Raw genomic sequence first — 50,971 nt, forward strand, 5'->3', positions numbered from 1 at the left:
TTGGTGGAGCCTAGCGGGATCGAACCGCTGACCTCAACACTGCCAGTGTTGCGCTCTCCCAGCTGAGCTAAGGCCCCTCTCAAAGCGTGGGGCGCATATTACTTACGCCCCCCTAGGCCGTCAACACCTTTTTTAAAAAAAATTTCTAAAACAATAACTTAGGTGAAAAAACGGCCAACACAACGACTTATTCAGCAATTGCTTCTTCTATCGCCTTGTTTACATTGAAGTATTCTTTTTCAAGCTTCTTCAACTTCTTCTTGCCCAGGCCGCCCAGCAGGTCAATTGCCGCCCGAACCCGTGCACGAGACATATCCGGCCCCAGCATATCCATGGTGTCCAGAACCGAAATGGTGTTTGGCGTACCGGCGATGGCAATAAAGAACGGGAACAGGAAGTCTTTCGGCTTCAGCTCCAGAGAAGACGCCAGTGCGAACATGCGCTTTTGAATGGCATCACGATCCCAATGACGAATAGCTTCGAGCTGCCACAAGCCAAACTGAAGGGTTTGCATCAACTTGTCTTCGTCGTACGCATTGTGGGCGAAGTCTTCTGCTTTCAATGCCGGCATGCCGGACAAAAAGTGCCCTGCCAGCGGTGCCACATCAGAGAACACCTCTACGCGCGGCATAATATGAGGAATCAAAGGCATCACTCTCTCCTCTTTCAAACCCCAACCTGCGAAGCGTGTAGCAAAGTCTTGTGGCGACAAGTCACGCAGCCACACACTGTTCAACCAGCGCAGCTTCTCAACGTCGAATACCGGACCACCAAGGGAAACACGGGAAATATCGAAGTTGCCGAACATTTCATCACGAGTGAATTGCTCGCGCTCATCCGGCATTGACCAACCCATACGACCCAGGTAGTTCAGAACGGCCTCTGGCATAAAGCCCATGCGCTCATAAAACATGATGGAGGTCGGGTTTTTACGCTTACTCAGCTTGGTCTTGTCCGGGTTACGCAGCAAAGGCATATGACACAGCTGCGGCATATCCCAACCGAAGTATTGGTACAACAGCTTGTGCTTGGGCGCGGAGCTGATCCACTCTTCACCACGAATCACATGGGTAATGCCCATCAGGTGGTCATCCACCACGTTCGCCAGGTGGTAAGTTGGCATGCCATCAGATTTCAGCAGGATTTGGGCATCAACCTGAGCCCAGTCCAACTCAATATCACCACGCAGCATGTCATTTACGACGCAAACGCCCTCTTCTGGCACCCGCATACGGATTACAAAAGGCATGCCTTCCGCTTCACGACGAGCAACTTCCTCTGCCGGCAACTCAAGATCTGAAGCCTTGATTGCAGTACGAACCTCAGCGGACTCTTTCTGGGCACGCAGCGCATCCAGCTCTTCGGATGTACGGTAACACTTGAAGGCATAACCACCGTCGATCAGCTTTTGAACGTGATCCAGGTAGATGTCCTTGCGCTCACTCTGACGGTATGGACCATTCGGACCGCCTACATCCGGACCCTCGTCCCACTCAAGACCCAACCAACGCAGACTATCCAGAATCGCTTGCTCTGATTCCGGCGTGCTGCGCTGCTGGTCCGTGTCTTCAATACGAAGCAGGAACTGACCACCATGACTGCGAGCAAAGGCAAGGTTGAAAAGTGCAATATAAGCAGTACCGACGTGAGGATCGCCGGTTGGGGATGGAGCTACGCGAGTGCGAACAGTCATATGACAATAATTCCAGCTGTGTAAAAGCCGGAATTATAAAAAATCACACCGCCAATACCAATCAGGCAGAGGCGGCTTTTTTAAGATTAGCGGTAATTTCTGTCACCGGCGCCGGTGCCACCGTCGCCGTTGTTGTTGAACCCAGCATATTCACAATGCTGCGACACCCCACCTGAATACCCTCTTCCGAATAATAATCACCAGGAACAAGACACTGTTGCTTCACCCACTCAATGTAGTTGCGACGCAACGACGCAGGGGCAACAAAGCCACTATTCCAGAAGGTGTCAAAATCCGGCGAGCCATTGGCACACGTTGCCATGGCCGGATTGGCATACAAGGCCTTGCCGATCACCATCAATGGTGCGCCGTGGTAAATAGCTGACAGGCCTGAGGTACTGTTAATAGTGATCATGCCGGCACAGTGTCTAGCCAGGAGGCCCATTGACCCGATGTCGATCACGTCCACGCGATCCGCAACACCCAACTTCTCGGACAGCTCCATAATTTCCGGGATGTAATCACAGTGTCCACGTTCAAGCGGATGGATTTTGAAAACAAGCCGCGTACCCAGCGGAGCAGAACGCGCAAAAGACTGAATGGATTCAGTAATGACACGAACAGAGTTCCAACCCATGGCAGCACGCTGCAAATTAGCGTCTGCAGCTACCTGAAGTGGCACCAGATAAAAGCGCTTGTCGTAATGCTCAAGCAGCTTTTCAATCAAACGGTAGTTTCGAGCCTCACCGGTGTAACGACGATAAGCGTTTCGCAACCAGTAAAAGCATTCTTTACCCACCCTGAAGCGGCGATGAAACAGCTCTTTTGAACGACCAAACGTCGCCATTGTACGAGCCGAATAATAGGTAGCCGACAGCATTGAAGAGCGAGAGAAACTTTTGAAGTCGCGCCCTTCCACCATGTCAGCACTTTGCCAACCCTGGGGCTGAATCTGACCGGCAATCGGCGAGCTGGCGTTGTTGCCGCCGTATTCTGCCGTGATGAAGCCCGGACGAACATAGCCTTCTTCCAAGGATACAAGTGTAATGCCACGCTGATCAGCCAGGGAGCGTGCAACCTTGTGCGCAGGCCGCTCAGAACCGAACAGAACGATGCCATCAAAGTCGCACTGGTCCAGATAGGTCGAGAGCCACTCTTCCCAATCAGCGACACCACCACTGAAGCGAACGCTTTTAACACCACGAGAGTAAAGGGTATCGCCTGAGTTGAAATCAATTTTAGTGACGGCGGCACCCGCCTCTTCCAACATCAGCTGAAGGCATTTAAAGAAGGGGCCGACCGGCCCTTGAAGTAACAGAATGCGCTGACCCGCCAGCGCCTGCAGGTACTCCTGATCATTCGCCTGATTATTTATAAAACTCATCAGACGCTCTGCAGTATCTTCCAGCATGAAAGCTCCCTAACTTCCCTTCATATACGATCCGAGACGGCCTCTGTCGCAGCGGATAGCATAGCTTTCGATTGTCCAATTGCCAGACAAGAAGTGATTCTTTTAGTAACAGCAAGACAATATGTTGCGAAGAGGATAACAAAAAAACGGACTCACCCCACAAAGGTTGACACTTTTCTGTCGGATTTGTTGCTTTTTATGGAGAAGAATCAATAAGCCCCACTCATGACACCCGTCACAAAAAAGAACAATTCTCAGCAAAACCGCTCTTCACTTCGAACAACCGAAGCAGGAAACCGGAAACCCCTAAACCCAAAAGCCCTGTAAACGAAAAAGCCCAGTCATTTGACTGGGCTTTTAAATAAATGGCGGTGAGGGAGGGATTATTCCCCTTCGGGCCATCGTCGCAAGCTCCGATGTTTGTCGCTGCGCTCGGTGCGAACCCACGAGGCTTCTCACCCTCCCAATCTGACTAGGCCTCGTAAACGAAAAAGCCCAGTCACTTGACTGGGCTTTTAAATAAATGGCGGTGAGGGAGGGATTCGAACCCTCGATACCTTTCGGTATACACACTTTCCAGGCGTGCTCCTTCGACCACTCGGACACCTCACCTAATGCATGAATCCAGATTGGATTCTTTTAACAATAATCGCCTAAGCGTTTGTTGTTAAAGCCTGACAAAAAAGGCTTTTGAATTCGTGGCGGTGAGGGAGGGATTCGAACCCTCGATACCTTTCGGTATACACACTTTCCAGGCGTGCTCCTTCGACCACTCGGACACCTCACCGTTTGCTTAACCGGGGAATGTCCCCTGTCAGCGGTGGCGTACTTTACGGATCGACCATCACCCTGTCAACGAAAAATTCAATAAATTCAAAAATTTACTGACTGTTCAAATCTTGTCCCCAGCCACCGTACAGGCCAATCTTCCCGATGCATTCTTTACCTTGTGATTAATTAGGGGTATACCACTAGGCCTCGCAGTTCCCGAACAATTGAACACCGCAATGATTCAAACTGACGCTAACGCTTCTTCTTTAAACGACCAGCTTTTCAGCAAGCCGGACTACATTGCCCGCTGCCTTGCGTACGGCACCGGAGCGATCACCATCGCCACCGCGCTGTTCCTCGATCACTGGCCAGAAAGCTTTGTTATCGCCCTGGCTTTCTTCCTGGTGTTCCCTCATTTTATAGAAATCATCGATAAGCGCCTCAGCTGGACACGCAAGACGGCGATGGTCAGTCTCAGCCATATTGATGCACTTGTCGCAGGCGTGATGATAGGAATGGTTGGCGCTCCCATTGAGTTTGCCGCCCCCGTCTTCCTGATGCTGAACACCAGCCTGATACTGATTGGCAGTCGTGGCGGCTGGATTACCGCCAATTCCATCTTTTTATTATCCGTGGTTTTGGTGAAAATGCTGTCAGGCATTTCGGACGCCCCGGACACACCGATAGAAATTATCTTCTCGTGCGTTACCGGCACCGTGTTGTTCTTCTCTGCACTGGCATCGTATGCGTCTTACCAGTCCAGCCAAATCCAGAAAATGGAAGACAAGCTGCGCAATGAAGTCGACCGATATCAGGAACTGTCCGAGCAAGTGTCTCGTTATGTTTCGCCACAAATCCGCGACTCTATTCTGAGTGGTAAAAAAGAAGCCATCCTGCAAACACAGCGCAAGAAGCTGGTGGTGTTCTTTTCTGACATTGTTGGCTTCTCTTCACTGTCGGATCAAATGGACGCCGATCCACTGACCGACCTGCTGAACGGCTATCTGACAGAAATGACCGCGATTGCCATGAAATACGGTGGCACCATCGATAAATACATCGGCGATGGCATCATGATTTTCTACGGCGACCCAGTGTCCAAGGGTATCAAGCGCGACGCTCTTGCGGCGGTCGCCATGGCCATTGAGATGCGCCGTCACATGCTCAAGCTCAGAAGAAAATGGGCTGAGCTGGGGCTGAGCACTCCCCTGCAGATTCGCATGGGCATCAATACCGGCTACTGCACCGTGGGTAATTTCGGCACCGAGTCTCGCATGGACTACACCATTGTAGGGCGTGAAGTAAACCTGGCCAGCCGATTGGAAAGCAATGCCGATGCCGGTGAAATTCTTATTTCCAGAGAAACTTACGAGCTGATCAAGGACAAGATCATCTGCCGCGAGCGGGGAACCATCAATGCCAAAGGGTTCAGAGATCCAATCCCGGTCTTTCAGGTTAAAGATTACCGCCGCGATCTGGGCTCAAACCCGACCTTTATGAACCATGAAACCGAAGGCTTTTCGCTGTACATGGAATCGGACCGCATCAAGGAAACTGAGCGCATGAAGGTGGCAGAAGCTTTGGAAAAAGCAGCGGCCAAACTGAAGCGCCCCGCCCAGGCGGCCAAGCCGATGCCAAGGAAACCCGCCGCGCCCGCTATGAAAAAGCCGCAAACAAAAAGCCCGGTGTAAATACCGGGCTTTTTCGTCAACCAGACCATCAACCCCACTACTGGCGCGCCAGCCGGAAATTAGGAAACCCTTTGATCGGCTTGTTAGAGCGAACCGGGTTGATATCGAGCCCACCCCGGCGCACATAGCGAGCACAAACAATCAGTTCATCCAACGCGAACCGCTGCATCAGGTCTGAATAGATGCGCTCAACACATTGCTCATGGAACCCCTGGTGCTGTCGCATCGAAATCACATAAGCCAGCAAACTGCTCTGACACACCCGTTCGCCAGCAAACTTAATGTATAAACTGCCCCAGTCCGGCTGCCCCGTGACCGGGCAGTTGGATTTAAGCAGGTGAGAGCACAGCCAACCTTCAAAGCGATCATCGCTCTGATCTGCAATGAGCAAATCAGCATTCGGTGCGTAGTCTGCAACCTCAATATCCAACTCATCAATGCAGAAAGCGTCCGGTGCATAGTCAAACGTATGATCGACCGGATGCAAGACAACTCGTACAGCACCGCCGGCCGCTTTCGATAAGTCGAATTCCATCGCCTCCTGCACCTGCTCTTCAGTCAAAAATCGCGTTTGATTGAATGAATTCAGGTACAACTTAAAGGATTTGGATTCGATGATATTGGGTGATCCCGAGGGCAGTCGAAACTCACCAATCCGCACGACCGGCTTGCCTTTGCCGTTCAGCCAGGACACTTCGAAACCGTTCCAAATATCCTCACCGTAAACGGCATCGGCGTCATAAGCGATGTCCTTACGCCCTTCAGCGCGAGGAATCGGGAAGAGCAAGGACGCATCGTATTCATCCTTGTATTCAGACACTTTTCCCAACGGGTTAGCTACAGAATCAATCGTCGCCATCTTACTGCCTCATACCTGTGCCACGCTGCAACAGCAAAATACTGTATGCACCCAACACCAAAATAAACACACTCATCATCAAAAAGGACACCGCAACCCCGACATCCGAGACACCCAAAATCCCATAGCGGAACGTGTTCACCATGTACAAAATCGGGTTCAACTGCGACACCCACTGCCATTGCTCTGGCAGCAGTTCTATGGAGTAGAAAACACCACCAAGATATGTCAGCGGCGTAATGATGAACGTTGGAATAATGGAGATATCGTCAAACTTGCGAGCATGCACCGCATTGATAAAACCACCTAGCGAGAACAGCACCGCCGACATAATCACCACACCAATCACGATGCCCACATGGTGGATTTCCAGACTGGTAAAATACAACGACAGCAAGGTAACAATCAGACCGACGGCAACACCACGAGCAACACCACCGGCGACAAAGCCCGCCAAAATGGTTAACGGGTGCACCGGAGCAACCATCAGCTCTTCAACGCTTTTCTGAAACTTGTTACTGAAAAAAGATGACGCCACGTTGCCATAAGCATTGGTGATCACGCTCATCATAATCAGGCCAGGAACAATGAATGACATATAATCAACGCCGTGCATTTCACCGATTCGCGGGCCGATGAGGTTGCCGAAAATCACAAAATACAAGGTCATGGTGATTGCTGGCGGCACCAGTGTTTGCGCCCAGATACGCATAAACCGACGCACTTCTTTCACGACGATGGTTTGCAAGGCAACCCACTGAATCTGAGCATTGGTCATGACGCACCTCCATTCACCAGGTCAACAAACAACTCTTCGAGACGATTGGATTTGGGGCGCATACTGCGCACCTGACAATCAGCAGCCGTCAGGGCAGCAAACACATCGTTTACAGACTGGCCATCCTTGATCACAACCTCCAGGGAGTCCGGAGAAACCACACGGGATTCAAACCCCTCGAGAATAAAGTCAGAAGACACCTCAGCCTGAAGATCAAACACAAAGGTTTCAGAATTCATCTGAGCTAACAAACCACGCATGGTGGTAGAGCGTACAATCTCACCTTTATTGATGATGGCGATGTTGCGACACAGCTGTTCCGCTTCTTCCAGATAATGCGTAGTAAGAATAATCGTCGTACCAGCAGCATTCAGTTCCTTCATGAACTCCCACATAGACCGGCGCAGTTCAATATCAACACCCGCCGTCGGCTCATCCAGAATCAACACTTTTGGATTGTGGACCAGCGCCCGGGCAATCATAAGGCGGCGCTTCATACCACCAGACAGCATACGCGAGGCTTGGTCCCGCTTATCCCATAGATCAAGTGCCTTCAGAAGATATTCGGTACGAGCAACCGCATCCGCCTTGCTCATACCAAAATAGCCAGCCTGGGTTACCACGATGTCTTCAACCTTTTCGAACTGGTTGAAGTTAAATTCCTGCGGAACAACCCCAAGGCTTAGGCGAGCGCCGAAGGAATCCGAGTTAACATCACAACCCATCACTTCAGCGACACCATCCGACTTTTGCACCAAGCCGCACAAAATACCCAGCGTTGTCGACTTCCCTGCGCCATTCGGACCCAGCAACGCGAAAAAATCGCCCTGCTCTACTTCCAGATCGATGCCCTTCAAGGCTTCAAATCCGTTACCATATACTTTTCGCAAGCCCTGAACTTTCAGCGCCGGAACCATAGACCACCCGTTAGAGACTGTTATGAGTGAAACACCAAATCACATCGAACTTCTGGAAAAACTAAAAAGCCGCTTGAAAGCGGCCGAAGAAAGCGAAGTGATAAACGCCGACATGATACAACAACTGGAGACAGTTATTGACCAGCTGAAGGAACACAGAGAAACAGCCTGGGAAGACGCTCGAGTGTGGCTAGCCAACCTGATGATGTTCACACCACAGCTAGCCCCGGCTGTTGACAGGGAACTGCTGTGGTTGATGGGTGGAGAGTGTCTGCATTATTTGACGGATGAAGAGATCGCCAAGTTCGAGTAACTATTCCGCTGCTGAATGAATAATAACTTCGCCAGTAGGCTCGATAACGGCTGTATCAAACTTCTCTGGTTTGATATCGCCTGACTCGAGCTTGTCCTCCATCTGACTCAAAGCAACGTCGACATTGGTGAAATCAACGCCTTCAATTAGCTTCAAACCATATTGCCACCATTCAATTTTTTGGAGGCGCGCCACCTGGCTAGGGGAGAATCTATAGCGAATATGCTTAGCCGGAACGCCCCCAACAATTTCATATGGTTTCACATCCTTTACTACTACGCTCCTTGCTCCAACAACAGCTCCATCGCCAATTTTTACACCTCGACGGATAAAGACCCCTTCACCAATCCATACATCATTGCCAATCTCTATCTTTTGATTTTCATCACCATACTTTTTATCAAACAAAGCGCGAGATTTCTTCCATGCAGGCGTGTTGTCGTAGAAATCTTGTACGTGCTTTAAGCGTCCCCAAAACCCTTGAAATAAGTAATGAGAAGATATTTCGTTCGTTGGATGCTCAACCTGCCCAGCAATTATATTCGAGGCTATAGAGCAAAACCGTCCAACAGAAGATATATTCCGCATAATGGTATTACCCCCTCCCATATAGGAGTAAGCACCAATCTTGTCGATATCGTATCGCCCTGCTCGAAGCTCACTGTAGGACTCCAGGGAAAGCCTTCCCAATTTACCAACACCGAAGTGAACTTCGTCATTAGAAGCAGCCACACTGATAGATGCCTTCTCAAGTATTAGCCGTTGTTTCTGCAACATACATTCACTCCGATACAAACCTGGAAAGATAACGCGCCAAGGGTACTTTACTATCCCGAAGGAAAGACTTTGGATCGCGCTGAAGCTTAGCTTTCTTTCGATCATTTTTTACAAATCGGGAAGCCAGGCCGACCCATTTCGGCTGATGAAAATCTGGCTCGACATCCGGATGCACAACATTACAGCCATTATGCCAAAGACCACGCTCCCTGGAGCCAGCCGGTGGAATAATCCAACGAGTGGCACGACCGCTATACTTATTCTCAAATCCAACACCAACTAAAAGCGATGCATCAGAAGGCCACGGGTCACGCAAAAATGATAGATACGGTGAAACGGCCTCACTCGAATTATAAACCAGATCACATCCCATTGTATCAATTGTCGATTTAACATCTGCCGCAAAGCTTACAATTCCTGAGTGCACCTTCCCGATGAAATCCACACGAGCCTTTTCACCTTCAATATCGAGAAATTCAGGAACCCCCTGAGAGTCATATCGAATAAAAGAACCATCCTGATTCTGAAACATCAGCTCAAACATCAAAATAAATTTTACATAAGGATGATCAGACTCACCAAAAACAATACGATCAGCGTAATAAGAAACAGCTTTATGGCCATTATTAATGCGCTCATCAACATCAGAATTAGTAGAAAAATAGAAGCCCGTAGTATTTTTCAGTCCACATAACTTTATGATTGACTGCTGCAAACTTCCAGAGTGGCCGATATCTACGAAGGCATAATTGTCACCACCAGCAACCAGCCCGTGCTCTGCATATTTCTGCAAGAGAACATCACGTTCATCTTTAGCGTTTTCCAGTATACGTCCAGACATTTCCGGCGAACTAAAAAGCCCAATCAAACGTTCGCTATCTTTCTTCCAGTCGGCCAAACATCCACTACCTTCATACCCAAAACGCTCATAGACCCCTGTCGCAATGCTGTCGCCCTTTACACCAAATCGATGCAGTAGGATTTCATTGATCGGACAAGGCGTAAAATTAACCTGAAGCGCATTGCATATATCCTCAACAGAAGTCATGCAAGCTACATTTACAGCACGCCTTGAAGCATATAAGTATTCACTCTTTGGAGCACCTGGCAAACCACTGGCAAAGATGTCATAACAGCGCTTTACTATATCGCCGTCACGAGCGAGGAAGAATATTTTTTCAACCCCCGAAGAACTAGCGTGATCCAATATTTGACGAGCAAAGCCCACCATTGAGGCTCCCAGGTAAGCGTAACCCAGCACCTCAGGATTACCCGCACTGTAGCTCTTGGTACCAGCTGCCTGTTCTCGAGCAACCCGGAAGGCACCGAGGCTTGATACCACAGATGCTGAATACTTGTCTTCCCAGGAAGAAAAGCTGTTCAAGTAATCACTTACCGCAGCACAAAGCTTCCGGGAGGTCGGAACAAACTGTGCTTTCCATCCGGCTTCAGAAGCACGTGTTACATCAGACTTATAGTTATCGCCGAAGTGAACGATTTGGGCAGGTTTACATTTCAATTCGTTCGAAACGTGCTTGTATAACTTCCCGGTATGCTTTAACACACCGCAATCCAAAGATGAATAAATTTTATACCCCGAGCCCAACCCGCAAGCTTTTAAAATCTCCTTCACCTGATCCGCAGAATAGTAAATATCAGACACAAGAATTATCTTTTTATTCTTGGATTTCGCATAGTCTAGTATTTGCTTACCCTGATGCTTGATCTGACAAAGCTCTTTATCCAGTTCAAATTCACCAGCAACCAACATGTCAACGTGATCGGAACTGATGCCGAGCTCATCACATACAGCAATATATCGTTTCTGAAGTGATATTTCTTCACCGTCATTTAGTTTACGAGAGAGCGCCAAATTGCGGCTATTTTTTCGAGCCGCCAAGAAATCATCCCATGAAATACCAGATATACCTTCAACCATCCCTTTCATGCCCAAGAACATATCAGCAGGATCAGAGAAGGGGCGCTCAACCAAGGTGTCAAACACATCAAAAGACACTACCTTACAAGAATCAATTTCTTTCTTTATATTCTTTATTCGCGCCTCGTTCCAGATATTGTCGGAGTTTACTGGCAATATCGGGAGGGAAGAAACTTCACTTTTCGATGACTTCTCAGGCTTTAAAGGTTTTACGGACTTGGCTTTAGATCCTATCGATTTAGCAAGGTCTGATACTTTTCTCGCAACTTCATCTGTACGCTTACGAGAAAATTCAACTTTATCCAGGTCGGAGTAGGACCAGTAGAATCCCAGCATATCCCGTATTTTATCTTTCTCGTCGAAATAAGACAGTTTTACAGCATCAGGGTAGCCAAGGATTTCAGCCCAAAAATGTGGACTGACAAATTCCTGATAAACCGTGGAGTAAATATCTACACCCGTATTAGAGCCATACTCGAAAACAGGCTTATAAAAATACTCTACGTTTTTATCAAAATATTTACTCTCAGCCAAAACAGATGACGAAAGTCCCGCAACAGTCTTGAGCCTGTAACCAGAAAGGGCCCTGTAAACAGGAAAGTTAGCGATTTCAACATTTTTCTTGGATTGAAGGTACTTCAATATATCTTCATCGCCACTTTTCAAATAGGGATGCCGTGCATAATAGACCTTCGAGTGATTTTCGCAGAGCAAGTCGAAACGCTCTTTATAGTCCAGAACAGACAACATTTTCCCGTCATCACAGACCGACTTATCATTCAACATCTGACCAACAAAAAGAGCAGAGTTCGCTGACAACTGAGGCTCTACCCTTCTCCAGCCTTTATACGTTTGGATCTTTGCCCGATCTGCATACAAGTACATCAGATCTTCCGAAACATTGAATTTGAAAAGCTTCTCTCGAACACTGTAATCATTGGAGTTAAAGCCAAAAAGCACATCATCCATAAACCTTACGGGATGAAGCCATATATCAACATAAACTGCACCGCAAACACCAAGCAAATAACGCGTTTGTTCGGAAAGTTCATAACCGATAACAAGGTCGCCAGGACGAACAAACTCTTTCAAATATTCTATCGACTCTGCGGATATGTCATCCTTTGAAAACCAGAATTGTGTTTCGTCAAGATCTACAGATATACCACTTAATTCGAAGAACTTGGTTCTCGACAAGTGAAGACTGTCCGTTCTTGAAGAAGCGAGAACACCAACATCAATCCCAGTAGCGATTTTAACAGGGCGACTTAATAGGTCTCTCAGCCAGCGTCTATTAGAGTATTGCTCTTTCTCCTTTGTCATCAACGGATCGCTAGCTATGAGTATACGATCAAACATACACAGTATTCCTTTTTACAACGCCAACGCCACTGCCGCAGACACAGCAATCTGATAAATAACTTGGCTAATATCTTTTGTTAGCTGCAACGCCTTGAGGTCAGGCTTTGCCAGCACGAAAATCTCATCTCCCGGCCCGACCATTTTCTTGTCGTCCAGGTCACGGTTTGCGGTCACGAACGCCCCGTTGGGCTTCATCACCAAAGTGTTCATATCATCAAGATCCGCGGTCGCACCGCCGGCTTGCTCGACGTAACGCTCAATGGTGCGGCCGTTTTCATAGGTGACGGCTGTCGGGAACAACACCTCACCATGAATCATGACCAGGTTCTTTTGCGATGGAATGACGATTTTATCGCCTTGATTGAGGATCACCTTGGTCGCGTCGTAGCCTTTAGCCAACAACACCTGGCCACGGGGCTCAATTTGTTTGGCCCGTTCGATCCATGCCAATACCGACTCTGCTTCAACCTTGCGCAGTTCGGCGGCTTCACGCGTTGCGGAACGGGCGGTCAAGACGCTTTGCTCGAGTGCATGCAGAGACGACATCAGCATCTCTTTTTGGCGTCTGGCTACCGACTCCCGGAACAGTTGCACCGACTTTTTATCCGACAGCTGAGTGTATTCAACCTGTTCCAACAGGTCAGCAAGACTGGCGCCCCACGGCAACACCATTTCAGTCGTAGACTCATGCTCACCAAGCACTTCCACACTGATACTGTCTTGTCGTAATTGTGAGGACAGTCTGACGACACTGCCGGGCGTCACTTCAACGCCGGCGATTGCATTGATTTCGTACTGATGGGCATTGACTCGGCTGCCCTCTGGCGCAACCACCGTCACATGAGTGACCCGCTCACCGACTACGGAAGCATCAACTACTTCCGACAGCAGCGACTCCTTGCTTGCAAGCTCATATTGTCCTTTGAAACCGGCATCGCCTTCGATAGACACGGCACCCAGACGCTGCGAAACAAAGATCAAATCGCCATCCTGGAGCTGCACAGGTGGCATGCTTCCACTTTGAACAAAATCGTACAGGTCGATATCAGCCAGCTGTTTCGACTGTCGTTTTACCAGTATTTTTCGATAGCTTCCAAGCTCTGGCTTGATGCCGCCTGCCTTGTCGATATACCGCAATACGCTGTCTGCGCTTTGACCTTCATAAATACCTGGCTTCGGCACCATCCCTGATACAAATACTTTTACCGTCTGGCTGGATGCCAGAGTGACATAGGCTTCGACATTGGCCTTGTAGACTCGTTTGATGGATTTCAGAACAACGTTATTCAGGTCCTTATTGGCAACGCCGAGGACCTTCACAGGCCCAACGCGTGGTATAAAAATATTGCCCTGCGCATCAACCACAATCTCTTGCTGCAGCTCGATTCCCCCCCAAAGCTGAACCAACAACTGGTCACCTTGGGAAATACGATATTCCGGGTTGGTGCCGGTAAAGGATGTTTCCTCAAAACCGCCGCTGAACAGCCAGCTGCCGTACATTTGGTCGTCAGCAACATCCAGTAAGGATGGCTCGCTTTGATCGGGGTCAGGAGCACCTGCATCCAGTGCGAAACAATTAACCGACAACAAGACCATTAGACTTAAAAACAAACGCATCATCAGGTTAATCTCTGTGCTCTTTAATAACGGCAAACAACAGGCGCCCAATCAGGTACACCAACATCAACCCGACGAACCAGGTAATGATGTTATACAGGCGTCTCGGATACTTGGCTTCTTCAGGCAGCAATGGGGCTTCAACCACCAGCAAATGCTTCAGTTTTTGCATTGCCTGGGAACGGGCGCTTTCCAGGCTGGTCAACGAGGACGTGTACAAATCCGTCGCCAGCTCACCGTTTAAGGCAAGTTCCTTGAAGTCCATGTTGATCTTGTTGAATCCGCCATTGGCTTCCTGCGTCAGACGACCACGCTCTTCTTTCAACTGTTGTTCAAGCGACTGGATCAGATTGGTCTGCGCGCGCACCTCTGCGGAATCGTCACGCATAACGGCGTTCAGTTCTTTAAGGCGCGCCTGTGCTTTGATCAATTCAACCTGCAGCGTATTCACTCCTTCCAGAATCGCGCCGCCCTCCTGCTCCGGGTTGAACAAGCGGTTCTCCTCCTGGAACGCCAACAGATCACGCTGGGTATTTTTTAGCAGCCCATGTGCACGCTCCACCTCGCCTTGGGCATAGGCCATTTGCTCACGAGCCATTTTGTCGCCGAGGTCATTGATGAATGCTTCGGCAATCGACAACAATACCTCGCTGGCATGGAGTGCAAATTCAGGGTCAAAGGCTTGTAGCTCCACTTCAAGAATGTCTGATGTCTCGTCGTGGACGACAGTGATGTGACGCTGGTAATACTCCAGATACTCTTCAGCCGTTGCATCAGCGGGCAAACGACTTAGGAAATCCACACTGGAATCTTCATAGTGCTTACGCAACCCCACCGCTTCATTCAGCTTTTTGGCCATTGCGCGAGATTCAATAAAAGCTTTGATGATCAGCGAGTCGCGGGTTGAGGACGTCACGGCACCCAACGAAGCCAGACCCGTCAATTCGGTTTGAGCACCGGATTCTTTCACAACAAACTGCGACTCAGCCGCGTACCGAGGGGAAGCCACAACGCCAAAGTACACAACAATCAGCGCCGTAAAAACGAACAGCAACGACAGCGCAATGCGTTGTTTAAGGTAGCCAAACATCCGAAAAACCGGGCCTGCCTGGCCAGCTTTTTCGTCGCGCTGTTCATTGGCACTAGCGTCTGATACTACTGCTACATTTTCATCGTTATTTTCAACAGTCACGATTCGTACTCCACGATCGCGTCTTCAAGACTATCGAAGTATTCAAGCTTGCCATTACGAATGAGTAATCCTGCATCACAAAATTTCCTCAACTGCTCCATCGAGTGATTCACCATAATCACCTTGGTAGAAGAAAATTTTTCTTTTAAAACCCGTTCGCTCTTCGCTCTGAAAGCAGCGTCACCAACGGCCGTAATTTCATCAATGAGCAACACATCGAATTGAAAATCCAATGCCACCGTTATGCCCAGCATCACACGCGAGCGCATACCGCTGGAATACGACTTCATCGGTTCGTCGAAGTACTGGCCGATATCGGCAAAGTCAGCCACCCGATCTTCCATAGCACGAGTGTCTGAATAGCCGTGTATCCGGGAGATGAATCGGGCATTTTCGCGCCCACTCATTTGCCCCTGTACACCACCTTGCAGGCCAAGTGGCCAGGATATCCTAAGGTCTGACTGTATACTGCCGGACTTGGGTAATTCCGAACCGCCTAACATACGAATGAAGGTTGATTTACCAGCACCATTACGCCCCAGGACACCAATGCTCTTGTCCATGGGCAAGGTGATATTCACGTCTTTGAGAATGTAATTTCTACCGGCCTTGGTTTTGTACCACTTGGACAGACCTTCAAAATGAATCATCCGCTGATAAACCTCGGTCGGTTCAATTTGAACAATGACAGAGCCAACGCCCAAAACACCAGATTTAGCTCAATTAAGTAAACAGGATCGGCAAAATCCGAGCGGTACTCACTGAAATACCCTTCACGCATCAACTCAAGCCCGTGAAAAATTGGATTCCAGGACAGGTATGGCCAGTACTGCTGAGGCAGCATACTGGCCGAGTAGAAAACACCGGAAATAAACAACAGCGGCGTCATGATGACGGTTAAAAACCGGTTCGCATCCGGCCAAAACTCCAACACCGAACACAGAATCATACCGATGGCCAAAGACAATGAAGCAAGCGAGGCAATCGCAAGCAAAAACTCCAGCAAATCATCCGGGAAGATGTCGTAAGAGAGAAACCAACCCATTAGCCCCATCAGAATCGCAAGTACAACAAAATAGGTGGTTACTTCGATGATGCTACGCGTCAGCACAGGGTCAATGGGCTCTACCTGGCGGTAGGTCATTAGCCCCTTATTGGATATGACGGCATTGGCTGACTGTGTCAGCAGCTTGGTGAACAACTTGAACGTCAGCATACCGGTGATCATGAACACCGGGACCGGCACGCCAGAGATGGACTCACGCCCAATAATTGAGAACAGAATGGCGAAGACGGCGGCTTGCCCTGCGGGCTCTGCAATCGCCCAGAAATATCCCAACCGGTTACCGCCAAAACGCGTCCTCAGCTCACGAATAAACAGCGCAAAGACGGTGTCCTTCATGATCTGGAACGATGATCTGTGTAGCGTCTTACCGGTCAAGCTCTAACCATCCCTGTAAAAAGTGTTTAATTCTCAAACACTTACCTAAAAAATCAGCTGTCGAACTCTAATAAAACGACAAAGCGATGACAAGCCGGGTGGCCCATTCCGGCCAGAGTGGACACTTTGCCATACTCCACTACAGCCGTGTTAGCTGTCTTGCGGTTCAAACGTCATGCTGGCCGAATTGATACAAAATCGCAGTCCTGTTGGTGGCGGGCCATCCGGGAATACGTGACCAAGATGGGCATCGCAGCGGTTGCAGCGAACTTCCGTGCGAACCATGCCATGGGAGGTGTCGGTCAATTCGGTGATGGCCCCTTCAATTTCCTGGTAGAAGCTTGGCCAGCCACAACCGGAATCGAATTTGGTATCGGAATAAAACAAGGGAGCTTCGCAGCAAACGCAGCGATATAAACCAACACCTTTAAAATCGTGGTATTTGCCCGTAAACGCTCGCTCGGTACCCGACTCGCGGGTCACGTGGTAAGTGAGAGGATCAAGTTGAGCCTGCCACTCTTGCGGTGATTTATTAACCTTGTCTTGCTGTGCTGACATAGCTGCCTCCGTAAATCGCCGCCTAGCATACCGTACACAAACTTCCATTGCCGCCCTTTCGGGTAATCTTGTGTAGCGGTATCATCGAACGCGCGGCAGCCAGCTGGTTCCGTGGGGTTCGCATCTAAATTGTCAACGAACCGCTTTTTTTCTTTTATACAGGCAGTCCATCTCATGCAGGAAATTCGGAAATCCGACAAGCTCGCTAATGTGTTCTATGACATCCGTGGACCTGTATTGGATGCGGCGAAGCGCATGGAAGAAGAAGGCCACCGTATTCTGAAACTGAACATCGGCAACCCAAAACCGTTTGGTCTGGACGCGCCTGAGGAAATCATTCAGGACGTTATTTACAACCTGCCAGACTCCGAGGGTTACTCTGACTCCAAAGGTCTGTTCGCGGCTCGTAAAGCCATCATGCAGTACGCCCAACAAAAGCGTATTCAGAACGTCAACATTGAAGATATCATCATTGGCAACGGCGTCAGCGAGCTGATCGTGGCTTCCATGCAGGGCCTGATCAACAACGGTGACGAAGTGCTGATTCCTGCCCCGGATTACCCTCTATGGACCGGTTCCGTTGCTTTAGCCGGTGGCAAGGCGGTGCATTACACCTGTGACGAACAGTCCGACTGGTATCCGGACCTGGACGACATGCGTGCCAAGATCACCGACAAAACCCGCGCCATGGTACTGATCAACCCGAACAACCCGACCGGTGCGGTGTACCCGAAAGAAATTCTGCTGGGCATGCTGCAAATCGCTCGCGAGCACGATCTGGTGGTGTTCTCGGATGAAATTTACGACAAGATTCTGTTTGACGAAGCCGAACATATCTCCACTGCGTCACTGGCCGATGACCTGCTGATCATCACCATGAACGGCTTGTCGAAGAACTACCGACTTGCGGGCTTCCGTTCCGGCTGGATGATCATCAGCGGCGCCAAACACCGCGCCCGTGATTACATTCAGGGCCTGGAAATGCTGTCCTCCATGCGTCTGTGCGCCAACGTGCCATCCATGTTCGCCATTCAAACCGCGCTGGGCGGCTATCAAAGCATCAACGATCTGGTCGCCGAAGGTGGCCGCATCCGCCAGCAGCGCGACATCGCCTGGGAAACCCTGAACAACATTCCAGGAGTCAGCTGTGTAAAACCGAAAGGTGCACTGTACTGCTTCCCGAAAATGGACGTTCAGAAGTTCAACATCCGCAACGATGAACGCATGGTACTGGACTTGTTAGAGCAGCAGAAAATCCTGATTGTTCATGGCACCGCGTTTAACTGGAAGTCGCCGGATCACTTCCGCGTGGTGTTCCTGCCGCGTCCGGAAGACCTGACGGTCGCTATGGACCGCATCGGCCAGTTCTTCACCAACTACAAACAGATCTGATCATGCTCGACGTCCATCTGGATGAGTTTTTCAAAGACTGTGCTTCCATCCTGCTGATGGGATTGAAGCACTTTCCAAAGCCGCAAACCCTGTTCGTGCAGGACATTTCCGGTATTGATGATATGGACGAGTTTGGACTGCACAGCGATCGCCACCTGTCGGCGCTGGGTGCGATCACCTGGCTCAAGGAAGAAGGCTTCATACGGTTTTCTGGCTACGACCGGCAGGAATCCGTTGATGACTTCGTACTGACCGCGCGCTCACTCAGGCAACTTTTGAAACCAGCGAGCAACCCTAACCAGCAAGATCCCACCCCCATGTTTCAAACCCTGGAATTCGCCTTGCTGGATGGTGACACCAGCTGGGTGAAACAGCTACTGCAAGACCAGGTTTTCAGTGACTGAGTAAAGACAAAAAAGGCGAGGCGCTGTGACAGCGGCTCGCCTTTTCAAATAATGCCAAATTACTTGGTTCTGACAGAGAACCCGGCAGACTCCAGCAGCTGTTGCAACTCAACGCACTTGGACGGCACCCCCACCTTCATGGTTGGAATATCCCGACGCAGCGGATAGTTACGACGCATTTCATCGAATGCCGACTTGATATCCCGAGCGCGATGCAAACGGGAGCGCATCAAACCGTCGTCCACACGCACTTCGTAACAAGCTCGAATGGCGGTACGCAGGGCCTGATTCAACGGCACCTGATCCGAGAAGTTCACGCGTTTGATGCCAGGCTCTGGCAAGAACTGACCCAGTTTACGACGCACCGGAACACCGAAGAATTCACACGCCGCCTGATAAATCATCTCGGTGCCGCGCATTTTGCCATCCAGCGAGTAACCAGCAATATGCGGCGTCGCCAGCAAGCACTGATCCATCAGTTTCAGGTCGAGGTAAGGTTCGCCTTCCCAGACATCCATAATGGCTTCAAAGTCGTCGTTGGCTTTCAGGTGCGCCAATAGCGCGTCATTATCAACCACGCCACCACGGCTGGAGTTAATCAAACAGGCGTTAGGCTTCATCGCTGACAACTGTTCGGCACCAATCAAGTGTCGCGTCGCGTGCTCACCGGTTTTGGTCAATGGCGTATGACACGTCACCACGTCCGCACCCAATACCTCTTCCAGGGACGTCAGTTCGCCAACGTCCTCAGGGTCCTTGAACGGATCAACTGCCAGCACCTTAACGCCCATTTCTTCAAGGCGGCCACGCAGAGTGCCACCCACGTTACCAACACCAACGATGCCGACAGTCAGGTCCTCAAAGCGAATCGCACGAAGGTCCACCAGCACGCTAATCGCGCTCAATACGTAGTCAACTACTGCCTGGGCGTTGCAGCCCGGCGCACTGGCAAAGCCAATACGGTTTTGCTCCAGCCAATCCATGTCGACGTGATCCGTCCCAATGGTGGCGGTACCAACGAACTTCACTGGCGTGTTGGCCAGCAGCGACTCATTTACTTTGGTGACCGAACGCACCAGCAGGATATCGGCTTCAGCCAGATCTTCAGAGCTGAGATTTCGGCCTTCAACGCGAGTGATTTCACCGAACTCCGCAAAAAAGGAATCGATAAGAGGAATGTTTTCGTCAGCGACTATTCGCACAATGGGACGCTCATCTTTTGGACATGCCCGCATTCTCGCAAAACACCTTGGCTCATTACAATCTGTGAATTTGATTTGAAACACTCTGTAAGACTTCGACCACCCAACACACCGTTTCCACTTCGCAACGAATCCGTACCTGAAGAGACTGTCTCAACAACAAACAAGCTGAATCGTTTCGTGCAGCCCTGCCGTTTTACGAGAGCACTTATTGCAATAGATACGACCAGCGCCTTCGACCAAAGTAGGGATATTTGCTGAATGAATGGCGAATATCAGCACAAAGAGCCTTACAAAAACCACTCACAACATTAGCATTTACTGAAAACATCCGATTCCACCAAAACCATACCGTCAGAGGATTACCAAAGCCCTCACAAGGGGCCGATAAGTAAGTCCTCTGATCACAAGAGAAGAGGAAAACACCGTGTTAGAAGCCTATCGAGCCCATGTCGCAGAACGTGCAGAGCAAGGTATCCCACCCAAGCCTCTGAATGCCGAACAAACCGCCGCCCTGGTGGAGTTGCTGAAAAGCCCGCCTGCTGGTAAAGAAGAGACCCTGCTGTACCTGCTTGAGAATCGAATCCCGCCCGGCGTCGATGAAGCGGCGTACGTGAAAGCAGGATTCCTGAGCGCCATCGCCAAAGGTGAAACCACTTGCGAACTGGTTTCTCGCCAAAAGGCCGTTGAACTGCTCGGCATGATGCAAGGTGGCTATAACATCGAAACACTGGTGTCGCTGTTGGACGATGCAGAGCTGGCCGAACTGGCGGGTGAACAGCTGAAAGGCACCTTGCTGATGTTCGATGCCTTCAACGACGTTCAGGAAAAAATGGCCGCGGGTAACGCCATTGCCAAATCCGTGATGGAATCCTGGGCCAATGGCGAATGGTTCACCAAAAAGAACAAGGTCGCTGAAAGCATCAAGATGGTGGTCTTCAAGGTCACCGGCGAAACCAACACCGACGACTTGTCCCCTGCGCCTGATGCCTGGTCGCGCCCGGATATTCCGCTGCACGCATTGGCGGCCTATAAAATGACCCGCGACGGCCTGGAGCCTGAAGAGCACGGCGTCAAAGGCCCCATGAAGCAAATCGAAGACATCAAGTCGAAAGGCTTGCCAGTGGCATTCGTTGGTGACGTGGTTGGTACTGGTTCTTCCCGTAAATCCGCCACTAACTCCGTATTGTGGTTCTTCGGCGAGGATATTCCCGGCGTCCCCAACAAGCGCGGTGGCGGTGTTTGTATCGGCAACAAGGTTGCGCCGATCTTCTTCAACACCATGGAAGATGCCGGCGCACTGGTTTTTGAAGCCCCTGTCGACAACATGAACATGGGGGATGTGATCGAAATTCGCCCCTACGAAGGCAAGATTCTTAACGAAGCCGGCGACGTTATCTCCGAATTCAAATTCAAATCCGACGTCATTCTGGATGAAGTGCAGGCTGGCGGTCGTATTCCGCTGATCATCGGTCGCGGCCTGACCACCAAAGCCCGTGAGGCCCTTGGGCTTGGCACCACCGACCTGTTCCGCCTGCCACACGACCCAAGCGCCTCCAGCGCCGGTTTCTCGCTGGCGCAGAAAATGGTGGGCAAAGCCTGCGGTCTACCGGAAGGCCAGGGCATTCGTCCGGGCACCTATTGCGAGCCCAAGATGACCACCGTGGGCTCCCAAGACACCACGGGGCCTATGACTCGTGACGAGCTGAAAGACCTCGCCTGCCTTGGCTTCCAGGCCGATCTGGTGATGCAGTCGTTCTGCCACACAGCGGCTTATCCAAAGCCGGTCGATATTGAAACCCAGCACACTCTGCCAGACTTCATACGGACGCGTGGCGGTGTTTCCCTGCGCCCCGGCGACGGCATTATTCACTCCTGGCTGAACCGCATGTTGCTGCCGGATACCGTCGGCACCGGTGGAGACTCACACACCCGTTTCCCGATGGGGATTTCCTTCCCTGCCGGCTCCGGTCTGGTGGCTTTTGCAGCCGCTACCGGCGTGATGCCATTGGATATGCCGGGATCGGTGCTGGTGCGCTTCAGCGGCAAGATGCAACCGGGCATCACCCTGCGCGATCTGGTACACGCGATCCCGCTGTACGGCATCAAGCAAGGCCTGTTGACCGTTGAGAAAAAAGGCAAAATCAACGAATTCTCCGGCCGTATTCTGGAAATTGAAGGTCTGGAAAATCTGACTGTCGAACAGGCGTTCGAACTGTCCGATGCTTCGGCTGAGCGTTCCGCCGCTGGTTGCACCATCAACCTGTCGGAAGACTCCGTTGCCGAGTACCTGAAGTCCAACATCGTCATGCTGCGCTGGATGATTGCTGAAGGTTACGGTGACCCACGAACACTGGAACGTCGGGCCGCTGCGATGAAAGCCTGGCTGGCAAACCCAAGCCTGATGCGTGCCGACAAGGACGCCGAATACGCTCACGTTATCGAGATCAACCTCGACGACATCAAGGAACCCATCGTTTGCTGCCCGAACGACCCCGATGATGCCAAACTGCTGTCTGAAGTTGCTGGCGACAAGGTCGATGAAGTCTTCATCGGTTCCTGCATGACCAACATCGGTCACTTCCGCGCGGCTGGTAAACTGCTGTCGCAACACAAGGGCAACCTGAGCACCCGCATGTGGATGTCGCCGCCAACCAGAATGGATCAGGCCCAGCTGAACGAGGAAGGCTACTACAACATCTATGGCACTTCCGGTGTACGAATGGAAATGTCCGGTTGTTCGCTGTGCATGGGCAACCAGGCACGGGTTCAGTCCGGCAGCACCGTGCTGTCTACCTCAACCCGTAACTTCCCTAACCGTCTGGGTGACGGCGCCAACGTGTACCTGACCTCTGCGGAACTGGCCGCAGTCGGTGCCATCGTCGGCAAACTGCCAACGCCAGCGGAATACATGGAGTACGCCAACAAGCTCGATAGCATGTCAGCAGATATCTATAAGTATCTGAATTTCGACAAAATGGATGCTTACACCAAAAAGGCAGCTACGGCGCTGATCGCCTCCGCCAGCTAATCCATACGGACATAAAAAACCCCAGACAGCGCAGCTGCCTGGGGTTTTTCGATATTCGAATTGACTTTAACTGGCATACACCACATGCCGGCCGCTGCGCGCAAAACCAATCAGGTTCATTCCCGCCAACTCCGCATGCTCAATGGCCATCGTGGTCGGTGCAGACACCGCTACCAGCGTCGCAATGCCTACCGAAGCACATTTGCCCACCAACTCGTAACTGGCACGGCTTGAGACCAGCACAAACCCCTTACGATCAAAATCCGGCTGGCGATGCAAAGCCCCAATGAGCTTGTCCAGCGCATTGTGGCGACCAACATCCTCAAAGGCCATTTGAATATTACCGTCGAAGGAACACCAGGCAGCTCCATGAACGGCACCGGTCATCCGCTGCAGAGGCTGGAAGTCGACCAGTTGTGACAAAGCAACATCAACCACCTCCGCGGATGGCGCAAGCACGGAAACAACCGGTGGAGGAACCCGGATAGCCTGTTGTAGCGACTCAGCACCACACAAGCCACAGCCAGTTCGCCCCGTCAGGTTACGACGACGCTGTTTGAGAGCTGCAAACCGCTCTGAAGACAGCTCCACCAGCACCTGATACCCCGACGAAGCAGCGACGACATCCACGCCATAAATGTCAGACGAAGCCGTCGCTATACCCTCCGTCAACGTGAAGCCTATGGCAAACTCTTCCAGGTTATCCGGCGTTGCCATCATCACAACGTGTGAGACGCCGTTGTAAACCATGGCCACCGGCACTTCCTCTGCAATCTGGTCGTCGGCGTCACTTGCACCCCAAACATCATCAGTCGCTGATTTCTTCGTTCGGGCTACTACCGAACGGGTTTTCGATACCACTGTGTTCAATGCCTGCAAAATAAGTTACGCCGCCATGGTACACAGCGGCGCTTCGTTCGTAATCATCGGGGTGACCGCTTTAGAACATAAAACCGACACCAACGGACGCAAAATCCAGGTCAGCATCGACGTTATCCTCATCAAACCGGGCACGTTCATATTCAGCCCGCAAGTTCACATTCTCCAGCAGTCCCAACGAAACGCCCGCACCGTAGAACAGTGTTGAACCGTCCGCAGAACTGTCATATCCCAGCGGCCCTGTGGTGTCCGCGTTCCACCACAAACGACCGCCTTTCACGAAAATACGCGAATGGTCACCCAGTGGCATACCTAACAGCAATGAGGCCGTATAGCCATCGGCATCCAGGCTGAAGCCATTGTCTTCATACTTGCCCATGTCGAGGTACTGACCCTCGATCCCCACCCAATTATTGGCCCACACCCCGGCAAATGCCTTCCAGCTGCTGCGATCATCATCGAACTCGCCCAGCTCGCCTTCATCTACCGCGTTGTCTCGAATTTCCAGATTATCGAGCTTGCTATAAATCGCACTGCCCCCCACAAACACATCTGCATCACTACCGGTTGAGCCATAGTCATCGGCATACGCTGGCAGTACGATCATCGGTGAGGCCATCAGAGCCACGGAAGAGATTGCAGTCGCTAATTTCATTTCTTACTCCTGTCCCGCTACTCGGGAATGCGTAAATTCAGCGGCTTCCGGCAGTGGTCAATAAAACAAAACAGACCGAAAACCTGACGCAACCAGCAGAGTGCTGCGCCATACACAGGGATCAGAAGTGGGCTAATGCCGTTTGTTCACTGTATCAACTGAACAAAGCGTTGCATGAACCACCAGCGACAACCAACGTCCGCGCGCGATGCGAGTTCACCGTGGAATAAATGGAATTTTTCATGCGACAGCAGTCGGATAATGAGTAAGCGTGGCGAAAACACGCCGCTATAAACTCTCAACCGGACGCCAGATAATGCGCATTGCCCACCTATCCGACCTCCATTTTGGACGCGACCAGCATCAGGTCGCGGACGCCATCATCAGCCAAATGAACCAGCTCCAGCCGGATTTGGTGATCATCAGTGGCGACCTCACCCAAAACGCCACACACGAAGAATTTCAAGCCGCCCGACGCTTTTTGGATCAACTGCAACAGCCTGCCCACGTGATTCCAGGCAATCACGACTTGTCGCCGACCAATTTGCCGGAGCGTTTTTTGTACCCCTGGAGAAAGTGGCAGCACTATATTCAGCCGGAGACTGAACCCACCACAGAGACAGAAGATGCAAAGATACTGGGGCTGAACACCGCCCGACGTATGGGCTGGTACCTGGACTGGTCACGAGGTCGGCTGAATGAACAACAAATGCAGCGAGTAGAAAACGAACTTCAAAACACGCAGGAAGAAAAACTGCGCATTGTGGTGGCCCACCACCCGTTCTGGCTACCAACTCGCAGCCAGCACCGCAAATTGGTCGGAAGCCGGGACGAAGCCTTAACCATATTCGATCAGGCCGGTGTCGACCTGGTGTTAGGTGGCCACATCCACCTGGCTTTCGCGCAGACGCTTCAAGGCGTGGTGATTTCCCATGCAGGCACCACCACCTCAGACCGACTGATCCCTGGCCAGCCCAACAGCTTCAATTTAATTGATGGCAACCGTCAGCGGCTGACGATTACGGAATGGGATTGGCAAAAGAACCGGTTTGAAGCAGGCAAAACAACTGGCTTTCTACGTCAAAATGGCGAATGGCAGCACAGCCGCCCGGTAGAGTCCCCATATCAGCCCAACTGAACGGACCTCAGCAAAGCGGCACTCAAGGCCTGGAAGTAAGCGGCAAATGCCGTATTGATATGCATCCGATGCTCACCGGACGGATACAGGCCAAGCCTGGCTTCATCGGTTTGCAGCGTACCTTTCACCAGAAACTGGTTGCGGACAAACGCATCCTGCACGAAAGCTTCAAAGCAACGTGCCGCCATTTCCTCTGGCTTGCTGTAGTAGTGAACCCCTAACGCCCGATCGGCCTTGACGCTGGCCTTGCAGAGTTCGCTGGGCGTCTCACCGTCATCACTGAGCATGATCGCCTGAAAGCAAGCATCCAGCAGCGCGTTCAAGCCATGTGGCCTCATCTCATTCTCGAGCCACAGCGACGAAGCAAACACATTGGGGTTCATCTCGGCCAAACCGTCAAAGGCGTGGCTGGCCATGTAATGGTCGAAGGCATGAAACCATTCATGAGCAATACTGCCGGGGCCCGCATTTTTGGCCAACGCAAAAGTACGCTGCAACGGCGCGTAATGCGCAGAAACACCCGGCCGTCCACCTGTGCCATATTGCAAACCCAATGTGCCGCGCAAAGAGACCAGTTGTTGGCCGAGCACAATTTGCTGTTCGGTAGCTAACGCTCGTCCAGCCAGAATCAACACCAGATCACTGAGTGCATCGTAGAAATGACCGGCTGCCCGCTCCTGCTCAACCTTGGTAACCCATTTGCCGATCTCAATCGACGGGAAATCAAACCACTGTCGAATGGTTTGAAAATCCGGTACTACCCCCCCCAATAGCTGGCGGTGGTTCGGGCCGGAGCGGTAGAACTGTCGCGGAGCAGGTTTACGTTTTGAAAGGCGATCCGATGAAGACAAAACAGCATCCAGATGGGTGGTTTCTACAAAGAATGCGACAAACCACATAATGAAGCGAGCGCGAGTTGATCATACGCCACCAACAAAAACGGGAGCCGAAGCTCCCGTTTTCACATCAAACCCTTGTCATCAACAAGAATTACTCAGCCTTTGGCTTTTCACGCAATTTGATGTGCAGGTCACGCAGCTGAGCGTTGCTCACTTCGCCTGGCGCCTTGGTCATCACACAGGCAGCAGACTGGGTTTTCGGGAAGGCGATCACTTCACGGATGCTGGTCGCACCAGTCATCAGCATGATCAGACGATCCAGACCGAAGGCCAGACCACCGTGCGGTGGCGCACCGAACTTCAGCGCGTCCAGCAGGAAGCCGAACTTCTCTTGCTGTTCTTCTTCGGAGATACCCAGACAACGGAATACAGCTTGCTGCATATCCTGGTCGTGAATACGGATGGAACCACCGCCCAGCTCACAGCCGTTCAGTACCATGTCATAAGCGCGGGACAGCGCACCCAGTGGGTTGGCTTCCAGTTCTTCAGCAGTGCAGCTTGGTGCAGTGAATGGGTGGTGCAGTGCGGTTACGGAACCGTCGTCGTTTTCTTCGAACATCGGGAAGTCAACAACCCACAACGCAGCCCACTCGCTGGTGTACAGGTTCATGTCTTCTGCCACCTTGCAACGCAAAGCACCCAGAGCTTCACAAACCACCTTGGTCTTGTCAGCACCGAAGAAGACGATATCGCCGTTCTTGGCGTCCAGCTTCTCCATGATCTTCAGGGTATTTTCATCACCGATGAACTTGATGATCGGAGACTGCAGGCCCTCAATGCCTTTTTCCAGTTCGTTCACCTTGATCCACGCCAGACCTTTGGCACCGTAGATGCTAACAAACTTGGTGTATTCGTCGATCTGCTTACGGGACAGCTCAGCACCACCCGGTACTTTCAGTGCTGCAACGCGGCACTTTGGATCTTTGGCAGGCGCCGCGAATACCTTGAAGTCGATGTCTTGCAGGAATTCTTCAACATCCACAATTTCCATCGGAATACGCATGTCCGGCTTGTCAGAGCCGTACTTGGACATGGCTTCTGCAAACGGCATACGTGGGAAATCGCCCAGATCTACACCCAGCTCTTTCTGGAAGATGCCTTTGATCATGTCCTGAGTCATGCCCATGATCTGCTCTTCGTCGATGAAAGAGGCTTCGATATCGATCTGGGTGAATTCAGGCTGACGGTCGGCACGCAGGTCTTCGTCACGGAAACACTTGGCAATCTGGTAGTAGCGGTCGAAACCGGACACCATCAGCAGCTGCTTGAACAGCTGTGGAGACTGCGGCAGTGCGAAGAAGTTACCTTCGTGAGTACGGCTTGGCACCAGGTAGTCACGAGCACCTTCCGGCGTTGCACGGGTCAGGATCGGGGTTTCGATATCCAGGAAGCCGTTTTCGTCCAGGTAGTTACGAACACCGGAAGTTACCTTGGAGCGGAAGCGCAGCTTGTCCTGCATCTCTGGACGACGCATGTCCATGAAACGGTACTTCAGACGAATGTCTTCGCCCACGTCGGTGTAGCCGTCCAGTGGGAATGGCGGAGTCTGAGCCTTGTTCAGGACAACGATTTCCTTGCCCAGAACTTCGATCATGCCGGTTTTCATGTTGGCATTGGTGGTGCCTTCAGGACGACCACGTACACGACCGGTAATCTGGATAACGAACTCGGAACGCACGCTGTCAGCGGTATTGAAGGCTTCAACGGTATCCGGGTCGAAAACTACCTGAACCAGACCTTCGCGATCACGAACGTCCAGGAAGATAACGCCACCGTGGTCACGGCGACGGTGTACCCAGCCACAGAAAGTAACTGTTTGATCAATCAGTGTTTCGTTGATATCACCACAATAGTGAGTGCGCATTGTAGGGTCCTGCTACCAGTGAGTGTCACGCCGCCGACCCGGCTCAAAAAACGAGCACCTCAGGCGGCGAGCTGTACAGATTTTAAAAGGCGGGCATTATAGCGGGAATTCTCCGGCCTCGTCACGGGTGTAACAGCTCATCCTTGCACGACTGGTTGGGAATATTGATCACCTGCACACAACACGTACAGCAACCATGTCCTTGATCCCACTTCTGAACGAAATCCGTGACTGTTCTCACTGCAAAGAGCACCTGCCTCTGGGGCCAAGACCGGTGGTACGCGCCAGTGAAACCGCCAGAATATTAATTATTGGCCAGGCACCGGGCACCAAAGTCCACGCCTCGGGGATTCCATGGGACGACGCCAGCGGCAAACGCTTGCGTGAATGGTTGGCACTGACGCCAGAGCAATTTTACGACGAAACCCACATAGCCATTGTGCCAATGGGCTTTTGCTATCCGGGGAAAGGTAAAAGTGGTGACTTGCCGCCGCGCAAGGAATGCGCGCCGCTATGGCACAAGCTGCTGCTGGAGCAAATGCCCAGCCTCGAGCTGGTTTTGCTGATCGGTCAATACGCCCAAAACTACTATTTGCCTGCCGACTTTCTGAAACAGCACAAGACACTGACCGAACGGGTACAGAACTGGCAACAAGTACCGAGGCCGTTTTATGTGTTGCCCCATCCATCACCAAGAAATCAGATATGGCTTAAAAAGAATCCGTGGTTTGAATCTAATGTAGTGTCTGAAATAAGAACCCAGTGCCATAAATCACTTGGATTATGCGACTAACGCACAGGAAATTATACTACCGGGAAGCTCGCATATATCCACTAATATCCACGAACAACCACTAAGAACTACCAAGGGGTGGCCATCATCTGGCCACCCCTGATTTATATTTTTCAGATATCGTGGATAAATTTCCGATTTAAGCAGCAGAGCTGGTTTGCTGCTCCAACGCCTCACTGTCCACTTTCTGACTGGCTACCGCCTGAGCTCCACCAATCGAAATCTGACGAGGTTTGGCCGCCTCCGGGATTTCCTTTTTCAGGCTAATGGTCAGCAAGCCATCCTGAAGATCCGCGCCAGTCACTTCAACGTGATCCGCCAGGTTGAACTTACGCTCGAAGCTGCGATAGGCAATGCCCTGATGCAAGTATTTGCGGGACTCTTCGCCCTCTTTCTTGCCCTTAACGGTCAACACATTCTCATGCACCTGAAGATCCAGCTCTTCGCGACGGAAGCCCGCCACGGCCAGCGCAATCGAGTACTGATTCTCGTCCAGCGCCTCAATGTTGTATGGAGGGTAGCCGGAACCTGCGTCTGTTTTGGTGGCCGCATCCAACATATTAAACAGATGATCAAAGCCGATGCTGTTACGGTACAGAGGTGCAAAATCAATACGGTTCATAATATATCTCCTGTGGTTGCTCCAAAGACACAACCGATAAATTAAATACAAAATGAACAACTCTCGAGTGTTGTTTGTGGCGATGACCCTTAATCAGTTTGGCATCATCCGCTCACACTACTTAGATATGGCCTACCAAATCGCTTTCAAGGGTTTAAAACAAAAAAATTGAAAATTTTTTCGGCAATAAAAAAGGCGCTATTCAAGCGCCTTATCATGTCGATCTATTTATATGGAGATTATCCCAAAGGATTTCAATGGCCAGAGACCCCCTCACCATTGATCCCGCAAACGTCTCAGCGCCTTGAACACATCGCGGTCACCCAACCCCAGGGCCGGGAACTGCTGCAACAGCACTTCGCGGATTTCTGGCTGATTCAAACGCAGGAACGAGTTGTAGCTACGCTCCTGACCCAGATTCATCACCGGCATATCGTCCGGCTCACAGCCAGACACCTGATCCTGCCAGTACTGAATCATGTCATTACCCGGCTCACGGGTCTGCGCAAACGCCAGATTATTCTTCATGTAGTCATGGCCGGGGTACAGCAACACATCATCGGCCAGCGGCTGAAAGCGAGAAACAAAGGTGTCGTACAAAGTATCGGGATCACCACCAAACGGCACACTACATTTGCCGGCTCCGGCGTTGAACAAGGTATCACCTGAAAACAGCACAGGCTCGCCATTCGGGCCAGAGCTTGTCGAGTCACGATCACTCAGCAAGCACAGGTGCACAGCAGTATGCCCCGGCGTAAACAGTACGTTAAACGCCAGACTGCCCAGCTCGACACGGTCGCCCGCCTGCAAGCCGCGATCAACGTCCGGAATCACACACCGAGCGGCTTCGTAAGCCAGAATCTCTGCACCTGTCGCAGCCTTTACGCCCGGGTTACCGCCAATATGATCATGATGTTCGTGGGTATTGATGATCAACTTGATACTCAACCCCTGCGCTTCCGCCATTGCTAACACCACATCGGCGTCCAAGGGATCGATAGCAATGGCCTGACGGGTGTCTTCGCAACCAATGACGTAGTTGTAATTGCGCAAATTGTTATTCATGTAACGTCGCAAGACGATCATAGCGGCCTCCGTCAGGCAGGTTGAGTGCAGGAATTACCAGTAGATGTTGTTTTCAACATCATCCGAGCCATCAATGTCTTCGACAAAATGACTGGAGAACAACCCCTTCAGCTCATGTACTCGTTTTTCCAGCTCTGCGTCGGTGTACGGCACCGCCGGGCTGTATCCCCATACAGGGCCAGGCCAGGCCGGGTCGTTCTCCTTACGCGCCACATGGTGTACGTGCAACTGCGGCACCACGTTACCAAGCTCGGCGACGTTCATGGATTTGGCGGAATACAGATCAGCCATTTTTTCGGCCACCCAGGCAGACTCACGCATCAGCTGGGTCTGGTCAGCGATCGACAGATGGTAGTATTCACGGGCATCTACGCGAGCCGGAACCAAAATCACCCATGGATAACGGCTGTCGTTCATTAACAGCACCTGGCACAGTGGCAAGCGACCAATAAACACAGTGTCTTGTTGCAGTCGACTATCGAGCGTAAACATAATGAAGCTCCTTGAATAAAGCGGAATGCCTGTTGGTCAGGCAAGAGCAGATACAACTTGTGTGACATCTATTCTGCCCCTTTGATTCTTCATGTTAGGCAAAAGCTACCCTCAGGTCACTGATTTATGGCGGTTTTTCAAGTTATCCAAAGTGTCGACCAGCTGGGAAAAGCGGTCTGGGACCACCTTAACCAGCAGCGCTACCCCTTTCTGGACTACCGGTTTTTGAAGGCGCTGGAACAACAGCGCTGCATCGGTGGCGACAGCGGCTGGCAGCCGCAATACCTGGCACTGTATCTGGATGAGCCAACGGAGGCCGAGCTGGCCAATGCTCGTCCGGATGCCGTTCTGCCAACCTTCCTGAAAGAACACAGCTACGGCGAATACGTATTCGACTGGAGCTGGGCCGAAGCCTATCAACGTCATGGTTTTCAGTATTACCCCAAGCTGTTGTGCGCTGCCCCTTTCACCCCCGCAACCGGGCCAAGACTGCTGTTTAACGAGCAATCGCACACCGCAGAAGCGTTGTGGCTAGCTGCCATTACCGCGTTGGATAACTGGTCTGACACCGAACGCATGTCCGGCTGGCATCTGAATTTTCCCAATCAGCGTGACACCAGAGCCTTACAGGAATTATCCGAATCCCATGCACTACTGTTCCGGCGTGCCTGCCAGTTTCATTGGTTCAATCGTGACTACCGCTCGTTCGACCACTTTCTGGAAACCTTCAGCAGCCGCAAGCGCAAGTCGGTCAAAAAGGAACGCAAGCGGATTCAGGAAGGTGGAATTGAGTTACGCCGCCTGACCGCCGCCACCCTGACAACAGACGCGATTGAACGCTTTTACACCTGCTACCAGCTGACCTACATGAAACGTGGCATGCAGGGCTATCTGAACAAGGGCTTTTTCAAACAACTGGTGGAAACCATGGCAGAGCAGATGCTGCTGGTGGAAGCCTGGCTGGATCAACAACATCTGGCATCGGCACTGTACTTCTTTGACGACCAGACACTGTACGGGCGCTACTGGGGCTGCCTGGACGAGTACGACGGCCTGCATTTTGAAGCCTGCTATTACCAGGGCATTGAGTTTTGTATAGAACGCTCACTATCGCATTTTGACCCGGGCACCCAGGGCGAACACAAGATTGCCCGAGGTTTTGAGCCAGTGCTAACTACCAGCCTGCACCGACTGCATCAACCAGACTTCAACGCCGCAGTAGCGGATTTTCTGGAGCAGGAACTGCCCCACATTCTGGAATACCAGCAGCAAGCAAGAACCCTGCTGCCGTTCAAGGAAGATGCCTTTGGCGCAGACTCTTCAGGGTTAAAAGAATTTGCTCCCTGAGCCCGCGTTAGTAAGCATGGACTGATTACTGACCGTTGGAATCCAACGGCCGGACTTTCGGCAAACCAAAAGGCGATGGTCTGAAGCTGCCGTATACCGCCAACCGCTCCGTTCCGGGCTTGGCATAGCCTCGGTGGTGCCAGCCGCGCACATCCGCCAGCACCAATGTGTTTTCTTTCACGACCAGAGGCTGAGGCACATCGCCATATTGGGCGTTTGCTTCCGCCGCCGAGCAACGAAACGCACCACCCTTATTGTTTTCAGAAGCCCAAATAGACCGGGCTTTCTCCCAACGCCAGCGCTGCTCGTTAAAACGCTGACTGCCTTTCAGATAATGCAACGGGCCGCATTCCTCGCTGACGTCTGACAGGGCAAACCAGAACTTGACGCAGGAATGGAAGGTATCCCGATGGATATCGCGCTGGTTATCCGGGCGTCCACCGTCACTGCCTTGAATCAACCGATAGAGCAGCAACCGTCGTGGCTCAAAGCGGCAGCCGGACGCGTACTCCAGCAATCGCCGAAACCGCGGATTATCAGCTAGCCTGGACAACACGTCGTCGCTGGGCAGGGTGTAAAAGCGATTGACCGTACTGCCATCACAGCGGTCAAACCCCCAGTTGTAGATATGCGGTTTGCCAAAACCGGCATCCCGATAGCTCGGCGCAGGTCCTGTTGCATCGGCTGCTTGCATGACCGCTTCGGCTTTGGCCTTGAGAATCTTGTAATCCTGCGGCTCCAGAAACCCTTCCAGCGCCACAAAGCCATCGCGACGAAACTGTTGCATCTCTTCCGTCAGCTTGCCACGAAACAACCACCAGCGCCGCGCGGCCAAAAACACATCCGACAAGCGGATTCTTGCCAGATGCAAGCCACAACGGTTGGCCCAACGCGAACCGATAACAGGATCGGAAAAGCTCTTGCGGGCCGTAAATACTTGCCAAACCAAACGAAAATTCCTTGTTCAAACCAACCGGGCATCAAGGCCACAGCATTGACCGTGCGAAATGTAACATTCAAACTTGGCCGTTGTTTACTCCGATGGTCAATTTGAATGTCACTGCAAGCCTATAAAGTCGAACATATCCTGGTTTTCTCCAGCAAAGGCACTGAAGCCAAACTGCTGGCAGCGCCGAAGTTGCGGCCCATGGAAGAGTGGCGGGAAGACGTTGCCGGCTGGGTTGCCCTGCGTGCAGAGCGCACCCCGGAACTGGACGAACTGGTGAACCCGGAAGCCACCGAGCCCTATATTCATCAGGGAAGCTGATCCTTCAGGGATAAAAAACACAGCATAAAAAAACCCCGCCGGGCATTGGCCCTGCGGGTTTTGTTTGACAAGCCCGAACCCATTTCCGGGCTCAAACCCGTTAATTAGTGCGCTTTACGAGTCGACTTGTCCAGCAAGCCCATCGCCACAGCCGACACCACAAAGGTAAGGTGAATAATCACGTACCACATCAGCTTATCGTTCGGTACGTTCTTGGCGTTCATAAACACCTTCAACAGGTGAATTGACGATATCGCCACAATCGACGCCGCGACTTTATTCTTCAGCGAACCCGTATCCAGTTTACCCAGCCAGTCCAGCTTCTCGGTGCCCTCGCCCAGATCAATACGGGATACAAAGTTTTCATAGCCAGAAAACATCACCATTACGATCAAACCGCCCACCAGCGCCAGGTCGATCAACGACAGTATCACCAACACCATATCGGTCTCGGTAATTTCAACAATGTGCGGCAGCAAGTGCGCCACTTCGATAAAGAACTTGATACCCAGCGCCAGCAGCGCAAGGCTCAAACCAAGGTAGATTGGGGCCAGAATCCATCGAGCAGAATAAATCAGCTGCTCAACCAAACGTTCAATCATGGATGTAGATCTCTTCCTTCAGGATAAAAAACGAACCATAGAAACCGCCATAATGGCCAGTGCAGACACAACCAGCGACGCAAAGGTTAATGCCATCCCGGCAAAGCGGATTCTGAAATTTTCCTTCAACTGACTGATGCTAAAGGGGCCATCTATTTAATCATGCACGGCTCTGCGCGAGTGTTGCCGTTGTTCAGGGCAAGGCGACGAATGCAGCGAAATGACGAACCTGTCCGGTCGAGTCTTTTCAAATTCGTCAACACCGCACTGGGCGGCGGCAACCCGCGCCCTACGGGGGCTGCCGGATGATCTCGACTCTGTGTCGCCGACTTTTGACTTGACCCGTCAGGCCTGCAAGTCGGCTTCGTGATTCGAAACCATCCGGTAGCCCAGAGCCTGCACCGGATTAAATAGATGACCCCTTACGGCATGCACAAGACGGCCGACCACCAGCATCAGGCACAAGCTGCCCACCAGCCAGTCAGCCACCTGCATCTGCTCCAGGCCATACAGTAGCAACAGCGCCATCGGCACGTATTCGGTAAAGTTGCCTTGGGCTCGAATAGCCCGTTGCAGATCGACGTGCCCGCCATCGCCAATGGCCACCAGATGCCGTTTGCGCAGTTTTACCACCCGCAATGACAAATAGACCAGCACCAGCGCCAGAATTGCTGCAGCAAATACCGCCATACCCACTGTCCCCTGTGCATCGTCAGTCAAACTCAGACCGCGACGTTACCAGAGGGTTGCCATCGGCGCTATTGGTCCGACGAATTATTCATAGGCACAAAAAAGCCCGGCAATTGCCGGGCGAAGTCGCTGTTGCAAACCACAATCATGCACAGCCAACAGAGTGCTGACATCACATCAGCTGACTCACACGAGTCGGAGGACCTGGTTATACCCGGCCAGTCAGGCCGGGCTTGTAGAATAAAAACGGGCTACAGGCGTAGCCCAAGGGCTCTCGATTAATCGGTAATTACAAACCGTCCAGGTAGTTAGGCAGCCACAGGCTGATCTCTGGAATGAAGGTAATTGCAATCAGACACACCAGCATCAGCAGCAGCCATGGCGCACACGCCTTGATGGCCCAGCCAATGGACTTGCCGGTAATACCCGCGGTCACAAAGAGGTTCAGACCAACCGGAGGCGTCAACATACCCAGTTCCATGTTCACAACCATGATGATACCCAGGTGAATCGGGTCGATACCCAGCTGCAATGCGATTGGCAGCAGGATCGGCGCCATGATCAGCAGGATCGCAGATGGCTCCATGAAGTTACCAGCCAGCAGCAGCAGGATGTTCATCACGATCAGGAAGCCCCAAACCGGCAGGCCCCACTCAGTGATGGTCGCAGCCAGGTGATGCGGAATCTGCTCGGAAGTCAGCACGTGAGCGAACAGCATGGCGTTGGCGATGATGAACAGCAGCGTGATGGAAACACGGGCAGAATCTTTAACGATCTTGGCAACTTCCGGGTTCCAGGCAGACTTCACGATGCCCACTGGCAGCAGCAGAATGTTACGTACCAGCATGGCGATAACGTTTTCGCCTTCTTTACGCCATGGCTGATCCTTCAGAGGGCCCACATCACGGTAGCCCCAAACAGCCACCAGGAAGCCGTATACCGCAGCAACCGCAGCCGCCTCCGTTGGAGAAGCAACACCCGCGTAAATAGTACCCAGTACCAAAACGATCAGCATCAGACCGCCAGAAGCGCTCCAGCCAGACTTCAGGATGTTACCGAAACCAGCAAACTCACCCGCAGGCAGGTTCTTGCGACGCGCTACGATGTAAATGGTGATCATCAGCACCAGGCCGATCAGAATGCCCGGTACGAAACCGGCCATGAACATACGGGAAGCAGATACTTCAGTCGCAGCAGAGTAGACCAGCATCACGATGGACGGTGGAATCAGAATACCCAGGGTACCCGCAGTAGAAATGGCACCGGCAGCGAACGACATTGGGTAGCCCGCACGGACCATACCCGCCAGTACGATGGAACCAACCGCCGCCACAGTGGCAGGAGAAGAACCGGATACCGCAGCAAACAGCATACAAGCCAATACAGAAGCCATTGCCAGACCACCACGAACGTGGCCAATAGCAGCAGTAGCAAAATCAATCAGACGACGCGCCACACCACCGGAAGACAGGAAGGAGGACGACAAAATAAAGAACGGAATCGCCAGCAGCGTGTAGTGCTCGGATACCGCTTCAAACAACTTCAGGGAAACAGACGCCATCGAGTCGTTGGTGAACAACATAATGGCCGTCATGGAAGAGAAGCCCAGCGCTACCGCAATCGGCAGGCCCAGCGCCATACATACAAACAGCAATAAAAACAGAGTTGCAGCAGCCATTACGCTTTCTCCCCTTTCACTTCTTCTTTTTCTTCTTCTACGTCATCGAGGTTTTCGTCGTGCAGTTCGGATTCCTTGTGCTCATGGAAACCCTTGGCTTCCAATTTCCACACGGCAACCGCCAATTGCAGCAAACGAAGTGTCAGCAAACCAAAACCTACCAACAGGCCGGAAACCACGGTCCATTTCGGAATCGCAATGTCTTCCAGCTCAATACCGATCATGTGAAGTTTGGAGACGTATACCCAAGAGCTCTTGAGGAACATGCCGCAGTAAACCAAGCCGATAGCAATGGCAACCAGCAGAACCCACTTGCGAACCTGAGGAGCAAGGCGGTCGGTCAAGGCATCAACGCAGATATGAGCGCGTTCGCGCACCAGCCAGGCAGAACCCAACAGGGTCATCCAGGCGGAAGTCAGAAGGGTGGCTTCTTGCACCCAGTGGATACCGGTATTGAAACCGAAGCGGGCAACCACCTCGATAAATACCAGCAAGGTAATGGTGACCAGCAACAAGCCGATCAGGATATCTTCCAGACGATTGATAATTCTCATCATCTGCTCTCCTTTTATTGTTGTTAGGCCTCAAGGGCCGCTTGGAATAGATCGTATAGGCATCTAGCACTAGCCGTGCCAATTTCTTAAATTTCCAAAAACCGATGCAAATCAACGGAAAACCGCCGCTCAAGCTGTCTTTCAGTGAGAATAATGATCGCTTCGTAAGGTATAGACGCTGCTGCGCCAATGTGAAATGACAAAAACGGGGGGCATTCCCCCCGCTCTATTTCAAAAGGCGTGGAAAACCACCATCAACACGCCGAACAGCCACCGCCAGGAAACATCCGGCTAGAACAAGGATGAGCAACCACAAGAACAGCGAAAATGATAAAAACAGGAAAACCCGACACATCAGCGCAAAACCATGGGTGTAAATCCACCCAATTTGGAAGTATGTAGAAACGGAAGTGTTTTGGGCGAGGAGTCGGGCTTCGGGAGTAGCGCGGGCTCGGGCTCGGGGTCGGGGTCTGGGGTCTGGGGTCTGGGGTCTGGGGTCTGACAAAAGTGTGGGAGAGAGCTTGCTCTCGATAACCCTATCGGGAATGAATTCCCTCCTACAGCACACAGCACGTGGGGCCGGAACAACTCCGGCTGAGCCTGTTAGATCAGGCTCAGCCAACAAACAGACCTACTCCTCGCCACCTTCTTTAAAGGCTTGCTTGTCGAGATCATACTTTTTCATCTTCTCGTACAGGGTTTTGCGTCCCAGCCCCAATTCTTCCTGAGCATTCTTCAAGCGGCCCTTATGTCGCGCCAATACTTCCCGAAGAATCATTTCTTCGTAGCGGCTGACTTGTTCGGCCAGGGTAATAACATTGGTCGCGGTGCCAGTCTTCAGCAAGCTGTCGAACGCTCGCTCGCCACCCAACAACACAAAGCACTCGGCCAGGTTGCGCAATTCACGCACATTGCCCGGCCAGTCATGGGCCAGCAGCTGCTGGCGTTGAGCCGCAGTCAGCGCCTGAACCTCACTGCCATAACGGTTGGCAGCCGCCCAGACAAAATGTTCGAACAGCACAGGAACGTCTTCTCGACGGTCTTTCAACGCCGGGATATGCACCTGAACCACATTCAGGCGATAGTACAAATCGAGTCGGAACTCACCCTTATCGCTCAGCTCTTTCAGGTCTACCTTGGTGGCAGCGACCACGCGGATATCCAGCGGAATCTGTTGATTGCCGCCCAGAGGCTCGACCTTGCGCTCTTCCAACACCCGCAGCATCTTGATCTGCAACACCATCGGCATGGATTCAATTTCATCCAGAAACAAGGTACCGCCGTTGGCGTGTTGAAACTTACCCACCCGTTTTTTGCCTGCACCAGTAAAGGCACCGGCTTCGTGGCCAAACAGTTCACTTTCAATCAGGTTTTCGGGAATCGCACCGCAGTTAATCGCCACAAAGGCGCGGTCACTGCGCTTGCTATGGGAATGCAGATAACGCGCTACCAACTCTTTACCACAACCTGTGTCGCCATGAATCAACACATCCGCAGGTGTGTCTTTAATGTGGTTAAGGGTATCGCGCAGCTTTTTCATGTCGGCGTGGTTGCCGATGATCCGTGGTCCCGGCCGCGACTGCACTTCCACTTCTTCCCGCAGCTTGCGGTTTTCCAGCGTCAGCAGTCGTTTCTCGTGGGCGCGCTGCACGGTTTCCAGCAACACTTCGGATGAAAACGGCTTCTCAAGAAAGTCATAGGCGCCATTGCGCATGGCCTCTACCGCTATCGACACATCGCCATGGCCCGTCAGCATAATCACCGGCAAATCGGCATCGATGCTGCGAATCTCACGCATCAACTCCATGCCATCCATCACCGGCATATTAATGTCGGTAATCACCACCCCTTGCCAATCGGCACGAATGGAGTCCAGCGCCTCGCGACCGTTAGCGGCGGTAATGACATCAAACCCTTCAATCACCAAAGTCTGGCTCAGCGCCTTACGTACGCTCTCTTCATCATCCACCACCAGAACTTCAATCATGCCTTTACCTCATGTACTTGCGCAGTCGCACAACAAAGCGGGTTCCCCCCTCCGCTGCGGCTTCTGCTGTCAATGTGCCGGACAGGGTTTCAATAATACGGCGTGACAATGCCAACCCTATCCCCAGCCCCTTTGATTTGGTTGTAAAAAAGGGCTCAAAAATCCTGCTTCTTAAATCTTCAGCAATCCCCGGGCCATTATCTTCCACTTCTATTCGCAAGCCATTTAGATCGTGCTGCACGCGCACTTCTACCCGTGGGCTATCCATACCTTGCATGGCTTCGGAGGCATTGGTCATCAGATTAATCAGCACCTGTTGAACCTGTACAGGCTCACACATGACCTCTGCCGAAAAATGGGTGGAATCGACCACAAGTTCAACACCCGCCTTTTTCAACAATGGCCCCATGATGCCAACCGAGGCCTGCACGATCTCGCCAACCTCAACCGCACGCGGCTCTGGCGGCGATTTACGGGCAAAGACCTTCAGGCGGGAAATAATGGAATGCATGGAGCCGGTGATTTGCAAAATCTCGTCGAGATTGTCGCTCACCATCTCGTTGTAACCGCGCTCCATCAGCTTTTTGCTGTTCTCTGCATAGGTTTGCAAAGCCAACAGCGGCTGGTTCAGTTCGTGGTTAATACCCGCCGACAGCTCGCCCAGCACCGCCAGCTTGGCAGTTTGAACCAGCTGATCCTGGGTGGCTTCCAACTCACTTTGGGTACGCTGGTAATGCTCAACCAGCCGCTGAAGTTCGGTATTGGAACTGGTCAGCTCCGAAGTCAGATTGGCAACCCGACGTTCCAACTCATGGTTAACCGACGACACATGGCGCTGCATCTCGGCTCGCTTGCGCCAGTAGAGCCACAGCAAGACGATGACGCCATATATAAGAGAGTAATAAACACAGAACTCCAGCGTGCGCCGCAGCAGCTCGACTCTGGGCATCACCGCAAACACATGCCAGCCGGCCTCGCGCACCAGCGTGCGGCCAACCAGATAACGCTGCAAAATGCCATTGGCATCCAGGTTGATGTAATCATCCGAAAACAGATTGCCGTCTTCGGAGGCCGGAATGGCCAGAGGTAACAGGCGCGCATCGCCATAGCGTTGCGACTTGCGGATACCTTCTCGCTGAGGGCCAGGCACCACACCTAACGTGCGGTATTCCCAGTCGCGGTCCGAGGCACCAAACACCACCGAGTCGTACCCCACCAACAAAAAGCCGTGTTGCTGAAATTTCAAATGCTCCAGCACTGGCTCCAGCAAAATCTTCACCACGGCAACGCCAATGACCTCTTCACCAACGATCACCGGTGCAGAGTAATAGTAACCGCGGCCACGCGTCACCAGCCCTACCGCATAATAAGTGGCACTTTCCCCTAATCGAGCCTGCTGAAAATAGGGCCTGAAGCTGAAGTCATAGCCTTGAAAGCTGTTCACATCGGCGTAATTACTGGTGCCAATCACCACACCCACGTGGTTGAGCACAAAGATTTTGTTACTGCCGAGGCTGCGATTGGTTTGCTCCAGAAAGCGGTTAAGCGTCTCCAGACCTTGCGGATGCGGATTGGCCAGTACGGTTTTCACCGTACGCAAGCCCGCCACCCGGGAAGCAATGTCTTCAAAAGAATCCAGCGCTGCGTGCAACTGCGAGGCGGTTTGCTCCGCCTCCAGCTGCAGTTCGACCAGTGCTTCCTGCTCTTTCAGCGACCACACCGTTGCCACCACGGCGAGCACACCCGCTATCCAGATAAACACCAGCACAATCACCATCAAGGAGGATGATTCCGTGGTAAAGCGGGACTCTTTGGGCACCGGCCCTTGCATTTCGACACTCATGGGTGGAAAGCCACCCATTCAACAAAACTCATGCTTCAACCTCTGCCCAATTCAACACTAACCGCCCATATTCCAGTGTGGTTCAAAAACCACAAACCACCGCAAAAGCCGAACTCGGGTACTTCATGCCCACAATGATTGATTTACGAACCGGGTCACAAAAGACACGCCTTTTAACCATATACAAACAGGCAAAAAAACCACCATAGTCTTAACTAGGGCCTATGGTTACTGGCCTCAGGGCTGGAATCCTGCTGTCTGAATGTCTGCTTCCAATCTCATCACATTGGCTCGCTGGTTATTCAAAAAACAACGGCGCGATTCAATTCTGGCACAGTACCTGCTAAACCAATTACAGCTCAAGGGAGATTGCTCCTGCGCTCCCAACGGCGTAACAAACAAATATAAGAGCGAGACAAAAATATGAAAGCCTTAGTCGCATCTGTACTGGCGTGCGCCAGTCTGCTGTCCTTTAACCAGGCGGCTGCCGCCCCAATCGAAATCAAGTTTTCCCACGTTGTGGCTGAAAACACTCCGAAAGGCCAGATGGCTCTGAAGTTCAAAGAGCTCGCCGAAGCTGCTTTGCCAGGCGAAGTTGAAGTAAAGGTTTACCCTAACTCCCAGCTGTTCACCGACTCCACCGTACTGCAAGCCATGCAGCTGGGTGACGTTGAAATGGCTGCCCCGTCCCTGTCCAAGTTCCAGAAATACACCAAGAAACTGCAACTGTTCGATCTGCCATTCCTGTTTGAAGACATGGAAGCGGTTGACCGTTTCCAGAACAGCCCTGAAGGCCAGAAGCTGCTGAAGTCCATGGAAAGCAAACTGCTGGTTGGTCTGGGCTACCTGCACAACGGCATGAAGCAGCTGACTGCCAATGACCCAATCCTGACGCCAGCGGATATCTCCGGTAAGAAATACCGCATCATGACTTCCGACGTACTGCAGGCTCAGTTCGAAGCTGTTCAGGCTATCCCGCTGAAAAAGCCATTCTCTGAAGTATTCACCCTGCTGCAAACCAAAGCGATTGATGGTCAGGAAAACACCTGGTCCAACATCTACTCCAAGAAGTTCTTTGAAGTTCAGGACTACGCCACTGAAACCAACCACGGTCTGCTGGACTACATGGTCGTGACTTCTTCTGAATTCTGGTACGGCCTGGAAGACGACGTTCGCGCCAAGCTGCAAAAAGCCATGGACGAAGCCATTGCTCACGGTAACGCCATCGCTGCCCAGAAGAGCGAAGAAGACAAGCAGAAGATCATTGATTCTGGCAAGACTGAAGTTTCCAGCATCACTGCCGAACAGCGCGAGCAATGGGTAAACGCCATGAAGCCAGTTTGGAAGATGTTTGAAGACGAAATCGGCGCAGACCTGATCGAAGCCGCTCTGAAATCCAACAAATAAGTAAAAATCGGATTAATTACAGGCACTGTCATAAAACCGCAACAAATGTGTCATGTAATAAATCGGAAATATGGTTGTAACAATTTCAACCCGTGCGCGAACACGCTCGCGGGTTGAAAAACCGCAGTTGGCTTCAAGCCGAACATAAAAAAGAGAAAGAGAGCATTACAATGAAAATGACCAAGATTGCCGCCGCCATCTCCTTTTCACTGGTAGCTGGCACCGCAATGGCAGCAGAACCGTCTGTAGACGTATACGGCTCCCTGCGTCTGGCCCTGACCAACGATGATTCCGTTGGCGCGACCAGCTCTGAGAACAAGTTCTCTCGTTTTGGCGTTAAAAGCAGTGTAGATCTGGGCAACGGCCTGACCGGTCTGGCTCGTTTTGAATACGGCCTGGACTCTGTACAGGGCGCAAACCCAACCACTCGCCTGGCGTTCATTGGTATTAAGGGTGACTTCGGTACTGTGACTCACGGTTCCCAGGGCGCTATCTACCAGAAGTACGTTCGTGGTCCTTACTTCTCCAACGCCAGCGACAGCCTGCGTCCTTTCACTTCCCGTCAGGACGGCATCACTCAGTACGCCACCAAAGGTGACAACTACACCTTCATGGCGGCCGTTCAAACTGAAGGCAAAGATGGCGCTGACATCGACTCCTACTCCGTTGGTGGTGATTTCAACGCTGGCGACCTGAAAATCCAGGCTGCTGCGGTATTCGACAACGAAGGCGAAGATAAAGGCACTCTGCTGGGTGCTCGCGCCTGGTACTCCATCGATGCCGTTAAACTGTCTGCTTTCGTAGACATGGCGTCTGAAAACTTCAACACCAAGACCAAGAACATCTGCGGTGGTGAGTCCACCACAATCGTTGGTGCATACGCTTCCTACAAGACTGGCGCCCACCAGTTCCACGGCCGTGTAGCATCCAATGACTGTGACGACTCCGGTGATCTGCAGTCCGTTAAAGGCGAATACGTAAACTACCTGAGCAAGAACATGCGCGTATGGGCTTCTGTTGAATCCCTCGACACTGTTCGTGACGAAGGCGAAGCCAAGCTGATCTCCGAGCTGGGCGTACGTTACGACTTCTAAGGTCGACCCCGTTTGCTGTTTTGTTTCTCCGTTCAAAACGGCAACACCTGCCGGTTTATGCCCCAAGCATAAGCCGCCAAACAAGCCCGCGTTTGCGGGCTTGTTTGTATTTAACGGTTCAATTATGAAGAACGCATTAAGGTTTTATGAAACTGCAACGGTGGTTCCCAATCCGCCATCATGCAGCCTGCGGTCTTCTTCGATATGCTTTGTGCTTCCTGTCTGACACATCGTTGTCGATCAACTTCTGGAGTCATCATGCGCACCTACATTCTTTCCTTCTTCACCTTACTGACCACCGCCCTGCTTGCTGGCTGCGGTGCCATTGCGCCACTGAATAGCACCGACGTCGGCTCTGGCAGCGTCAGCGTGACCGTGCCATCAACACTGGTCGTGGTATCGGTAAACGGCAAATCCGTGGACGCACCCAACCTGTATGAAGGCAACTACACCCTGCACATGGCCGAAGGCAGTCAGCGCATCATTGTCCGATACGAAGCCAACTGGAATAGCCAGGGCGAATCCGGCTTTATCATTGAATGGCCACCGGTTGCCATCGACTACGACTTCAAAAGCAACGGAACCTACAGCCTCAACCACCCGGTTGTGAACGATCAGGAAACCGCTCAGGCGTTGAGTGCATCTTCACCCATTTGGCTACAGACAGACGCGGAGAAAGTAGAAGGCAAGGCAGTGGTCGAAAAACATGAAGCCATCAGCTACGTCATCAGCAGCGAAGCCCCGGAGCAGGTAACCCGACTCGACCAGCTGAAAGATTTGTGGGAAAGCAGCAGCGCCAAAGATCAGGCTGACTTCTTGCAATGGGTTAAAACGAACACATCCGGACAGTAATAGCCAAAAGACAGATTCTGGCGGGCTCAGACGATGTTCACCTGAGCCCGTCTATCAAATCACCTACCCATTAAGCCGTACGTCCATCAAGACATCTGCCCGGCCAAATTTCCTGGCCCTCCCCCGCTAAACCAGCTGCATCCACTGCTGCCACTGGGATTTGGCATCGCTCAGCTCACCAGAACCGCCATACACCACGCTGCTGCTTTGCTGTACCACTGGCTCAGGCGCTGGCATTTTGCTGCTGGCTTCCGCCATCAGACTGATCACATTCGCCGTTTTGTTATCACTACTGCCGTACTCTGGCACCAAAGAATCAGACGACAAGCTGCCTGCTTGTTCTTTCAGCATCTGCTCCAGCAAGTCGGCACCCGGATTAATCGAATGGCTTTCTGTAGCGTGCGTGTCTGGCTCGACCTCTTCTTCAGGAAGCTCTGGCTCCGGCGCTTCCCGATGCAACCAGCGGGCAATATCGGTTGCCAGCCAGTGCTGCCACTGGGTTTTAATGCCCACGTCCGGGGTATGCGGGCGGGTAATTTGCTGCCAAACCACATGCAGGCGATGAGCCAGTACCTCGGCGTCGACCGTGGGTGGATATCGACACACATCCGGGTACTGCTCGCGGTAGCACAAATCATCTGGTACCAATGGGAAGCACCCCATCGCTGAGGCCTCCAACATGGCGATGCCCTGAAACTCGTGAATGGCGGTGCTCACCACCACATCGGCACGCTTGAGCCAAAGCCAATAATCCTGGCGGGACACTTTTCCATCCACCAATACCTGATCGGCAAAGTGCTCACGAATGGCCAACAAGGCGGGCGGTGTTTTTTCCGGCCTTGCACCCAACAGCGCCAACCGAAAATCCACGCCCCGCTGCTTCAATGCCTTCAGCATCGCCAGAAACCGTTCCGGGGCCTTGTCGTATTCCCAGCGGTGGTTCCAAAGGATCAGCGGCCCAGAGAAATCTTTCGTCGCCCGCCAGTCCTCCACCGCCACATCGAGTTGATCTTCAAGCTCAGGCTCTGGCATGGAAACCGGCACCGGTAACCAGCGCGACTTGTAGTCAATGTCTTCAACCACGCCCTCTGGTACGCAGTCAGGCAGCTTTTTCAGCAGCGCCGAAACACCGTCCAGAAACGACTGGCGATTAAACTCCGAGTTAAACAGCACCTCATCCGCCGCCAGCGCGGCATACAACTGCACCATTTGCGGGTCGATAGACGCATGCTGGCCTTCCCCCACCGGGTAAGCGAACTGGTTTTCGTGGAAATAACACGACACCGGAATACCCGCCAGGCCGGGCACCAGGCCCTTCAGCGTTGCCACATCCACCATGCTGGTGGCCAACACATGATCCGGCGTCCACTCCGCCAGCAACTCATCCAACTGCGACATCCACGACAACGGATTACCACGAATGCGCCAGCGAAAATAACGACCGGGCAATTCCAATACCCGCCAGTCGGCGTCCAGATGGGTGGTCAGCCAGTCGGCCCAGTAAGCATGGCTATCGGAGCGATACGCCGACAGCAAAAGAATTCGGGGTTTGATCACGGCAACACCATGTAAATGTGACTCAAGGGTTTTGGGACAAGCCCGCCATCTCTGAAGTATAGCCTTTCAGCTCATTCGTGAGCTTTTCAATCCGCTGCTGATACTTCTGGGTTTCCTTGTCGATCTGCTGCTGAACCACAGCACGGCGGTTGGCCGCGTTATTCCCGGCAATGCCCTGCAAGGTTTCCTTCATGGAAGCGATTCGGTTATCGCGGTCGGCTTCCAGCGATTCGAGCTTTTGTTGGGTGCGGTTGATATTGCGCTTCAGCTCCAGCCGACGGTTGTTATCACGCATTGCCTGGTAACTGGCATTGTCCGTACTGATTTCCCGATTGGCCTTGCCACTGCCTGAAGTTAGGCCAATTCCCTGTTTGTCAGACTGATAGCTGTGCTTCTTCTCATTCTGATCCGCCGGGCACGGCGACTGGGAAAACAACTTCCCTCCATTGGCATCCACGCATTCATAGTAGCTGCCTGCCAACGCATCCAACGACAGCAAACAGCCAACCACACACACCCAACTTGCTTTACGCATTACCCTGAATCTCATCCGTCCAACTCACTGAAACACTGCCTTGATACATGGCCTTGAAACTTGGCCCTTATAAATGGCCTTCACACACAGCACTGGCCACCCGTCCGGATGATAATCACAGGGCGATGACTCACAAAGGCGCTTCGGGTAAAATCTTGCGCCTTTTATCCGGAACCGCAACCGTCCGGACAGCCAACACAGCACCCGGCCATGTACTGGGTAGAGAGAGATCATGACAGACCAAACCGAACTTCCGACATCCACCACCACAGAACCAGGCCAGTCCAGTGGCAAAGTCGGGTTCGTGAGCCTGGGTTGTCCGAAAGCGCTTGTGGACTCAGAACGCATCCTCACCCAGCTGCGCATGGACAAGTACGACGTCGTCAACAGCTACAACGATGCTGACGTGGTCGTGGTAAACACCTGTGGTTTTATCGACGACGCCAAGCAGGAATCCCTCGAAGCCATCCGCGAAGCCATGGCCGAAAACGGCAAAGTGATCGTGACTGGCTGTATGGGCAAAGGCAAAGACGCCGAAACCATCCGCGAACAGAACCCGAACATTCTGGCGATCACCGGCCCACAAGCCTACGAAGAAGTGATGACCGCCGTACACGAATGGGTGCCACCGGTTAAACAGGAACACGACCCGTTCACCGATCTGGTTCCGGCCCAAGGCGTGAAACTGACTCCGCGTCATTACTCCTACCTGAAGATTTCCGAAGGCTGTAACCACAGCTGCACCTTCTGCATCATCCCGGCGATGCGCGGCAAACACGTTTCACGCCCGGTAGGCGACGTACTGACCGAAGCCAAACGTCTGGTAGAAGCTGGCACCCGCGAGATTCTGGTGATCTCCCAGGACACCTCCGCCTACGGCGTCGACCGCAAATACCGTACCGACTTCTGGGACGGCAAGCCGGTCAAAACCAAGCTGTACGACCTGTGTAACGAACTGGGCAACATGGGTGCCTGGGTGCGCCTGCACTATGTCTACCCATACCCAAGCGTTGACGACGTACTGCCACTGATGGCCGAAGGCAAAATCCTGCCGTACCTGGATATCCCGTTCCAGCACGCCAGCCCACGCATTCTGAAGCTGATGAAGCGTCCGGCCCACGCCGAAAATACCCTGGAACGCATCAAAAAATGGCGCGAGGTGGTGCCAGAAATCGTCATCCGCTCCACCTTCGTGGTTGGCTTCCCGGGTGAAACCGAAGAAGATTTCCAGATCCTGCTCGACTGGCTGGAAGAAGCTGAACTCGACCGCGTTGGCTGCTTCAAATACAGCCCGGTAGACGGCGCCAAAGCCAACGAACTGCCAGACCACGTGCCGGAAGACATCCAGCAAGAACGCTACGACCGCTTTATGCAAACCCAGCAAGCCATCAGCACCCGTAAACTGGCTCGCAAGGTTGGCAAAGTAATGCCTGTCATCATCGACGAAATTGACGACGAAGGCGCCATCGGTCGTACCTGGGGCGACGCCCCGAACATCGACGGCATGGTGTACCTGAACGACTTCCACGAATGCGAACCGGGCGACATCATCGACGTGGAAATTGAACACGCCGACGAATACGACCTGTGGGGCTCCCCGGTCATGCACGCCACCCGCTTTGAAGACGACGGCGACGAAGAATAAGCCGTTCCATTCAAGCGAAAAACAGAATCAGCGGGCAACACAGCCCGCTGATTTTTTATGGGAACCAACCCAACTAACAATATGAAAAAAGCCGACAAGAAAACCCATAGGAAAACCGAGCAGGCCATCATCAAAGCCCTCACCGACGTCTGCGACATCGCCCAAATCGAATCCGAAGGCTTCAAATGGCTGACCCATACCGTCAACTACAACAACCTCCCCGCCTCACTCATCGTGCTCTGCGTCTACAACACCAACCTCGACCTCGCACTGGCCGACAAAGACCACATCCACACCCTGATCAAACAGCACCTGGACGCCATCGGTATCCAACTGAAAGACATACAAAAACACGTACGTTTTGACACCGAAGAAGCCTGCAAAGCCAGTCATGGTGGAAAATGGGGTGAGCGGTTGCATTGAGGCGAAACATAATCCCGACAACGCCAATTCCCCATAGAACTCAGCGGCACCGGATTACTTGCTCCAGGAGCCCCGAGCAATGCAGCCCCAAAACTGTACAAGCAACCAGTGTATTGACCAACCACAAAGCAGGCGTGCGCGTTTTCTCCAACAGCTTGCTCACTTTCTCCTGCACTGCTAACGTAACTCCCTGTTACCAAAGGCCTTCTGCCGACGGTTTACAAGTTAATGCGCATACCGAGGCGAGTTAATGCGCATGCGCGCTTTGCCGGACAATCAGTTTCACAAAAATGGATTTTTTGTTTATGCCTCAATCAGTTAGAAAGTTCCTCACCCAGAAACCGCGCATGCGCACTAATAAACTGTTATGTTACTAAATTTAAGTTATCAGCAAATATAATGACGCAGGATGTTGAATGCCAATAATTGAACTCTACTCGACAAGAAATAAAAATATCTATCCTGATACATATCAATATGATTTTCCTTCTCGAACATTGCGCGTACAACTTGCGAAGATCATCGGTGATGCTATTGGAGAGATCGACGAGGTCCGGCGTGGCTTGGATAAATATGGTACATGTTCATACTTTCTTTTTCGAAAGGCTCATGAACTTATTTCAAAAGAATATGGAGAAGAAACTCTAAATGGTTATCGTTTAGGAAGCTATAACTGGGCTAAAGAACTAATTCTTAGTGAAAATAGAGTTGAAAGGTTCTTAGATGCATTAGAATTATTCTGTACTTTGATATCCAAAGATGTTGAACGTGATTACTATAATTTCTCAAAACAAGGCGGTGCTAAACAGAAACCAAAAGAAGCTGTCAAAGAAATCAATGAGCGAATGAAAAGAGATGGCTTTGGATATGAGTATATTGATGGAATAATTATAAAAATAGATCAAGATTTCACCCATTCAGAAGTAACTAAGCCAGCTTTGTTTTTGCTTTCTGAATTTGAAGGCGCAAGGCATGAATTCTTAAATGCTCATGAGCATTATCGGCATAATAGATATGAAGAATCTTTAAATTATTGTAATAAGTCCCTAGAAAGCTTACTGCAGCAAATTTGTAAAGAGCAAAGCTGGAATTTCAAAAAAGGCACTGTCAATGCTCTGATTCCAATTTGCATGGATAATGGGTTAATACCTACATATCTACAAACCCAACTGAGCAGCTTGCCTACACTTGTTTCTCAAGGAGTTGCTTCGATTAGAAATAATGTAAGTGGACATGGTCAAGGGGCAGAAGTTAGAGTTGTTCCTGAACACATAATTACGTATGCCTTGCATCTTACAGCAAGTAATATTGTATTTATTAGCCAGTGCTATCAAGAAATGTTGAAATCGTAAAATAACAAGTAAATCCAAGTGACGCCTGATCTTCCCCCGTTTTACCGGACACCTTTTTAACTTCGAAAAGGTGCTCTATGCCAGCCTACAAAAACCAGAAAAAGACAAAGCAATACTCGCTCGAATTCAAACGCTCGGCAGTTGAGATGAGTCTTGAAGATGATGTTCAAGTGCAGCAAGTTGCAGAGCGTTTGGACATTCACCCGTTCATGCTGTCACGATGGCGAAAAGAATATCGGGAAGGTCAGCTAAAGCCCTCTCGGAAACCATCAAACGTAGTGAAGACGAACGTGAGCAAAGCAAAGAAAACAGCATCGAAACCCGAGGAATCCAGTGAGCTTCGCAAGCTGAAACGAGAGAAT

Annotated in this window: 45 protein-coding genes, 3 tRNA genes and 1 other RNA gene; 16 read left to right on the top strand and 33 right to left on the bottom strand. The window is 51.8% G+C overall.

Features of this window, described 5'->3' with window-relative positions; genetic code table 11:
- Position 1 precedes the first annotated feature (1 nt).
- From G516_RS0112090 to G516_RS0112110, 6 genes are all read right to left on the bottom strand, one after another.
- Positions 2 to 77: transfer RNA gene (locus G516_RS0112090), tRNA-Ala, on the bottom strand.
- Between the two features lie 110 nt (positions 78 to 187).
- Positions 188 to 1,693 carry a glutamate--tRNA ligase gene (gene gltX / locus G516_RS0112095; RefSeq protein WP_028293885.1) on the bottom strand — a complete coding sequence of 502 codons (1,506 nt, stop codon included), beginning with the start codon at positions 1,691 to 1,693 and terminating at the stop codon, positions 188 to 190.
- Between the two features lie 61 nt (positions 1,694 to 1,754).
- A complete protein-coding gene (locus G516_RS22245; RefSeq protein WP_051219370.1) occupies positions 1,755 to 3,104 on the bottom strand; it encodes a capsular biosynthesis protein in 1,350 nt (449 codons plus the stop codon).
- 366 nt (positions 3,105 to 3,470) lie between these two features.
- A non-coding RNA gene (locus G516_RS24445) (RtT sRNA) lies at positions 3,471 to 3,583 on the bottom strand.
- Between the two features lie 45 nt (positions 3,584 to 3,628).
- Positions 3,629 to 3,716 (bottom strand) — tRNA-Ser (locus tag G516_RS0112105).
- 87 nt (positions 3,717 to 3,803) lie between these two features.
- Positions 3,804 to 3,891: transfer RNA gene (locus G516_RS0112110), tRNA-Ser, on the bottom strand.
- A gap of 220 nt (positions 3,892 to 4,111) precedes the next feature.
- Here G516_RS0112110 and G516_RS22250 point away from each other — a divergent pair.
- Positions 4,112 to 5,566, top strand: a complete 1,455-nt coding sequence (locus G516_RS22250; RefSeq protein WP_084645031.1) for an adenylate/guanylate cyclase domain-containing protein — start codon at positions 4,112 to 4,114, stop codon at positions 5,564 to 5,566.
- A 37-nt stretch (positions 5,567 to 5,603) separates the two neighbouring features.
- On the opposite strand, the gene queF is transcribed toward G516_RS22250, so the two are convergent.
- Genes queF through G516_RS0112130 form a run of 3 tightly spaced genes read right to left on the bottom strand, consistent with a single transcriptional unit; the run spans position 5,604 to position 8,120 of the window.
- Positions 5,604 to 6,425: an NADPH-dependent 7-cyano-7-deazaguanine reductase QueF gene (queF, locus tag G516_RS0112120; protein ID WP_028293886.1), complete on the bottom strand. Its 822-nt coding sequence runs from the start codon at positions 6,423 to 6,425 to the stop codon at positions 5,604 to 5,606.
- Between the two features lies 1 nt (position 6,426).
- Entirely contained in the window at positions 6,427 to 7,203 is a 777-nt protein-coding gene (locus tag G516_RS0112125) for an ABC transporter permease (RefSeq protein ID WP_028293887.1), read from the bottom strand.
- The gene (locus G516_RS0112130; RefSeq protein ID WP_028293888.1) at positions 7,200 to 8,120 is read right to left on the bottom strand and encodes an ABC transporter ATP-binding protein; all 921 of its coding nucleotides are present in this window, start codon (positions 8,118 to 8,120) and stop codon (positions 7,200 to 7,202) included. Before G516_RS0112130 ends, G516_RS0112125 begins: the two co-directional genes overlap by 4 nt.
- Before the next feature lie 22 nt (positions 8,121 to 8,142).
- Between G516_RS0112130 and G516_RS0112135 the strand changes: the two genes are divergently transcribed.
- Positions 8,143 to 8,433, top strand: coding sequence for a hypothetical protein (locus tag G516_RS0112135; RefSeq protein WP_028293889.1), 291 nt, complete (start codon positions 8,143 to 8,145; stop codon positions 8,431 to 8,433).
- On the opposite strand, the gene G516_RS22255 is transcribed toward G516_RS0112135, so the two are convergent.
- From G516_RS22255 to msrB, 7 genes are all read right to left on the bottom strand, one after another.
- Positions 8,434 to 9,210 (bottom strand): CatB-related O-acetyltransferase, encoded by a 777-nt coding sequence (locus G516_RS22255; protein ID WP_051219372.1) that lies wholly within the window; start codon positions 9,208 to 9,210, stop codon positions 8,434 to 8,436. It abuts the gene before it with no gap.
- Between the two features lie 4 nt (positions 9,211 to 9,214).
- Complete coding sequence (locus G516_RS0112145; RefSeq protein ID WP_028293890.1) at positions 9,215 to 12,508, bottom strand: HAD family hydrolase; 3,294 nt, start codon at positions 12,506 to 12,508, stop codon at positions 9,215 to 9,217.
- Positions 12,509 to 12,523: 15 nt separating this feature from the next.
- Entirely contained in the window at positions 12,524 to 14,131 is a 1,608-nt protein-coding gene (locus G516_RS0112150) for a polysaccharide biosynthesis/export family protein (RefSeq protein WP_028293891.1), read from the bottom strand.
- 4 nt (positions 14,132 to 14,135) lie between these two features.
- Positions 14,136 to 15,320 (bottom strand): hypothetical protein, encoded by a 1,185-nt coding sequence (locus G516_RS0112155; protein ID WP_051219374.1) that lies wholly within the window; start codon positions 15,318 to 15,320, stop codon positions 14,136 to 14,138.
- Positions 15,317 to 15,970: an ABC transporter ATP-binding protein gene (locus G516_RS0112160; protein ID WP_028293893.1), complete on the bottom strand. Its 654-nt coding sequence runs from the start codon at positions 15,968 to 15,970 to the stop codon at positions 15,317 to 15,319. Before G516_RS0112160 ends, G516_RS0112155 begins: the two co-directional genes overlap by 4 nt.
- Positions 15,967 to 16,722, bottom strand: coding sequence for an ABC transporter permease (locus G516_RS0112165; protein ID WP_036536216.1), 756 nt, complete (start codon positions 16,720 to 16,722; stop codon positions 15,967 to 15,969). The genes G516_RS0112160 and G516_RS0112165 overlap by 4 nt, the downstream gene beginning before the upstream one ends.
- A gap of 189 nt (positions 16,723 to 16,911) precedes the next feature.
- Complete coding sequence (gene msrB, locus G516_RS0112170; RefSeq protein ID WP_028293895.1) at positions 16,912 to 17,319, bottom strand: peptide-methionine (R)-S-oxide reductase MsrB; 408 nt, start codon at positions 17,317 to 17,319, stop codon at positions 16,912 to 16,914.
- Positions 17,320 to 17,493: 174 nt separating this feature from the next.
- Here msrB and G516_RS0112175 point away from each other — a divergent pair, with 174 nt between their 5' ends.
- Together G516_RS0112175 and G516_RS22260 are read left to right on the top strand one after the other, a co-directional pair.
- Entirely contained in the window at positions 17,494 to 18,711 is a 1,218-nt protein-coding gene (locus G516_RS0112175) for a pyridoxal phosphate-dependent aminotransferase (RefSeq protein WP_028293896.1), read from the top strand.
- A gap of 2 nt (positions 18,712 to 18,713) precedes the next feature.
- Positions 18,714 to 19,115, top strand: coding sequence for a hypothetical protein (locus G516_RS22260; RefSeq protein WP_051219377.1), 402 nt, complete (start codon positions 18,714 to 18,716; stop codon positions 19,113 to 19,115).
- Positions 19,116 to 19,174: 59 nt separating this feature from the next.
- Here the strand turns inward: G516_RS22260 and pdxB are convergent, their stop codons facing one another.
- Positions 19,175 to 20,317 carry a 4-phosphoerythronate dehydrogenase PdxB gene (gene pdxB / locus G516_RS0112185; RefSeq protein ID WP_028293897.1) on the bottom strand — a complete coding sequence of 381 codons (1,143 nt, stop codon included), beginning with the start codon at positions 20,315 to 20,317 and terminating at the stop codon, positions 19,175 to 19,177.
- Between the two features lie 427 nt (positions 20,318 to 20,744).
- Here pdxB and acnB point away from each other — a divergent pair, with 427 nt between their 5' ends.
- On the top strand, positions 20,745 to 23,348 hold the full coding sequence (gene acnB / locus G516_RS0112190) for a bifunctional aconitate hydratase 2/2-methylisocitrate dehydratase (protein ID WP_028293898.1): 2,604 nt from the start codon (positions 20,745 to 20,747) through the stop codon (positions 23,346 to 23,348).
- 66 nt (positions 23,349 to 23,414) lie between these two features.
- Here acnB and fdhD read toward each other — a convergent pair whose 3' ends face one another.
- Positions 23,415 to 24,227, bottom strand: a complete 813-nt coding sequence (gene fdhD / locus G516_RS0112195) for a formate dehydrogenase accessory sulfurtransferase FdhD (RefSeq protein WP_245582668.1) — start codon at positions 24,225 to 24,227, stop codon at positions 23,415 to 23,417.
- Positions 24,228 to 24,288: 61 nt separating this feature from the next.
- Positions 24,289 to 24,882 carry a porin family protein gene (locus G516_RS23965; RefSeq protein ID WP_051219379.1) on the bottom strand — a complete coding sequence of 198 codons (594 nt, stop codon included), beginning with the start codon at positions 24,880 to 24,882 and terminating at the stop codon, positions 24,289 to 24,291.
- 271 nt (positions 24,883 to 25,153) lie between these two features.
- Here G516_RS23965 and G516_RS22270 point away from each other — a divergent pair, with 271 nt between their 5' ends.
- Complete coding sequence (locus tag G516_RS22270) at positions 25,154 to 26,020, top strand: metallophosphoesterase family protein (protein ID WP_211225108.1); 867 nt, start codon at positions 25,154 to 25,156, stop codon at positions 26,018 to 26,020.
- Here G516_RS22270 and G516_RS22275 read toward each other — a convergent pair.
- Positions 26,008 to 26,919, bottom strand: a complete 912-nt coding sequence (locus G516_RS22275; protein WP_169449534.1) for a CLCA_X family protein — start codon at positions 26,917 to 26,919, stop codon at positions 26,008 to 26,010. The two genes, G516_RS22270 and G516_RS22275, sit on opposite strands and share 13 nt — an antisense overlap.
- Before the next feature lie 91 nt (positions 26,920 to 27,010).
- Entirely contained in the window at positions 27,011 to 28,783 is a 1,773-nt protein-coding gene (gene aspS / locus G516_RS0112215; RefSeq protein ID WP_028293900.1) for an aspartate--tRNA ligase, read from the bottom strand.
- Positions 28,784 to 28,979: 196 nt separating this feature from the next.
- Here aspS and G516_RS0112220 point away from each other — a divergent pair, with 196 nt between their 5' ends.
- Positions 28,980 to 29,576, top strand: a complete 597-nt coding sequence (locus tag G516_RS0112220) for a uracil-DNA glycosylase family protein (protein ID WP_028293901.1) — start codon at positions 28,980 to 28,982, stop codon at positions 29,574 to 29,576.
- Between the two features lie 139 nt (positions 29,577 to 29,715).
- Here G516_RS0112220 and G516_RS0112225 read toward each other — a convergent pair whose 3' ends face one another.
- From G516_RS0112225 to G516_RS0112235, 3 genes are all read right to left on the bottom strand, one after another.
- On the bottom strand, positions 29,716 to 30,198 hold the full coding sequence (locus G516_RS0112225; protein ID WP_028293902.1) for an Hsp20 family protein: 483 nt from the start codon (positions 30,196 to 30,198) through the stop codon (positions 29,716 to 29,718).
- A gap of 273 nt (positions 30,199 to 30,471) precedes the next feature.
- The gene (locus G516_RS0112230) at positions 30,472 to 31,284 is read right to left on the bottom strand and encodes a hydroxyacylglutathione hydrolase (protein ID WP_028293903.1); all 813 of its coding nucleotides are present in this window, start codon (positions 31,282 to 31,284) and stop codon (positions 30,472 to 30,474) included.
- A gap of 33 nt (positions 31,285 to 31,317) precedes the next feature.
- Positions 31,318 to 31,776, bottom strand: a complete 459-nt coding sequence (locus G516_RS0112235; protein ID WP_028293904.1) for an HIT domain-containing protein — start codon at positions 31,774 to 31,776, stop codon at positions 31,318 to 31,320.
- A 126-nt stretch (positions 31,777 to 31,902) separates the two neighbouring features.
- On the opposite strand from G516_RS0112235, the gene G516_RS22280 reads away from it, so the two are divergent.
- Positions 31,903 to 33,123, top strand: coding sequence for a GNAT family N-acetyltransferase (locus tag G516_RS22280; RefSeq protein ID WP_036536231.1), 1,221 nt, complete (start codon positions 31,903 to 31,905; stop codon positions 33,121 to 33,123).
- Between the two features lie 25 nt (positions 33,124 to 33,148).
- Here G516_RS22280 and G516_RS0112245 read toward each other — a convergent pair whose 3' ends face one another.
- Positions 33,149 to 34,072: a phytanoyl-CoA dioxygenase family protein gene (locus tag G516_RS0112245; protein WP_028293905.1), complete on the bottom strand. Its 924-nt coding sequence runs from the start codon at positions 34,070 to 34,072 to the stop codon at positions 33,149 to 33,151.
- A 105-nt stretch (positions 34,073 to 34,177) separates the two neighbouring features.
- Here G516_RS0112245 and G516_RS0112250 point away from each other — a divergent pair, with 105 nt between their 5' ends.
- Positions 34,178 to 34,390: a hypothetical protein gene (locus G516_RS0112250; protein ID WP_028293906.1), complete on the top strand. Its 213-nt coding sequence runs from the start codon at positions 34,178 to 34,180 to the stop codon at positions 34,388 to 34,390.
- Between the two features lie 104 nt (positions 34,391 to 34,494).
- On the opposite strand, the gene G516_RS0112255 is transcribed toward G516_RS0112250, so the two are convergent.
- The 6 genes from G516_RS0112255 to G516_RS0112285 form a co-directional block, all read right to left on the bottom strand.
- A complete protein-coding gene (locus tag G516_RS0112255; protein ID WP_245582669.1) occupies positions 34,495 to 34,992 on the bottom strand; it encodes a TIGR00645 family protein in 498 nt (165 codons plus the stop codon).
- A gap of 345 nt (positions 34,993 to 35,337) precedes the next feature.
- Positions 35,338 to 35,682, bottom strand: a complete 345-nt coding sequence (locus G516_RS22285; RefSeq protein ID WP_051219381.1) for an MAPEG family protein — start codon at positions 35,680 to 35,682, stop codon at positions 35,338 to 35,340.
- A gap of 289 nt (positions 35,683 to 35,971) precedes the next feature.
- Positions 35,972 to 37,360: a TRAP transporter large permease gene (locus tag G516_RS0112270; RefSeq protein ID WP_028293908.1), complete on the bottom strand. Its 1,389-nt coding sequence runs from the start codon at positions 37,358 to 37,360 to the stop codon at positions 35,972 to 35,974.
- On the bottom strand, positions 37,360 to 37,917 hold the full coding sequence (locus tag G516_RS0112275) for a TRAP transporter small permease (protein ID WP_028293909.1): 558 nt from the start codon (positions 37,915 to 37,917) through the stop codon (positions 37,360 to 37,362). The genes G516_RS0112270 and G516_RS0112275 overlap by 1 nt, the downstream gene beginning before the upstream one ends.
- Before the next feature lie 628 nt (positions 37,918 to 38,545).
- Positions 38,546 to 39,901, bottom strand: a complete 1,356-nt coding sequence (locus G516_RS0112280; RefSeq protein WP_028293910.1) for a sigma-54-dependent transcriptional regulator — start codon at positions 39,899 to 39,901, stop codon at positions 38,546 to 38,548.
- A 4-nt stretch (positions 39,902 to 39,905) separates the two neighbouring features.
- A complete protein-coding gene (locus tag G516_RS0112285) occupies positions 39,906 to 41,744 on the bottom strand; it encodes a sensor histidine kinase (protein ID WP_169449535.1) in 1,839 nt (612 codons plus the stop codon).
- 423 nt (positions 41,745 to 42,167) lie between these two features.
- Between G516_RS0112285 and G516_RS0112290 the strand changes: the two genes are divergently transcribed.
- The 3 genes from G516_RS0112290 to G516_RS0112300 all read left to right on the top strand — a co-directional run bounded on the left by G516_RS0112290 (position 42,168) and on the right by G516_RS0112300 (position 45,097).
- Entirely contained in the window at positions 42,168 to 43,151 is a 984-nt protein-coding gene (locus G516_RS0112290; RefSeq protein WP_028293912.1) for a TRAP transporter substrate-binding protein, read from the top strand.
- Positions 43,152 to 43,321: 170 nt separating this feature from the next.
- On the top strand, positions 43,322 to 44,245 hold the full coding sequence (locus G516_RS0112295; RefSeq protein ID WP_028293913.1) for a porin: 924 nt from the start codon (positions 43,322 to 43,324) through the stop codon (positions 44,243 to 44,245).
- A gap of 258 nt (positions 44,246 to 44,503) precedes the next feature.
- Positions 44,504 to 45,097: a DUF2057 family protein gene (locus tag G516_RS0112300; protein WP_028293914.1), complete on the top strand. Its 594-nt coding sequence runs from the start codon at positions 44,504 to 44,506 to the stop codon at positions 45,095 to 45,097.
- 126 nt (positions 45,098 to 45,223) lie between these two features.
- Here G516_RS0112300 and G516_RS22290 read toward each other — a convergent pair whose 3' ends face one another.
- Positions 45,224 to 46,654: a tRNA-queuosine alpha-mannosyltransferase domain-containing protein gene (locus tag G516_RS22290; protein WP_084645034.1), complete on the bottom strand. Its 1,431-nt coding sequence runs from the start codon at positions 46,652 to 46,654 to the stop codon at positions 45,224 to 45,226.
- Between the two features lie 22 nt (positions 46,655 to 46,676).
- Complete coding sequence (locus G516_RS0112310) at positions 46,677 to 47,189, bottom strand: DUF4124 domain-containing protein (protein WP_028293915.1); 513 nt, start codon at positions 47,187 to 47,189, stop codon at positions 46,677 to 46,679.
- A 232-nt stretch (positions 47,190 to 47,421) separates the two neighbouring features.
- Between G516_RS0112310 and rimO the strand changes: the two genes are divergently transcribed.
- The 4 genes from rimO to G516_RS24700 all read left to right on the top strand — a co-directional run.
- Positions 47,422 to 48,834 (top strand): 30S ribosomal protein S12 methylthiotransferase RimO, encoded by a 1,413-nt coding sequence (gene rimO / locus G516_RS22295; RefSeq protein ID WP_051219383.1) that lies wholly within the window; start codon positions 47,422 to 47,424, stop codon positions 48,832 to 48,834.
- A 57-nt stretch (positions 48,835 to 48,891) separates the two neighbouring features.
- The gene (locus G516_RS0112320; RefSeq protein WP_245582670.1) at positions 48,892 to 49,257 is read left to right on the top strand and encodes a Fis family transcriptional regulator; all 366 of its coding nucleotides are present in this window, start codon (positions 48,892 to 48,894) and stop codon (positions 49,255 to 49,257) included.
- 416 nt (positions 49,258 to 49,673) lie between these two features.
- Positions 49,674 to 50,609 carry an STM4504/CBY_0614 family protein gene (locus G516_RS0112325; protein WP_028293917.1) on the top strand — a complete coding sequence of 312 codons (936 nt, stop codon included), beginning with the start codon at positions 49,674 to 49,676 and terminating at the stop codon, positions 50,607 to 50,609.
- 77 nt (positions 50,610 to 50,686) lie between these two features.
- The coding region (locus G516_RS24700) for a transposase (protein ID WP_028293918.1) at positions 50,687 to 50,971 on the top strand (285 nt) is incomplete at its 3' end.

It is taken from the genome of Oceanobacter kriegii DSM 6294 (assembly GCF_000422845.1).
Lineage (GTDB): Bacteria > Pseudomonadota > Gammaproteobacteria > Pseudomonadales > Oceanobacteraceae > Oceanobacter > Oceanobacter kriegii.

Bases quoted from the DNA above. Each gene is read 5' to 3' on its own strand.
- gltX (WP_028293885.1), bottom strand. From the start codon at position 1,693: ATGACTGTTCGCACTCGCGTAGCTCCATCCCCAACCGGCGATCCTCAC.
- G516_RS22245 (WP_051219370.1), bottom strand. From the start codon at position 3,104: ATGCTGGAAGATACTGCAGAGCGTCTGATGAGTTTTATAAATAATCAG.
- G516_RS22250 (WP_084645031.1), top strand. From the start codon at position 4,112: ATGATTCAAACTGACGCTAACGCTTCTTCTTTAAACGACCAGCTTTTC.
- queF (WP_028293886.1), bottom strand. From the start codon at position 6,425: ATGGCGACGATTGATTCTGTAGCTAACCCGTTGGGAAAAGTGTCTGAA.
- G516_RS0112125 (WP_028293887.1), bottom strand. From the start codon at position 7,203: ATGACCAATGCTCAGATTCAGTGGGTTGCCTTGCAAACCATCGTCGTG.
- G516_RS0112130 (WP_028293888.1), bottom strand. From the start codon at position 8,120: ATGGTTCCGGCGCTGAAAGTTCAGGGCTTGCGAAAAGTATATGGTAAC.
- G516_RS0112135 (WP_028293889.1), top strand. From the start codon at position 8,143: ATGAGTGAAACACCAAATCACATCGAACTTCTGGAAAAACTAAAAAGC.
- G516_RS22255 (WP_051219372.1), bottom strand. From the start codon at position 9,210: ATGTTGCAGAAACAACGGCTAATACTTGAGAAGGCATCTATCAGTGTG.
- G516_RS0112145 (WP_028293890.1), bottom strand. From the start codon at position 12,508: ATGTTTGATCGTATACTCATAGCTAGCGATCCGTTGATGACAAAGGAG.
- G516_RS0112150 (WP_028293891.1), bottom strand. From the start codon at position 14,131: ATGATGCGTTTGTTTTTAAGTCTAATGGTCTTGTTGTCGGTTAATTGT.
- G516_RS0112160 (WP_028293893.1), bottom strand. From the start codon at position 15,970: ATGATTCATTTTGAAGGTCTGTCCAAGTGGTACAAAACCAAGGCCGGT.
- G516_RS0112165 (WP_036536216.1), bottom strand. From the start codon at position 16,722: ATGAAGGACACCGTCTTTGCGCTGTTTATTCGTGAGCTGAGGACGCGT.
- msrB (WP_028293895.1), bottom strand. From the start codon at position 17,319: ATGTCAGCACAGCAAGACAAGGTTAATAAATCACCGCAAGAGTGGCAG.
- G516_RS0112175 (WP_028293896.1), top strand. From the start codon at position 17,494: ATGCAGGAAATTCGGAAATCCGACAAGCTCGCTAATGTGTTCTATGAC.
- G516_RS22260 (WP_051219377.1), top strand. From the start codon at position 18,714: ATGCTCGACGTCCATCTGGATGAGTTTTTCAAAGACTGTGCTTCCATC.
- G516_RS23965 (WP_051219379.1), bottom strand. From the start codon at position 24,882: ATGAAATTAGCGACTGCAATCTCTTCCGTGGCTCTGATGGCCTCACCG.
- G516_RS22275 (WP_169449534.1), bottom strand. From the start codon at position 26,919: ATGTGGTTTGTCGCATTCTTTGTAGAAACCACCCATCTGGATGCTGTT.
- aspS (WP_028293900.1), bottom strand. From the start codon at position 28,783: ATGCGCACTCACTATTGTGGTGATATCAACGAAACACTGATTGATCAA.
- G516_RS0112220 (WP_028293901.1), top strand. From the start codon at position 28,980: ATGTCCTTGATCCCACTTCTGAACGAAATCCGTGACTGTTCTCACTGC.
- G516_RS0112225 (WP_028293902.1), bottom strand. From the start codon at position 30,198: ATGAACCGTATTGATTTTGCACCTCTGTACCGTAACAGCATCGGCTTT.
- G516_RS0112230 (WP_028293903.1), bottom strand. From the start codon at position 31,284: ATGATCGTCTTGCGACGTTACATGAATAACAATTTGCGCAATTACAAC.
- G516_RS0112235 (WP_028293904.1), bottom strand. From the start codon at position 31,776: ATGTTTACGCTCGATAGTCGACTGCAACAAGACACTGTGTTTATTGGT.
- G516_RS22280 (WP_036536231.1), top strand. From the start codon at position 31,903: ATGGCGGTTTTTCAAGTTATCCAAAGTGTCGACCAGCTGGGAAAAGCG.
- G516_RS0112250 (WP_028293906.1), top strand. From the start codon at position 34,178: ATGTCACTGCAAGCCTATAAAGTCGAACATATCCTGGTTTTCTCCAGC.
- G516_RS0112255 (WP_245582669.1), bottom strand. From the start codon at position 34,992: ATGATTGAACGTTTGGTTGAGCAGCTGATTTATTCTGCTCGATGGATT.
- G516_RS22285 (WP_051219381.1), bottom strand. From the start codon at position 35,682: ATGGCGGTATTTGCTGCAGCAATTCTGGCGCTGGTGCTGGTCTATTTG.
- G516_RS0112270 (WP_028293908.1), bottom strand. From the start codon at position 37,360: ATGGCTGCTGCAACTCTGTTTTTATTGCTGTTTGTATGTATGGCGCTG.
- G516_RS0112275 (WP_028293909.1), bottom strand. From the start codon at position 37,917: ATGATGAGAATTATCAATCGTCTGGAAGATATCCTGATCGGCTTGTTG.
- G516_RS0112280 (WP_028293910.1), bottom strand. From the start codon at position 39,901: ATGATTGAAGTTCTGGTGGTGGATGATGAAGAGAGCGTACGTAAGGCG.
- G516_RS0112285 (WP_169449535.1), bottom strand. From the start codon at position 41,744: ATGAGTGTCGAAATGCAAGGGCCGGTGCCCAAAGAGTCCCGCTTTACC.
- G516_RS0112290 (WP_028293912.1), top strand. From the start codon at position 42,168: ATGAAAGCCTTAGTCGCATCTGTACTGGCGTGCGCCAGTCTGCTGTCC.
- G516_RS0112295 (WP_028293913.1), top strand. From the start codon at position 43,322: ATGAAAATGACCAAGATTGCCGCCGCCATCTCCTTTTCACTGGTAGCT.
- G516_RS0112300 (WP_028293914.1), top strand. From the start codon at position 44,504: ATGCGCACCTACATTCTTTCCTTCTTCACCTTACTGACCACCGCCCTG.
- G516_RS0112310 (WP_028293915.1), bottom strand. From the start codon at position 47,189: ATGCGTAAAGCAAGTTGGGTGTGTGTGGTTGGCTGTTTGCTGTCGTTG.
- rimO (WP_051219383.1), top strand. From the start codon at position 47,422: ATGACAGACCAAACCGAACTTCCGACATCCACCACCACAGAACCAGGC.
- G516_RS0112320 (WP_245582670.1), top strand. From the start codon at position 48,892: ATGGGAACCAACCCAACTAACAATATGAAAAAAGCCGACAAGAAAACC.
- G516_RS0112325 (WP_028293917.1), top strand. From the start codon at position 49,674: ATGCCAATAATTGAACTCTACTCGACAAGAAATAAAAATATCTATCCT.